The organism is Pseudomonas zeae, assembly GCF_014268485.2.
Taxonomy (GTDB): Bacteria; Pseudomonadota; Gammaproteobacteria; order Pseudomonadales; family Pseudomonadaceae; genus Aquipseudomonas; species Aquipseudomonas neuropathica.
Genome location: NZ_CP077090.1, coordinates 2,443,115 through 2,500,785 on the forward strand (window position 1 = coordinate 2,443,115; position 57,671 = coordinate 2,500,785).

General features: G+C 60.7%; 34 protein-coding genes and 4 tRNA genes (1 of these 38 cut by a window edge). 23 read left to right on the forward strand and 15 right to left on the reverse strand.

Annotated features, from left to right (window positions below; translation table 11 throughout):
- From HU754_RS10830 to HU754_RS10840, 3 genes are all read left to right on the forward strand, one after another.
- Positions 1-6,588, forward strand: partial view of a non-ribosomal peptide synthetase gene (locus HU754_RS10830; protein WP_186623359.1) — the 3' portion only. The gene continues 1,236 nt to the left of window position 1, outside the view; 6,588 of the gene's 7,824 nt are visible here — the last part of the coding sequence; its start codon lies beyond the left edge, outside the window; the stop codon is at positions 6,586-6,588.
- A gap of 13 nt (positions 6,589-6,601) precedes the next feature.
- The gene (locus tag HU754_RS10835) at positions 6,602-18,922 is read left to right on the forward strand and encodes a non-ribosomal peptide synthase/polyketide synthase (RefSeq protein WP_186623351.1); all 12,321 of its coding nucleotides are present in this window, start codon (positions 6,602-6,604) and stop codon (positions 18,920-18,922) included.
- Positions 18,923-18,996: 74 nt separating this feature from the next.
- The gene (locus tag HU754_RS10840) at positions 18,997-19,953 is read left to right on the forward strand and encodes an alpha/beta hydrolase (RefSeq protein WP_186623350.1); all 957 of its coding nucleotides are present in this window, start codon (positions 18,997-18,999) and stop codon (positions 19,951-19,953) included.
- Positions 19,954-20,904: 951 nt separating this feature from the next.
- On the opposite strand, the gene HU754_RS10845 is transcribed toward HU754_RS10840, so the two are convergent.
- The 5 genes from HU754_RS10845 to pvdM all read right to left on the reverse strand — a co-directional run bounded on the left by HU754_RS10845 (position 20,905) and on the right by pvdM (position 28,836).
- On the reverse strand, positions 20,905-23,385 hold the full coding sequence (locus HU754_RS10845) for a TonB-dependent siderophore receptor (protein ID WP_186623349.1): 2,481 nt from the start codon (positions 23,383-23,385) through the stop codon (positions 20,905-20,907).
- A 113-nt stretch (positions 23,386-23,498) separates the two neighbouring features.
- Positions 23,499-25,148, reverse strand: coding sequence for a cyclic peptide export ABC transporter (locus HU754_RS10850; protein ID WP_186623347.1), 1,650 nt, complete (start codon positions 25,146-25,148; stop codon positions 23,499-23,501).
- Positions 25,149-25,257: 109 nt separating this feature from the next.
- Positions 25,258-26,145 (reverse strand): dihydropyoverdine dehydrogenase, encoded by an 888-nt coding sequence (gene pvdO, locus HU754_RS10855; protein WP_186623345.1) that lies wholly within the window; start codon positions 26,143-26,145, stop codon positions 25,258-25,260.
- Between the two features lie 37 nt (positions 26,146-26,182).
- Positions 26,183-27,469 carry a pyoverdine-tailoring periplasmic protein PvdN gene (gene pvdN, locus HU754_RS10860; protein ID WP_186623343.1) on the reverse strand — a complete coding sequence of 429 codons (1,287 nt, stop codon included), beginning with the start codon at positions 27,467-27,469 and terminating at the stop codon, positions 26,183-26,185.
- The gene (pvdM, locus tag HU754_RS10865; protein WP_095111778.1) at positions 27,466-28,836 is read right to left on the reverse strand and encodes a pyoverdine-tailoring dipeptidase-like protein PvdM; all 1,371 of its coding nucleotides are present in this window, start codon (positions 28,834-28,836) and stop codon (positions 27,466-27,468) included. Before pvdM ends, pvdN begins: the two co-directional genes overlap by 4 nt.
- A 207-nt stretch (positions 28,837-29,043) precedes the next feature.
- On the opposite strand from pvdM, the gene pvdP reads away from it, so the two are divergent.
- On the forward strand, positions 29,044-30,669 hold the full coding sequence (gene pvdP, locus HU754_RS10870) for a pyoverdine maturation tyrosinase PvdP (RefSeq protein WP_186623341.1): 1,626 nt from the start codon (positions 29,044-29,046) through the stop codon (positions 30,667-30,669).
- A gap of 174 nt (positions 30,670-30,843) precedes the next feature.
- Here the strand turns inward: pvdP and HU754_RS10875 are convergent, their stop codons facing one another.
- From HU754_RS10875 to HU754_RS10885, 3 genes are read right to left on the reverse strand one after another with little or no spacing between them, the layout of a single operon-like run.
- A complete protein-coding gene (locus HU754_RS10875; protein ID WP_186623340.1) occupies positions 30,844-32,238 on the reverse strand; it encodes an efflux transporter outer membrane subunit in 1,395 nt (464 codons plus the stop codon).
- A gap of 7 nt (positions 32,239-32,245) precedes the next feature.
- Positions 32,246-34,219, reverse strand: a complete 1,974-nt coding sequence (locus tag HU754_RS10880; protein WP_186623338.1) for a MacB family efflux pump subunit — start codon at positions 34,217-34,219, stop codon at positions 32,246-32,248.
- Positions 34,220-35,383 (reverse strand): efflux RND transporter periplasmic adaptor subunit, encoded by a 1,164-nt coding sequence (locus HU754_RS10885; RefSeq protein WP_186623336.1) that lies wholly within the window; start codon positions 35,381-35,383, stop codon positions 34,220-34,222. It abuts the gene before it with no gap.
- Between the two features lie 322 nt (positions 35,384-35,705).
- On the opposite strand from HU754_RS10885, the gene HU754_RS10890 reads away from it, so the two are divergent.
- Positions 35,706-36,188: a sigma-70 family RNA polymerase sigma factor gene (locus tag HU754_RS10890; RefSeq protein ID WP_186623479.1), complete on the forward strand. Its 483-nt coding sequence runs from the start codon at positions 35,706-35,708 to the stop codon at positions 36,186-36,188.
- A 131-nt stretch (positions 36,189-36,319) separates the two neighbouring features.
- Positions 36,320-37,654: a lysine N(6)-hydroxylase/L-ornithine N(5)-oxygenase family protein gene (locus HU754_RS10895; RefSeq protein ID WP_186623334.1), complete on the forward strand. Its 1,335-nt coding sequence runs from the start codon at positions 36,320-36,322 to the stop codon at positions 37,652-37,654.
- Between the two features lie 103 nt (positions 37,655-37,757).
- Here the strand turns inward: HU754_RS10895 and HU754_RS10900 are convergent, their stop codons facing one another.
- Positions 37,758-38,699 (reverse strand): IS110 family transposase, encoded by a 942-nt coding sequence (locus tag HU754_RS10900; RefSeq protein ID WP_102902457.1) that lies wholly within the window; start codon positions 38,697-38,699, stop codon positions 37,758-37,760.
- Between the two features lie 321 nt (positions 38,700-39,020).
- On the opposite strand from HU754_RS10900, the gene HU754_RS10905 reads away from it, so the two are divergent.
- Positions 39,021-39,539 carry a cupin domain-containing protein gene (locus tag HU754_RS10905; protein ID WP_186625642.1) on the forward strand — a complete coding sequence of 173 codons (519 nt, stop codon included), beginning with the start codon at positions 39,021-39,023 and terminating at the stop codon, positions 39,537-39,539.
- A gap of 116 nt (positions 39,540-39,655) precedes the next feature.
- Here HU754_RS10905 and HU754_RS10910 read toward each other — a convergent pair whose 3' ends face one another.
- A complete protein-coding gene (locus HU754_RS10910; RefSeq protein WP_186625640.1) occupies positions 39,656-40,303 on the reverse strand; it encodes a YceH family protein in 648 nt (215 codons plus the stop codon).
- Between the two features lie 124 nt (positions 40,304-40,427).
- On the opposite strand from HU754_RS10910, the gene HU754_RS10915 reads away from it, so the two are divergent.
- On the forward strand, positions 40,428-40,937 hold the full coding sequence (locus HU754_RS10915; RefSeq protein WP_093434020.1) for a DUF1993 domain-containing protein: 510 nt from the start codon (positions 40,428-40,430) through the stop codon (positions 40,935-40,937).
- A gap of 253 nt (positions 40,938-41,190) precedes the next feature.
- On the opposite strand, the gene sstT is transcribed toward HU754_RS10915, so the two are convergent.
- Complete coding sequence (gene sstT, locus HU754_RS10920; RefSeq protein WP_093434023.1) at positions 41,191-42,423, reverse strand: serine/threonine transporter SstT; 1,233 nt, start codon at positions 42,421-42,423, stop codon at positions 41,191-41,193.
- 336 nt (positions 42,424-42,759) lie between these two features.
- On the opposite strand from sstT, the gene HU754_RS10925 reads away from it, so the two are divergent.
- Positions 42,760-43,923 (forward strand): MFS transporter, encoded by a 1,164-nt coding sequence (locus HU754_RS10925; protein WP_093434026.1) that lies wholly within the window; start codon positions 42,760-42,762, stop codon positions 43,921-43,923.
- Here the strand turns inward: HU754_RS10925 and nhaR are convergent.
- Entirely contained in the window at positions 43,918-44,817 is a 900-nt protein-coding gene (nhaR, locus tag HU754_RS10930; RefSeq protein ID WP_186625638.1) for a transcriptional activator NhaR, read from the reverse strand. The two genes, HU754_RS10925 and nhaR, sit on opposite strands and share 6 nt — an antisense overlap.
- Positions 44,818-44,950: 133 nt before the next feature.
- Between nhaR and HU754_RS10935 the strand changes: the two genes are divergently transcribed.
- Together HU754_RS10935 and HU754_RS10940 are read left to right on the forward strand one after the other, a co-directional pair.
- A complete protein-coding gene (locus HU754_RS10935) occupies positions 44,951-45,193 on the forward strand; it encodes a hypothetical protein (RefSeq protein WP_007965379.1) in 243 nt (80 codons plus the stop codon).
- A 29-nt stretch (positions 45,194-45,222) separates the two neighbouring features.
- Positions 45,223-45,972, forward strand: a complete 750-nt coding sequence (locus tag HU754_RS10940) for a TerC family protein (protein ID WP_016986876.1) — start codon at positions 45,223-45,225, stop codon at positions 45,970-45,972.
- Between the two features lie 270 nt (positions 45,973-46,242).
- Here the strand turns inward: HU754_RS10940 and HU754_RS10945 are convergent, their stop codons facing one another.
- Complete coding sequence (locus tag HU754_RS10945) at positions 46,243-46,413, reverse strand: hypothetical protein (protein WP_186625636.1); 171 nt, start codon at positions 46,411-46,413, stop codon at positions 46,243-46,245.
- A 234-nt stretch (positions 46,414-46,647) separates the two neighbouring features.
- On the opposite strand from HU754_RS10945, the gene HU754_RS10950 reads away from it, so the two are divergent.
- The 3 genes from HU754_RS10950 (at position 46,648) to HU754_RS10960 (ending at position 47,835) form a co-directional block, all read left to right on the forward strand.
- The gene (locus HU754_RS10950; protein WP_186625644.1) at positions 46,648-47,319 is read left to right on the forward strand and encodes a peptidase C39 family protein; all 672 of its coding nucleotides are present in this window, start codon (positions 46,648-46,650) and stop codon (positions 47,317-47,319) included.
- A gap of 90 nt (positions 47,320-47,409) precedes the next feature.
- Positions 47,410-47,616 (forward strand): DUF6021 family protein, encoded by a 207-nt coding sequence (locus HU754_RS10955; protein ID WP_093434037.1) that lies wholly within the window; start codon positions 47,410-47,412, stop codon positions 47,614-47,616.
- Between the two features lie 12 nt (positions 47,617-47,628).
- Entirely contained in the window at positions 47,629-47,835 is a 207-nt protein-coding gene (locus HU754_RS10960; protein WP_186625634.1) for a hypothetical protein, read from the forward strand.
- A 62-nt stretch (positions 47,836-47,897) separates the two neighbouring features.
- Here HU754_RS10960 and pbpG read toward each other — a convergent pair whose 3' ends face one another.
- Both pbpG and folD read right to left on the reverse strand, forming a co-directional pair.
- Positions 47,898-48,836, reverse strand: coding sequence for a D-alanyl-D-alanine endopeptidase (gene pbpG / locus HU754_RS10965; RefSeq protein WP_093434043.1), 939 nt, complete (start codon positions 48,834-48,836; stop codon positions 47,898-47,900).
- Between the two features lie 230 nt (positions 48,837-49,066).
- Complete coding sequence (gene folD, locus HU754_RS10970) at positions 49,067-49,921, reverse strand: bifunctional methylenetetrahydrofolate dehydrogenase/methenyltetrahydrofolate cyclohydrolase FolD (protein WP_038362797.1); 855 nt, start codon at positions 49,919-49,921, stop codon at positions 49,067-49,069.
- 275 nt (positions 49,922-50,196) lie between these two features.
- On the opposite strand from folD, the gene HU754_RS10975 reads away from it, so the two are divergent.
- The 9 genes from HU754_RS10975 (at position 50,197) to HU754_RS11015 (ending at position 57,494) form a co-directional block, all read left to right on the forward strand.
- Positions 50,197-50,273, forward strand: a tRNA-Arg gene (locus HU754_RS10975).
- Positions 50,274-50,305: 32 nt separating this feature from the next.
- A tRNA-His gene (locus tag HU754_RS10980) sits at positions 50,306-50,381 on the forward strand.
- 56 nt (positions 50,382-50,437) lie between these two features.
- Positions 50,438-50,522: transfer RNA gene (locus HU754_RS10985), tRNA-Leu, on the forward strand.
- 77 nt (positions 50,523-50,599) lie between these two features.
- A tRNA-His gene (locus tag HU754_RS10990) sits at positions 50,600-50,675 on the forward strand.
- 402 nt (positions 50,676-51,077) lie between these two features.
- Positions 51,078-52,388, forward strand: a complete 1,311-nt coding sequence (tig, locus tag HU754_RS10995; protein ID WP_093434049.1) for a trigger factor — start codon at positions 51,078-51,080, stop codon at positions 52,386-52,388.
- 93 nt (positions 52,389-52,481) lie between these two features.
- A complete protein-coding gene (clpP, locus tag HU754_RS11000; RefSeq protein ID WP_007951559.1) occupies positions 52,482-53,117 on the forward strand; it encodes an ATP-dependent Clp endopeptidase proteolytic subunit ClpP in 636 nt (211 codons plus the stop codon).
- Positions 53,118-53,229: 112 nt separating this feature from the next.
- Complete coding sequence (gene clpX, locus HU754_RS11005; RefSeq protein WP_003223632.1) at positions 53,230-54,513, forward strand: ATP-dependent Clp protease ATP-binding subunit ClpX; 1,284 nt, start codon at positions 53,230-53,232, stop codon at positions 54,511-54,513.
- A 163-nt stretch (positions 54,514-54,676) separates the two neighbouring features.
- Positions 54,677-57,073 carry an endopeptidase La gene (gene lon, locus HU754_RS11010; protein ID WP_016986884.1) on the forward strand — a complete coding sequence of 799 codons (2,397 nt, stop codon included), beginning with the start codon at positions 54,677-54,679 and terminating at the stop codon, positions 57,071-57,073.
- Positions 57,074-57,221: 148 nt separating this feature from the next.
- Complete coding sequence (locus tag HU754_RS11015; RefSeq protein WP_003183171.1) at positions 57,222-57,494, forward strand: HU family DNA-binding protein; 273 nt, start codon at positions 57,222-57,224, stop codon at positions 57,492-57,494.
- Positions 57,495-57,671: the final 177 nt, after the last annotated feature.

Here is a 57,671-nt window from a genome sequence, read left to right on the forward strand (position 1 = left end):
CTGCCAGGGCTGACTGTTGCCGAGTATCCGCTGGACAAGGACGGCACTCACTTCGATCTGGCGCTGGACATCACCGATGACGGCACGCTGATTCACGGTCAGATGACCTATGCCAGCGACCTCTATCGCCCGCAGACCGTCGAAGCTTTCGTGCCGGCCTTGCTCGGTCTGTTCAGCGAATTGCTGAAAGCGCCGCAGGCACCGTTGCACAGTGTTGCGTTGATCTCGCCAGCGCCGCTCCCGGCACCCGCCGAACCGGCGTTGCTGGTGTTGCAGCACTGGGATCGTGAAGTCGCGCAGCAGCCCGAAGCACTGGCCGCGCGCGACCTGAATCAGGCCTTGAGTTTTCAGGCGCTGGATCAGGCGGCCAATCGACTGGCCCATCATTTGCGCGCCCAAGGCGTGCGCGACGGCCAGCCGGTGGCAGTGCTGATGGAGCGTTCGCTGGACTGGCTGACTTCTGTGCTGGCGATCTTCAAGGCGGGCGCGGTGTACATGCCGCTGGACGTCAAGGCGCCGGACGCACGTTTGCAGCAGATGCTCGGCGCTGCGAAAGCACGGCTGCTGTTGTGCGCCGAAGACGATGCGCGTGTCTGCGCGCTGGCGGTCGATGGCTGTCAGGGCATCGCCTTTGCAGCGTTGCAGTGGCAGTCAATGCCGGACACGTGCCCAGCCGTGACGCTGTGCGCGCAATCACCGGCGTACGTGATTCACACCTCCGGTTCCACCGGGCAACCGAAAGGCGTACTGGTCAGCCACGGTGCGCTGGGCAGTTATGTGCGCGGTGTGCTGGAACGACTGGCGCCGGCAGCGGACAGCAGCATGGCGCTGGTCTCGACCATCGCTGCGGATCTTGGTTTTACCGTGCTCTTCGGTGCGCTGTGTTCCGGGCGCCTGTTACATGTCTTGCCGGAAGAATTGGGCTTCGATCCGGACCGCTTTGCCGAGTACATGGCCGCGCATCAAGTGGGCATGCTGAAAATCGTTCCCGGCCATCTGGCCGCGTTGTTGCAGGCCGCGCGGGCTGCCGACGTGCTGCCGGAACACGCGTTGATTGTCGGCGGTGAAGCGTGCTCGCCGGCGCTGGTCGAGCGCGTGCGCCAGCTCAAACCGGGCTGCCGCCTCATCAACCACTACGGGCCGAGTGAAACCACGGTGGGCGTGCTGGCCCATGAAGTCGGTGATCTGACCCTGACGCGCAGCGTACCGGTCGGTAGCGCACTGGCCGGCGCTCACGTTTACGTGCTCGACGATGTGCTGAACAACGTTGCCGATCAGGTGGCCGGCGAGTTGTATATCGGTGGTGACAGCGTGGCGCTGGGCTACCTGAATCAGCCGGGGCTGACGGCCGAGCGCTTCCTGCCCGATCCGTTTGGCGCGTCGGGTGCGCGGGTGTATCGCAGTGGTGACCGGGTACGCCGCAATCGTCAGCAAACGGTGGAATTCATCGGCCGCGCCGACGATCAGGTCAAGGTGCGCGGTTATCGCGTGGAGCCGGCGGAAGTCGCGCGGGTGTTGCTGGGCCTCGACGGCATCAGTGAAGCGGCGGTGCTGGCGCTGTCACTGGATGACGACCCGACGCGTCTGCAACTGGTCGCGTGGTGTGTGCCGGCGGCGGGGCGGACCATGCAGGCGCAGGCACTGCGCGAGCAATTGCAGGCGTGCCTGCCGGATTACATGGTGCCGGCGCAGATTGTGCTGCTGGAAACATTGCCGCTGACCGCCAACGGCAAGCTCGACAAACGTGCCTTGCCGGTGCCGGGCGTGGTCACTCAGCACTTCGTCGCGCCACAAGGTGAAGTTGAAGAGAAACTCGCGGCGATCTGGGCCGATGTGCTCAAGCTTGAAAGCGTGGGCAGCAGCGACAACTTCTTCGAACTGGGCGGTGACTCGATCCTCAGCCTGCAGATCATTGCCCGGGCCAAACGCCAGGGCATCAAGCTGAGCCCCAAGCAACTGTTCGAAAAACAGACCATCGGCCAACTGGCGGCTGTGGCCAAGCTGATCGAAGCCAAAGCCGTCGCGGCGGCACCGGTCGCTCGCGGACCGTTGCCGCTGTTGCCGATTCAGGCACGTTTCTTCGCAACCGCGATTGCCCAGCGTCAGCACTGGAACCAGTCGGTGATGTTGCAGCCGACCACACCGCTCGACGCCGCGCATCTGCGCACAGCGCTGGCCGCGCTGATCGAACAGCACGATGCATTGACGCTGTGCTTCCAGGCGTCCGCCGACGTGTGGCAGGCAATGCCGCAGACTCAGCGTGATCCGCAGCTGTTGTGGGTGCGTGAGCTGGACAGCCTGGACGCTTTGCCGGCATTGGCCGATGTGGCCCAGCGCAGCCTGAATCTGCAACAAGGGGACTTGGTGCGGGCGGTGTTGGTGAACCTGCCGAATGCTGAGCAACGCCTGTTGCTGGTTATCCATCACCTGGTGGTCGACGGCGTGTCGTGGCGCATTCTGCTCGAAGACCTGCAGCTCGCTTACACCGCTTTGGCGGCGGGCACGCCGCTGATCTTGCCGGGCAAAAGCAGCTCGCTGCACAGCTGGGCCGAGCATCTGCAGCGTTGCGCGCAGAGTGAGGCGCTGGCCGCTGAGAGCGCCTACTGGCGGCAAACCCTGGCGGCGGGCGACGCGCAACTGCCACGGGATTTCCCGCAGGACACCCAGACCCGCGCACAAGCGGCCCGGGCCAGCACGCGCTTGAGTCAGGCGCTGACCCATAAGCTGCTGAAAGTGGCGCCAGCGGCGTATCGCACGCAGATCAACGACCTGTTGCTGACGGCCCTGGCGCGGGTGTTGTGTGACTGGAGCGAACAGCCTTCGGTACTGATTCAGCTCGAAGGTCATGGTCGCGAAGACTTGTTCGACGACATCGACCTGAGCCGCACCGTGGGCTGGTTCAGCAGCTTGTTTCCGGTGCGCCTGACCCCTGAATCGACGCCAGGTGCGTCGCTGTGCGCGATCAAGGAACAACTGCGGGCGGTGCCGGGCAAAGGCATCGGGTTTGGTGTGCTGCGTTATCTGAGCCAATCCGCCGAGTTGCAGGGATTGCCGCAGCCGCGCGTGACTTTCAACTATCTCGGCCAGTTCGACGGCGCGTTCAACGCCGACGCGGGTGCGCTGTTCGTGCCAAGCGGCGAAAGCACCGGCGCCAATCAGGACGCGGCAGCGCCGCTGGGTAACTGGCTGAGCGTTGACGGTCAGGTCTACGGCGGTGAGCTGGAATTGACCTGGACCTTCGGCAGCGGCATGTATCGCGCAGAAACCGTCGCGGCGCTGGCCGAAGCCTACCGGCGCGAGCTGGAGCGTTTGATCGAACATTGCTGCGACAGTGGCGAGGCGGCTGTGACGCCGTCGGACTTCAGTCTGGCAACGCTGACCCAGGCACAACTGTCGGCGCTGCCGATCCCGGCCCGCGACATCGTCGACCTCTATCCGCTGTCGCCGATGCAGCAGGGCATTCTGTTCCACAGCGTCAACGATCCGGACAGCCCGGCGTACACCAATCAATTGCGTGTGGATGTGCAACAACTCGACGCCGAGCGCTTCCGTCTAGCGTGGCAGCAAACCGTTGATGCCCACGAGATCCTGCGCACGGCATTTGTCTGGCCACAAGACGCTGGCGCCGCAGTACAAGTGGTGCGTCAAAGTGCGCAGATGCCATGGCGCGTGCAGGACTGGCGCGGTCGTGCTGACCTCGGCACGGCGCTGGAGCAACTGGCCAGCGAGGACTTGGCCAACGGTTTCGACCTGACTGGCGCGCCGCTGTTGCGGGTGACGCTGGTGCGCACGGACGAGGCCACGCATCACCTGATTTACACCTGCCATCACATCCTCATGGACGGCTGGAGCACCTCGCAGTTGTTCGGCGAAGTGCTGCAGCGTTATGCCGGCCTGACCCCGGCGGTCGGGCAGGGGCGCTATCGCGATTACATCGAATGGCTGGATCAGCGCGATCAGCAGGCCAGCCGCGATTTCTGGACGACAGCCCTCGCTGATCTTGATGAGCCGACGCGTCTGGCCAGTGCCGTGTCGGGCGGGCAGCACGCGGCCAGCGGTTACGCCGATCACGCGCATGTATTCAGCGAAACCTTGACGGCGGACTTGAACCGCTTCGCCCGCGAGCAGAAAGTCACCCTCAACACCTTGGTGCAAGCGGCGTGGCTGGTGCTGTTGCAGCGTTATACCGGGCAGGACCATGTGGCCTTCGGCGCCACGGTTGCCGGGCGTCCGACGGATTTGCCGGGCGTCGAGCAGCAGATCGGTCTGTTCATCAACACCTTGCCGGTGGTCGCGGCGCCGTCCGCCGAGATCGTCGTCAGCCAGTGGCTGCAACAGGTGCAGGACGTCAATCTGGCACTGCGTGAACACGAGCACACGCCGCTCTACGACATTCAGCGTTGGGCCGGTGCCGGTAACGGCGCGTTGTTCGACAGCATTCTGGTGTTTGAAAACTACCCGATGGCCGAAGCGTTGCAACAGGGCCCGGCCACCGGTCTGACGTTCTCGGCGATTCGTCGTCAGGAACAGACCAACTACCCGTTGACGCTGGTGGCGGTCACCGGGCGTGAGCTGAGCCTGGGGATCAGTTACGACCGGGCCAGTTTCGATGCGGCCGCAATCAGCGGTTTGAGCGCGCAACTGGAGAGCCTGCTGACGCAGTTCCTCGCCGATGCCTCACAACCGCTGGGTGCGTTGCAATTGCTCGCCGAACCGCAGCGTCAACAAGCCATCGCTTGGGGCAAGGCCGACGTCACGGCCACGGACGCGCGCACGGTGCTGGAACACCTCGCCGCGCAAGTGCAGCGCCAACCGCAAGCGCATGCGGTGCTGTTCGCCGAACAACAGATCGATTACCAAAGCCTCGATGCTCGGGCCAATCGTCTGGCGCACAAGCTGCAGGCACTGGGCGTCGGGCCGGAGGTGCGCGTCGGCGTGTGCATGCGACGCACGCCGGATATGCTCGTGGCGTTGTTGGCCATTCTCAAGGCCGGTGGCGCCTATGTGCCGCTGGATCCGGACTACCCGCAGGAACGCTTACTGCACATGCTCGATGACAGCCGCGCCGCCGTGCTGATCACCGAACCGGCCGCACTGGCGCTGCTGCCTGAAAACTTGAGTGCGCAGGTGTTGTTGGTGGAAGAGGGCGCGTTGAGCGCGTTCCCGGCCAGCGCACCGCTGGTGAAGGTCTCTGCGCAGAATCTGGCGTACGTCATCTACACCTCCGGTTCCACCGGCAAACCGAAAGGCGTGGCGATCACCCACGCTAACCTGTCGGCGCTGATTCAGTGGTCGGCCGGGGTCTATCGCGAAGAACAGTTGCGTGGCGTGCTGGCGTCGACGTCGATCTGCTTCGACCTGTCGGTCTGGGAGATTTTCGTCACTCTGGCTTGCGGGGGTTGCCTGGTGTTGGCGGACAATGCGCTGGCGCTGGCCGATTTGCCGGCCCGCGAACAGGTCACGCTGATCAACACGGTGCCGTCGGCGATTGCCGCGCTGCAACGGGCCGGGCAGATTCCGCATTCGGTGGCGACCATCAATCTGGCCGGTGAACCGCTCAAACAGAGCCTGGTCGACACGTTGTACGCGAGCACGTCGGTGCAACAGGTCTACGACCTCTACGGGCCGTCGGAAGACACCACCTATTCGACCTTCACCCTGCGCACCCCGCAGGGGCAGGCGAACATCGGCCGGCCGTTGCCGAACACCGTGGCCTATCTGCTCGACAGCCAGTTGCAAGTACTGCCGAGTGGCGTACCTGCCGAGTTGTACCTGGGCGGTGCCGGTGTCACCCGGGGTTATCTGCTGCGCGCGGCACTGACCGCCGAACGTTTTGTGCCGAACCCGTACGCCAGCAACGGCGAGCGCCTGTACCGCACTGGCGATCTGGTGCGCCAGGGCGGCGACGACAACATCGAGTACATCGGCCGGGCCGACCATCAGGTGAAGATTCGCGGCTTCCGTATCGAGCTCAGCGAAATCGAAGCACGGCTGCTGGAGCAGGATGAGATCCGTGAAGCCGTGGTGCTCGCGCAGGACGGTGCCGCCGGCAAATACCTGCACGCCTACGTGGTCGCGGCGCAGGCAGTGGTCGATCAACCGGTGTTGGCGGAACGCTTGCGCAATGCCCTGGCCAGTCGCTTGCCGGCGCACATGGTGCCGGGCCACTTGCACCTGATCGACGCCATCCCGCTGACCCCCAACGGCAAGCTCGATCGCAAGGCGCTGATGGCCTTGGGCGACGGCCCGACGCAGCAGCACTATCAGGCGCCGCAAAGCGATTTGCAGTGGCAGGTGGCGACGATCTGGCAGGAGGTGCTGGAGGTCGAGCAGGTGGGCCTCGCGGACAACTTCTTCCAGCTCGGCGGGCACTCGTTGCTGGCCACGCTGGTGGTGACCCGGATCAAGGAGCGTCTGGGCGACAAGGTGCCGCTCAAGGAGCTGTTCGAAACCGATACCCTCAAGGCGTTCTGCGCGCGAATCGAGGCTCTGCGCGTCGAAATGTCGCCCGTTCAGGATGAATTGGCTAAATCCCTGGAGGCCCTCAAACGTCTATCCCTCGATGATCTGGAAAAACTGATTTCTTGAGAGGGAAAAACGCGTGCAAGAGTTAATCGAGTCGGTAGGACAACTTTCGGCTAAGCAAAGAAAGGCTCTGGCGGTTCTGCTCAAGCAGAAAGGTGTCAACCTCTTTGACATTGCCCCGGTTTTCAAGCGCACGGCTGAAGAGCCGTTGCTGCTGTCCTACGCTCAGCAGCGCCAGTGGTTTCTCTGGCAGTGGGCGCCGCACAGTGCGGCCTACAACATTCCGACGGCCCTGCGTTTGCAGGGTCCGCTGGATGTCAGCGCGCTGGAGCGCAGCGTTCAGGCGCTGATCGAACGACACGAAACCTTGCGCACGGTGTTCTCCCAGGAAACCGCGCAACCTTTGCAAGTGGTCCTGCCCGCAGGGCCCTTTGCACTGGAGATTCATCAACTGAACGCTGAGCTGGCCAGCGACGCGGAGGCCTCGATCCAGGCGTTCGTGCAGACCCAGAGCCAGAAAACTTTCGACCTGCAGCACGGCCCGCTTTTGCGCGCAGCGCTGCTGCAAGTCAGCCCCAATGACTATGTGCTGGTGCTGACCCTGCACCACATCGTCTCCGATGGCTGGTCGCTGCAAGTGATGATCGAGGAACTGGTGCAGCTCTACGCCGGTTTCAACCTCGATCACGACGCCGGTCTGCCGGCGCTGCCGATTCAATACGCCGACTACGCCTTGTGGCAGCGGCAGTGGATGGAGGCCGGTGAACAGGAGCGGCAACTGGCCTACTGGCAAGAGAAACTCGGTGGCGAACAACCGGTGCTGGAACTGCCGATGGATCGCCCGCGCACCATCGAGCAAAGCTTCGCTGGCGCCAGCCATAACCTGATTCTCGACCCGGCGCTGAGCAACGCGCTCAAAGCCTTCGCCCGGCAAGAAAACGTCACCCTGTTCGTGGTCTTGCTGGCCTCGTTCCAGGCCTTGTTGCATCGCTACAGCGGTCAGGCCGACATCCGCGTCGGCGTGCCAAATGCCAACCGTGGCCGGGTAGAGATCGAGCGGCTGATCGGCTTCTTCGTCAACACTCAGGTGCTCAAGGCCGACATCGATGGGCAGATGTCCTTTGTCGATCTGCTGCGTCAGGTCAAACAGACCGCGCAAGAAGCGCAGGCCCATCAGGACTTGCCGTTCGAGCAACTGGTCGAAGCACTGGAACCGGGCCGCAGCCTCAGTCACAGCCCGCTGTTCCAGGTGATGTTCAACCATCAGGCCGAGCGCCGCGCGAGTGTCGAAACCCGTTTGAATGGCCTGAGCATCGAACCGCTGGAATGGCAGAGCCAGACCGCGCAGTTCGACCTGACCCTCAACACCACCGAACAAGCCCATGGCATCGAAGCCGTACTGAAATACGCCACCGATCTGTTCGACGCCGCGACCATTGAGCGTCTGGCACAACACTGGAATGCGCTGTTGCAGGCCATCGTCGCCGCGCCGACCCAGCGCATTGGCCAGTTGCCGATGCTCGATGCCGGCCAGCAGCAACAATTGCTGGCGCAGTGGAATCCCGAGCGGATCAAGCAACCGCTCGAGCAGTGCATTCACCAAGCCATTGAAGCGCAGGCCGAGCGTTATCCCGACGCGATCGCCGTGACGTACGACGGGCAACGCCTGACGTACGCCGGACTCAATCGCCGCGCCAATCAGTGGGCGCATGCGTTGATCGCCCGTGGCGTCGGCCCGGACGTGCGCGTTGGCGTGGCGGTCGAGCGTTCGCTGGACATGATTGTTGCCATCCTTGCCGTGCTCAAGGCCGGTGGCGCTTATGTGCCGCTGGATCCGGGCTACCCGGATGATCGCTTGAGCTACATGATCGCGGACAGCGGCATCGAGCTGCTGCTGACCCAGGGTCATCTGCTCGCGCAACTGCCGGTGCCACCGGGGCTGGCGTGCCTCGATCTGCATCAGGCGCCAGAGCCCGGCAATGAAACCAACCCGCCATGCCTGACCTCGCCGGACAGTCTGGCGTACGTCATTTACACCTCCGGTTCCACCGGTAAACCGAAAGGCGCATTGCTGCCGCACGGCAACGTCATGCGGTTGTTCAGCGCCACCGAACACTGGTTCGATTTCGGCCCGCAGGACAGCTGGACGCTGTTCCATTCCTACGCTTTCGACTTCTCGGTCTGGGAGATTTTCGGCGCGCTGTTGTATGGCGGCAAACTGGTGGTGGTGCCCCATGACATCAGCCGTTCTCCGGAAGATTTCTACACGCTGCTGTGCGATGAAAACGTCACCGTGCTGAACCAGACGCCGTCGGCGTTCAAGCCATTGATGCAGGTCGCCAGCGAGTCGACGCGCAATAACTCTCTACGCTACGTGGTGTTCGGCGGCGAGGCGCTGGAAGTGCAGAGCCTGCGCCCGTGGTTCGAACGCTTCGGCGACCGTGCGCCGACGCTGATCAACATGTACGGCATCACTGAAACCACGGTGCACGTGACCTACCGGCCGTTGTCGATGGCCGATCTTGAACAAAGCCACAGCAGCCCGATTGGCGAGCCGATTGTCGACCTGTCGTGGTACTTGCTCGATGGCTCGCTGAACCTGGTGCCACAAGGTTGCATCGGTGAGTTGTACATCGCCGGTGCCGGTCTGGCGCGGGGTTATCTGAATCAGGCCGGCATGACCGCAACACGTTTTGTGCCAGACCCGTTCAATCCGCAGGCCGGCGAGCGTCTGTATCGCACCGGCGACCTGGCGCGGCTGCGCGGCGACGGGGTGATTGAGTACATCGGCCGTATCGACCATCAGGTGAAGATTCGCGGCTTCCGTATCGAGTTGGGTGAAATCGAAGCGCAACTGCTCAAGCATGCCGATGTGCGCGAAGCCGTGGTGCTGGCGGTCGACGGTATCAGCGGCCAGCAACTGGCAACCTGGATCGTCGCCAACGAGGTGCTGGATACCGAAGGGCAGGGCGCACTGCGCGATTCGATCAAGGCGCATTTGCGCGAGACCCTGCCGGATTACATGGTCCCGGTCAGTTGGGCGTTCCTTGAGCGTCTGCCGCTGACCGCCAACGGCAAACTCGATCGCAAGCAACTGCCGCACCCGGAAGTCGCGCAGGTGCAGGAAGTTTATGCGGCGCCACGCAACGAACTAGAACAGCGTCTGGCCGAGATCTGGCAGGACGTGTTGAAGGTCGAGCGGGTCGGCCTAAACGACAACTTCTTCGAGCTGGGCGGCGACTCGATCATTTCGATTCAGGTGGTCAGCCGCGCGCGTCAGGCCGGCATTCGCTTCAGCCCCAAAGACATCTTCCAGCACCAGACCGTGCAGCGTCTGGCGACCGTCGCGCAACAGAGTGACGCGGTGCAGATGCAGCAGGGCGAAGTACTCGGCGACGCGTTGCTGACACCGATCCAGCATTACTTTTTCAACAGCGACATTCCGGCGCGGCATCACTGGAACCAGTCGATCCTGCTGACCCCGGCCACCGCGCTGCACGCGGCGCCGCTGGAGCAGGCGCTGCTGCAGTTGCAGCGCCACCACGACGCCTTGCGCCTGCGTTACCGGCAAACCAACGATGGCTGGCAGCAGAGCCACGCGCCGGCGGATCAGGCGCAAACCTTGTTGCGCACGGTCACCCTGGACGACAGCGCAGCATTGCCAGCGCTGTGCCTGGACTTGCAACGCAGCCTCGATTTGCTCGATGGCCCGCTGATTCGTGCAGTGTTGGTTGACTTGCCGGACGCCACTCAGCGTCTGCTGCTGGTGATCCATCACCTGGTGGTCGATGGCGTGTCGTGGCGGATTCTGCTGGAAGATCTGCAAAGCGCTTATCAACAACTGAGCAGCGGTCAGGCTGTGCGTCTGCCGGCCAAGACCAGCGCGTTCAAGGATTGGGGCGAGCGTCTGCAGAAGCATGCCCGTAGCGCTGAACTGGAAAGTGAACTGGATTACTGGCGCGGGCAACTGCGCGAGGTGTCCGTCGAGCTGCCGCTGGACAACCCGCAGGGCCAGTTGAGCAACCGTTTCGAGCGCAGCGTCGATACGCGTCTCGACGCCGAACGTACCCGTCAGTTGCTGCAACAGGCACCGGCGGTTTATCGCACCCAGGTCAACGACTTGCTGCTGACCGCACTGGCCCGAGTGTTGTGCCAATGGACGAACACCGACAGCGCCCTGGTGCAGCTTGAAGGCCATGGCCGCGAAGACCTGTTCGAGGACGTCGACCTCAGCCGCACGGTAGGTTGGTTCACCAGCATGTTCCCGGTGCGCCTGACCCCGGACGCGAGTCTGGAAACCTCGATCAAAGGCATCAAGGAGCAACTGCGCGCGATCCCGAACAAAGGCATCGGTTATGGCTTGCTGCGTCATCTGGGCAGCGCCGAGTCGCAAGGGGTCTTGAACGAACTGGCGCAACCGAAGGTGACGTTCAACTACCTCGGCCAGTTCGACAACAACTTCGATGAACACGCCCTGTGGGTGCCGGCCACTGAAGACAAGGGCGCCGGTCAGGACGAAAACGCGCCGATGGCCAACTGGCTGACCATCGATGGCCGGGTTTATCAGGGGCAGTTGAGCCTGACCTGGACCTACAGCGGTGATGTCTTCGAAGAGGCGACCATCAACGCGTTGGCCCGCGCCTACGAAGTGGCGCTGGGCGAGTTGATCGACCATTGCCTGAGCCACCCGAGCGGTGGTTTGACACCATCGGATGTGCCGTTGGCCGGGTTGTCCCAGGCGCATCTGGACAGCTTGCCGATCGCCGCCCAGCGCATCGAGGACATCTATCCGCTGGCGCCGATGCAGCAAGGCATCCTGTTTCACAGCCTGTACGACGCCGATGCCAGCGCCTATGTCTATCAGATGCTGCTGGATATCGACGGCCTCGACGTGGCGCGTTTCCAGCAGGCCTGGCAGCGCGTGGTGGATCGCCATGAAGTGCTGCGCGCCGGGTTCATCTGGGGTCGCGATGGCCTCGATGCGCCGCTGCAAGTGATCAATCGCCAGTTGACCCTGGAAATGCCTGAAGTCGATGTGCGCGGTGTAGCGGACTTGCCGGCCGTGCTCGAAGCGCGGGCGCAGGCTGATCGCGAACGCGGTTTCGATCTGCAGAATCCGCCGCTGCTGCGTCTGTGCCTGTTGCGCACGGCTGATGATCGCCATCGCCTGATTTTCACCTGCCACCACATCCTCATGGATGGCTGGAGCAACTCGCGGATGTTCGGCGAGGTGTTGCAGGATTACGCCGGTCAGCCGGTGCCAAGCGCGCAGGGCCGTTATCGCGACTTCCTGGTCTGGCTGCAAGGTCAGGACAAGGCGGGCGCGCAGGATTTCTGGCGCGGACAACTGGCCGCACTGGACGAGCCGACTCGACTGGCTTCGGCCTGTCACGGGCGTACCGTGCCGGGGCCGGGCAAACAGATGCATCGCCTGCATTTCGACCAAGCCTTCACTCAGCGCCTGAACGGTTTCTCCCGTCAGCAGCAAGTGACCCTCAATAGTTTGGTGCAAGCCGCGTGGTTGCTGGTGTTGCAGCGCTACACCGGTCAGGCCACGGTAGCCTTTGGTGCGACCGTGTCCGGACGTCCGGTGGATCTGCCGGGCATCGAGCAGCAATTGGGCCTGTTCATCAACACCTTGCCGGTGATCGCCAGCCCGCAAGCCACGCTCAGCGTCGGCGACTGGGTGCGCAGCGTGCAGGACAAAAACCTGTTGCTGCGCGACTACGAGCAGACGCCGTTGCAGGACATCCAGCGTCTGGCCCAACTGAGCGGCGAAGCGCTGTTCGACACCTTGCTGGTGTTTGAGAACTATCCGGTGTCCGAAGCGCTGGAGGCCAACCCGGGCGGTCTGCGTTTCGCTGGCCTGGAGCACCGCGAGCAAACCAACTACGGTCTGACCCTGATCGCCGGGGCCAGCGATGTCTTGAACCTGGATTTCAACTACCTCACCGAACACTTTGCCGAACGCAGCGTGCTAGGTCTGGCGGGGCATCTGGAAGAAGTGCTGCGTCAGTTCATTGAGGCGCCGCAGCGTCTGCTCGGTGAGATCGGCCTGTTGCCACTCGCCGAACGCCAGACCCTGGCGCAATGGAACGACCATCAGGCCGCGTATCCGGCTGAGCGGTTGATCCCGCAAAGTTTTGAACGTCGCGTCGCGGCGCATCCGCAGGCACTGGCCCTGAGTCATGCGGGCGTCGCCCTGAGCTATGCCGAGCTCAATCAACGCGCCAACCAGTTGGCTCATCATCTTGTCGCACTGGGTGTCGGCGCGGAAATCCGTGTAGGCGTGGCGATGCCGCGTTCGGCGGAGCTGGTCATTGCCCTGATGGCGGTGCTCAAGGCCGGTGGCACCTATGTGCCGCTGGACCCGGATTACCCGGCGGATCGCGTGGCCTACATGCTCGACGACAGTCAGGCGAAAGTATTGCTGACGCAGCAGTCGCTGCTGGCGCAACTGCCGCAGACCGATGCGCAGGTGGTGCTGGTCGAGGCGGGTGGTGCAGCATTTGCCGAGCAGCCTGCGGACAATCTTCCTGCGCGCGGGGATTCAGCCAATCTGGCCTACGTGATCTACACCTCCGGCTCTACCGGCAAGCCGAAAGGCGTGGCCATTGCCCATCGCAACGTGCAGGCGCTGATTCACTGGTCCGCCGAGGTCTACAGCGAAGACGATCTGCAAGGGGTGCTGGCGTCGACGTCGGTGTGCTTCGACCTGTCGGTGTGGGAGATCTTCGTCACCCTCGCACGCGGCGGCTCGATCGTCATGGCGCGCAATGCCCTGGAACTGCCGGACTTGCCGGAGCGCGATCAGGTGCGCCTGATCAACACCGTGCCGTCGGCGATTGCCGCGCTACAACGCACCGGGCAAATTCCGCCGGGCGTGCGCATTATCAACCTCGCCGGCGAGCCACTGAAGCAGAGCCTGGTCGACACGCTCTACCGCGAAACGGCGGTGGCGCACGTCTACGACCTGTACGGGCCGTCGGAAGACACTACCTATTCGACCTGCACCCGCCGCGAACTGGGTGGTCAGGCGAACATCGGCCGGCCGCTGGTCAACACCACGGCGTATATGCTCGACGGTCAATTGCAGCAAGCGCCGCTGGGCGTGGCGGCCGAACTGTACCTGGCCGGCGACGGCATCACCCGTGGCTACCTGTTCCGCCCGGGCCTTACCGCCGAACGTTTCGTGCCCAATCCATTCTCGAGCAGCGGCGAACGCATGTACCGCACCGGCGACCTGACTCGCTTCAGCGATGACGGCCGGATCGAATACGTCGGCCGCATCGATCATCAGGTCAAGGTGCGCGGTTTCCGCATCGAACTGGGTGAAATCGAAGCGCGTCTGCTCGCTCAGGACAGCGTGCGCGAAGGCGTGGTGCTGGCGGTGGATGGCCACAGCGGTCAGCAACTGGTGGCGTATGTGGTGCCGAGTGACAGCAGCCTCAGCCTCGAACAATTGGACGATTTGAGTGAAACGCTGCAGGCCGCGCTCAAGGCGCATCTGCCGGAATACATGGTGCCGGCGCAGTGGCTGTTCCTCGAACAGTTGCCGCTGACCCCCAACGGCAAACTCGACCGCAAGGCCCTGCCGGCAGCGGACGTCAGCCAGTCGCAGCGCGAATACGTGGCGCCGTCGACACCGCTGGAGCAGCAACTGGCCGAGGTCTGGCAGGACATCCTGAAGATCGAACGGGTCGGCGTGACCGACAACTACTTTGCGCTGGGGGGCGATTCGATCATCTCGATTCAACTGGTCAGCCGTGCGCGCCAGCAGGGGATTCGCTTCACCCCCAAAGACCTGTTCCAGCAGCAGACCGTGCAGAAGCTCGCCGCTGTGGTTGCGCTCGAGTCGTCGACCGACGAGGCGCCGGCGGATTATCCGCTGGCGCAACTCGATCAGGCGCAGCTCGATGCGTTGCCGGTGCCGGCCGACCAGATCGAGGATGTCTACCCGCTGTCGCCGATGCAGGAAGGCATGCTCTTTCACACGCTGTCGGATAACGGCAGCAGCCTTTACGTGCAACAGGTCAGCCTGCCGATCAAGGGCCTGGACGTGGAGCGCTTCCGTCAGGCGTGGGAATTTGTCATCGCCCGTCAGGCGATTCTGCGCACCAGTTTCCATTGGCAGGACGGCCTGGCCAAACCGTTGCAGGTGGTGCATCGCCATGCGCCGTTGCAAATGCAGGTGCTCGATTGGCGTGGTCAGGAGACCAGTGAGGAGCGGATTGCCGCGTTTGCCAGCGATGACCGCGCGCTCGGTTTCAATCTGGCCGATGCGCGTTTGTTGCGGGTGACCCTGCTGCGCCTGAGCGACGATCAGTACCAGATGATCTGGACCAGCCACCACATCCTCATGGACGGCTGGAGCAGTTCGCGGCTGTTTGGTGAGGTGCTGCAGTATTACGCCAAGGGCGAAATCATCGGCGAGAACGGTCGTTACCGCGACTTTATCGCCTGGTTGCAGGCGCAGGATCAGGACGCCCAGGAGCTGTTCTGGAAGGCGCGGCTGGCGGCGGTCAACGAGCCGACGGCACTGAGCCAGGCGATGCACCCGCGCCATAGCGCCGATGTCGCCGGTCACGATGCGATCTATTCGAACTGGGATAAAGCGCAGACCGCGCGGCTGTTGCAGTTCTGCCGCGACCTGCGCATCACCCCCAACACGCTGATTCAGGGGGCATGGTTGCTGCTGTTGCAACGTTACACCGGACAGCAGACGGTGACCTTTGGCGCCACGGTGTCGGGGCGTCCGGAAAGCCTGGCGAATGTCGGCAACATGCTCGGTCTGTTTATCAATACCTTGCCGATCATTCAAACCCCGCAAGCCGATCAGCGTCTGGCTGACTGGCTGGGCGAAGTGCAGGCCTACAACCTCGACATCCGTGATTATTCCCAGGCGCCGCTGGCGGATGTACAGCGCTGGTCCAGCCTCGGTGGGCAGGCGCTGTTCGACAGCATCGTGGTGTTCGAAAACTTCCCGATCGACGATCGCTTGCAGGAAGACAACGACACCGATCTGACCTTCGGCAAATCCATCGGCCATGGCGTGACCAACGTGCCGATGGACCTCGCGGTGATGCTCGGCGACGAGTTGTCGATCGAATACCTGTACCTGCGCAGCCATTTCAGCGCCGAGGCGGTTGTCGGTATTCGCCAGACCATGGAAAACACCCTCGCCGCGATGCTGGCGGCGCCATACGAGCGCCTCGGTAATTTGCAGCGCCTGAGCGGCGAGCAATGGCAAGCGGCGCAAGCCTGGAGCGCCGAGCCGACGCACACCCATCAAGCCGCGCTGTTGCCGGAACTGATCAGCCGTCACGCGCAACAGCAGCCGCAGGCCATCGCCTTGCAATGCGCCGGAATGAACCTGACCTACGCCGAACTCGAGCAACGCGCCAACCGACTGGCGCACTGCCTGATCGAACACGGCGCCGGGCCGGAAGTGGTGATCGGCGTGGCCTTGCCGCGCTCACTGGAAATGGTCGTGAGCTTCCTCGCCGTGCTCAAGAGCGGTGCGGCGTATGTGCCGCTGGACATCGACTATCCGCCGGAGCGTCTGGCGTACATGATCGAAGATTCGGGCATGGCGCTGTTGCTGACCCAGAGCAGTCTGCGCAGCACGTTGCCGGCGCCGCAAGGCCTGCTGCGTCTGGAAATCGATCACCTCGATGAAAGCCGTTATGCCGACCACGCCCCCGACTGCCGCGTGCAGGAACAGGGCTTGGCCTATCTGGTTTACACCTCGGGTTCCACCGGGCGACCGAAAGGCGTCGCGGTGACCCAAGGCCCGCTGAGCATGCACTGTCAGGCCATCGCCGAGCTGTACGAAATGGACGCCAGCAGTTGCGAGCTGCACTTCATGTCGTTCGCCTTCGACGGGGCCCATGAGCGCTGGTTGAGCACCTTGTACAGCGGCGGCCGTCTGGTGATTCGCGACGGTTGCCTGTGGACACCGGAGCAGACCTATCAGGCGCTGCACGACTACGGCATCACCATTGCCTGCTTCCCGCCGGCCTATCTCAAACAACTGGCCGAGTACGCGGCGGCCAGCGGTATTGCACCGCCACCCGTGCGCATCTATTGCTTCGGCGGTGACGCGGTGCCGGATCAGACCTTCGAGCAGGTCAAGGCTGCGCTGCGTCCGCAGTACTTCACCAACGGCTACGGCCCGACCGAAACCGTGGTCACGCCGATGCTCTGGAAAGTCCCGGCCAGCCAGCATTGCGAAGCGGCGTACGCGCCGATCGGCCGTGCCGTGGGCGCGCGCTCCCTGTACGTGCTGGACGAAGACCTGAACCCGCTGCCGCCAGGCTTTGCCGGCGAGTTGTACATCGGCGGCTATGGCGTCGCCCGGGGTTATCACGGGCGTCCGGACCTGACCTGCGAGCGTTTCGTGCCGAATCCGTTCGCGGCGGGCGAACGCTTGTATCGCAGCGGCGACCTGGTGCGTTTGCGCGCCGACGGCGTGGTCGATTACGTCGGCCGTATCGACCATCAGGTCAAGGTCCGCGGCTTCCGCATCGAACTGGGCGAAGTCGAGGCCAGTCTGCGCCAGTTGCCGTCGGTGACCGATGCACTGGTGATCGCCCGCGACAATGCCTCCGGCAAGCAACTGATCGGTTATGTGGTCACCGCAAGCGGCGAGGACATCGGCGATGAACTCAAGGCGGGCCTGCGCGCCGCGTTGCCGGAATACATGGTGCCGGCGCAGATCGTTTGCCTCAGTGCTTTCCCGGTAACGCCAAACGGCAAGCTCGATCGCAAGGCGCTGCCGGAACCGGAATTCAAAACCGAAGAATACGTCGCCCCGCGCAATGAGCAGGAAAGCCTGCTCGCGGACATCTGGGCGCAGGTGCTGCAGGTCGAACAAGTGGGCATCAGCGACAACTTCTTCGAGCTGGGCGGCGACTCGATTCTGAGTTTGCAAGTGATCTCCCGCGTCAGAAACCACCCGACGTTGCAGATGGATCTCAAGCTGCGCGACCTGATGCGTTATCAGACCATCGCCGGCATCGTCGAGCAGGAAGCGGCGAAGGAAGGCACGGCACAACCGCAGACGGACGTCACGCACGTGGCCGCCGAAGGCCTGTTCAATCTCTTGCCGATTCAGGAGTGGTTCTTTGCCGAAGGCATGGCCGAGGCGCATCACTACAACCAGTCATTGCTGTTGAGCGCGCGCCAGCCGCTGGACCTCGATGCGCTGGAGCAGGCACTGGGCTGGATCGAGCAACATCACGACTCGTTGCGCCTGCGTTTCTCCCACGAAGGTGGGCGCTGGTTGCAGCGTTACTGCGACCTCAGTGAACAGGGCGAGACGTTGCTTTGGCGCCGCGAGGCGGACAACAGCGAGCAGGTCGAAGCCTTGGCCAACCTTGCCCAGCGCAGCTTGAAACTCGATGACGGGCCGGTCTGGCGAGTGATGCACGTCGCCTTGCCGGATGGCCAGGCGCGCCTGCTGGTGGTGATTCACCACTTGGTGGTCGACACCGTGTCGTGGCGAATTCTGCTTGATGATTTGAAAGTGGCGTACGAGGCGTGCGTGCAGGGGCTGCAGCCGAAACTGCCGATTCGCACCAGCAGTTACCGATCGTTCGCCGAAGCCTTGCAGGCGCAGGCGCCGGTGATTGCCGAGCAGGAACTGGGGTATTGGCTGGAGCAACTGGATCAGCCGGGCGTCGATTTGCCATGCGACAACCTGCGCGGCAAAAACCTCGTGCGTCAGCAGGCACAGGCGCGGCTCAAATTGTCCCGCGAGCACACGGAACAACTGCTCAAACAGGCCCCGGCGGTGTATGGCACGCAGATCAACGACCTGCTGTTGTCGGCGCTCAGCCGTGCCCTGTGCCGCTGGAGTCAACAACCGTCGGCGCTGATCCTGCTCGAAGGCCATGGTCGTGAAGACCTGTTCGAGTCCATCGACCTGAGCCGCAGCCTCGGCTGGTTCACCAGCATGTTCCCGGTGCGTTTGCGCCCCGACAGCGACGACATCGGCCAGTCGATCATCAATGTGCAGGCACAGTTGGCAGCGGTGCCGCAGAAAGGCATCGGCTATGGCGTGTTGCGGCATCTGGCAGGCGCTGAGGTGTCGAGGCAACTGGCCGAGCTGCCGCAAGCGCGGGTCACGTTCAACTACCTGGGGCAATTCGACCAGAGCTTCGACGAGCAGGCCCTGCTGGTGCCGGCGCTGGAAGAAACCGGTGACAACTACAGCCTCAAAGCCAATCTGGGCAACTGGCTGGAAATTGTCGGCCAGGTCTATGACGGTCAGTTGGCCTTGCGTTGCATCTACAGCAGCCAGCGCTATCGCGCCGGCACCATGGATGCCTTGATGAGCGATTACCAGCGTGAGCTGGAAGCGTTGGTCGAGCACTGCATGGCACGCGCGGGCTGATCGCCACGCGTTCAGTCATCTTCGGCGGCGCTGCCGCGGCTCGCCCCTTTTTTGCCGATACAAGGATTTAAGCGATGTCGTTACACCCTGATCTGGAAGCCTTCCTCGATCTGGCCCAAGACAGCCAGGACGCCGGCCTGCCGGCCATGCACCAAATGACCCCGAGCGAAGCCCGCGCGACTTTCGAACAGACCACGGCGCAACTGCGCTGGCCGGCGCCTGAAGACCTGTTGGTCAGCGAAATCGACACGTCGGCACGTGATGGTGCGCCGCTGGCACTGCGCCTGTATCGACCCAATGCTGCGGTCTCGCCGATGCCGGTGCTGGTGTATTTCCATGGTGGTGGTTTTGTTGTCGGCAGCCTCGACTCTCACGACGGTGTGTGCCGCGAGTTTTGCCAGCGCACGCCGTGTGCGGTGTTGTCGGTCGGCTATCGACTGGCCCCGGAGCATCGTTTTCCAACGGCACTGGAGGATGGCGAAGACGCTTTGTCGTGGTTAGCGGAAAACGCCGTGAGTCTTGGGCTTGATACCTCGCGCGTGGCGTTTGGTGGTGATAGTGCCGGTGCGACCCTGGCCACGGTGCTGGCGATTCAGGCGGTGGTGCAACCGCATACTGTGGCCATCGCGCCGAAGGCACAGTTGTTGTGCTATCCGGTGACCGATGCTTCGCGCGTGCACGATTCGCGGTTGTTGTTCAGCGAGGGGTATTTGTTGGAGAGCGATACGCTTGACTGGTTTTATCAGCATTACGCCCGCAGTCCGCAAGATTATCTGGACTGGCGTTTTTCGCCGTTGTTGGCGGAGGATCTGCAGGGGGTGGCGCCGGCGATTGTGTTGTTGGCGGGTTTTGATCCGTTGCTTGATGAGGGGCAGGCTTACGCTGATAAGTTGCGGGGGCAGGGGGTGAGTGTTGAGGTTGAGCATTGTCCTGGGCTGACGCATGATCTGCTGCGGATGGCTTCGGTGATGCCTGATGTTTTGCGGGTGCATGAAGGCCTGAGCCGGGCGTTGGCGCGGGTGTTGGTTTGATTTTTTGGGGGGGTGGTTTTTGGGTGAATATCCGTTGCTGCGGTAATGGCTGCTTGGGGTTCCGCCCTTACGGCGGGTCACTTTTTACAAACGCCTAAAAAGTAACCAAAAACGCTTGCTCCTACGTGCGGCCCGCTCGCTGGGGCTCGGGGTTCCTTCGCTGCGGGATCGATCCGGGCGCAGCGCCTACGGTTTGCTTCGCTGCACCTCCTCTCGCTGTGTTTGGCTGCGCCAAACGGTCGCTGCGCTCCCACGCCCGGATCAATCCCTCCACTCAGCCTTCCGACGTCGCCTTACAGATCAAGAGCTGCAGCCGAGCTAACGCTCATCCTGTTGAGTGGTGAAGAGCACAGCGCGGTCGGCTGTGGTTTTGTGTTGGATTCGCCCCTCACCCCAGCCCTCTCCCGAGGGAGAGGGAGCCGATGGTGAGCTTTTCAAAATTTGTGTTCAACGCGGTATTGCACTTCGGCGTACCTCTCCCAAACACCTCGGTCAGTCCCCTCTCCCTCCGGGAGAGGGCTAGGGTGAGGGGCTCTTGATCTAGCTTTTGATCTTGCTTTGGCTTTGGCTTTGGCTCTTGATCTTTTGCCCCATCGGCAGGCCGAGCGGAGGTGTTCATCCGGGGGTCAGGCGCGCAGCGCCGTGCGGCGTAGCCGCATACATCGAGAGGAGGTGCAGCGAAGCAAACCGTAGGCGATGCCCCCGGATGGACACCGTAGCGAGGGAACACTGAGCCTCAGCGAAGTGCCGTACGCCGGGGCAAAGCCTTTTGGGTTACCTTTTCGGCGTTTGGAAAAGGTGACTCGCTGTAAGAGCGAAACCGCCAGCGGCACCACCCGCAGCAACGGATATGCCCCCAAAATCCAAAGAGCATGGTCGGCCCGAAGGCCGCCAAGACCAACAGGCGAAAAAAAGCCCCACCAAAGCGGGGCTCTCTCACATCACACCCAATCAGAAATCAGCCTTGACCGACATCACGAAGTTACGCGGATCACCATAGAAATTACCGAACCCTTCGGTACCAATGGTCGAGTAGTAACGCTTGTCAAACAGGTTGTTCCCGTTAAGCGCCACCGACCAGGTGTCATCGATACGGTAGCCAATGCGACCGTTCCAGACCGCATAACCGGCGCCATCAATGTTGTCACCGCCCAAAGGCGAAGGCCGGTAGTTGCCCGTCTGCGCGTTGACACCCGCACCGATCGTCACGCGATCCAGCGGCCCGCTCAGGCTGTAGTCACCCCAGACACGCAGCAAATGGCGCGGCACGTAGGAGTTGTAGACCACGCCATCCTGCGTGGCGTCGGCATCTTCCAGCACCTTGGTCTGGGTGTAGGTGTAACCGGCGAGCAATTGCAGGCGATCAATCACCTCACCACTGACTTCAGCTTCGAAGCCCTGCGCGCGAACCTTGCCGGAGTTGATCGAGCAAGAACTGTCTTCGCAACGCGGGTCATCCTGGGCGGCATCTTTCTGAAGGGTGCGGAACAGGTTGAAGGAGCTGTTCAGACGACCGTCGAACCACTCACCCTTGATCCCCAGCTCGTAGCTCTGGCCAACCAATGGCTTGAGGGTGCTGCCATCGATGGTCTTGTAAGCGCCTTGCGGGGTGAAGATGTCGGTGTAGCTGGCGTAGGCGGTCAGGTTGTCGTTGAGGTCGAACAGCACACCGGCGAACGGCGTGACCTGGCCGGTTTCGGTGGACTTGGTGTCGACCTGGGTGCCTTCGCCACGGAAGTACTGCACCGAGTCGGTGTCGGACTTGTACCAACTGACACGGCTGCCCAGTACCAGGGTCAGCGGATCAGCCAGTTTCAGGCGGGCGATCGAGTAGGCGCCGTATTGCTTGATGTGCATGTCCACCGGGCCGCCACGGGAAGCGTTGGCCAGGTAGTAGCTTTCGTCCGGTTGCGGGATGTGGTGGTTGGGGTCGAGCACGTTCTGCCGTTGGGGCAGGGCGGCGACGGCGTAGAAGTCATCCTTGTGCGAACGGCTGGCATTGGCGCCGATGGTCAGTTCGTGTTGCTGGCCGAAGGCGTCGAATTTGCCGTCGACATAGGCATCGAAGCCGTAGTCGCGCTGGTCGTAGTCGTAAATACTGCCCAGCATCAGGGTGTTGGTGGCGGTGGCACCGACCGGCACGGCGCCGCTCGGGAAGGCATATTCCATGTCCTGGGTGTTGCGCGAATACACCCCGGCGACTTTCAGCGACCAGTCGTCGTTGAACTGGTGTTTCAGGTCGGCGAAGTAGGTGGCGCGTTTGCTGCGCTGGTTGTTCCACGCGGTGTTCAGGCAGGTGGAGCGCTTGAGGTGCAGGTCGGAGCCGTCGGCGTAACGCGGCAGACCGCCCCAGCATGGCGTGGCGTCGACGTCTTCCCAGGCGAAACCCAGCCCCAGGGTGGTGTCGGGGCTGAGGTCGAAGTCCAGGGCGCCGTAGTAGATCTGGTCCTTGCGGCTGGCCACGTCATAGAAATATTGACGGGTCTGTTCGGTGACCACGGCGCGACCACGGATGGTCCCGGAATCGTTGAGCGGGCCGCCGGTATCGACCTGGCCACGATAGTTGTCCCAGGTGCCTGCCGACAACGACAGTTGTGTGTGCGCGGTGTCCTGGCCGCGTTTGCGCACGAAGTTGACGCCACCGGCGGTGCCGCCTGCGCCTTTCATCATGCCGGCTGCGCCACGCAGAACTTCCACGCGGTCATAAATGGCCATGTCGCTGTTGAAGCTGTCGGCCTGCACGTAGCTGCTGCCGATATCCAGCGGCACACCGTCGTACTGGTACTGACCGGACATGCGGAAACCGCGGGAGTAGAAATACTTGCCGCCCATGGGCGAGTCATACACGGTGATGCCCGGGGTCTTCTCCATCACCTGTTCGATGGTGTTGAGGTTCTGGTCATCGAGCATCTTGCGGGTCATCACCGTGACCGACTGCGGGGTTTCCTTCAGCGAGTGCACGCCCTTGCCAATGGTCACGCCGCCGGTGGTGTAGGAGTTGCTGCCCTCAGTGGTGGCGCCCAGGCGGCTGGCGTTGACGTTGGTCGGGGCCAGTTCCATCGCGCTACCGGTGGCCGGGCCGAGCACGGTCACGGTGTTGCCGTCACGCTGGTAGCGAATGCCGGTACCGTTGAGCATCGCCTTGAGTGACTCATCATCCTGGTAGCGGCCGTTGAGCGCGGTCGAGCGCAGACCTTGCAGGCTTTCCGGGCTGTAGATGATTTGCAGACTGGTCTGCTGGCCAAGGGTTTGCAGCGCCTGCGCCAGTGGCTGCGACGGGATGTTCAGGGTCCATTCCTGGGCCTGGACATACGGGGCTGCCGTGAGTGTCAGTGCCAGACCAAGGCCGGTGCCGGCCAGTCGAGTGCGTGTCGCGCCGTGCATCAGCAGGGCTCGAGTCAGAGGGCGAAGCATGAAACGGGATGCGGACATGAGGTTAAGACCTTGGCAGGTATAGTTGTTAATGGTTCTTATTCATCTCATTAAGACGAGGAAGCCGCGGCAAACCGGAAAATTATTTTTCCGGTTTGCCGCGGCCTCGTCGATCAAGCGGTTTGCAGTTCGCTCTTGACCTTGCCGGCCTCCATGCGCACCAGTTGATCGGCGACGTCGAAGTAACGGTCATCGTGGGAAATGACGATGATGGTCTTGCCCAGACGTTTGAGGTCAGGCAGCAACTCGGTGTAGAAAATCCGCCGGAACGTCGGGTCCTGATCGGCCGCCCATTCATCGAACACCAGCACCGGCCGCTCTTCGAGCCAGGCGTTGACCAGGGCCAGGCGCTTGCGCTGACCGGTGGACAAATCGGTGGTGCTGAACGCGCCGTCGTGCACGCTGACCTTGTGCGCAATCTCCAGGCGTTCGAGGTAGCGGGTCGCGTCCTGCGGGACTTCGCGGTCGCCCTGAATCAGATCGTCGAACAGGTAGTAGTCGGCAAAAATCGTGGTGAAATTCTGCCGGTAGTCATCGCGATTAAGCGCGGTGATCGGCTGATCGTTGACGCGGATTTCGCCTTCGGTTGGCGCGTACAAGCCCAGCAGCAGTTTGATCAGTGTGGTTTTGCCGCAGCCGTTTTCACCGACGATAAACACGATGTCGCCCTGTTCGATGCGCAGGTTGACCGGCCCCAGACGGAACGGTTCGCTGCCTTCCACGGGCGGGAAGGCGTAACGCACGTTGTGCAGTTCCAGGCTGTTGACCGCACCGGGTTTCTTGCCCTGATCCTCCAGCAGCAGATGCGGTTCGGGCGAGGAGAATTGCTCGCTCAGTTCGGCGATGCGGCGGAAGGCAATCTGCGCACGGCTGATGATCGGCAACGTGCTGACCAGATGCTCCAGCGGCCCCTTCATGTACAGCAGCACCAGGACGAAGCCGCTCATCACCGCTTTGTCGCCGCTGGGCCAGAAGGATTGCAGGGCCAGGGCCATGCCGATGACCACGAAGAACAGCATCGAGCCGAAGGACTTGGCGATCACAAAAGTGTTGATGGATTTGATCTGGGTGTCGCAGATCTTCTCGGCGGTTTTCTGAATACCTGCGACAAACATGCGCTGGCGACGCGGACGGTGAATGCGCAGTTCCTTGGCACCCTCGGCAATCGCGTTGTAGTGCTTTTGCAGTTCATCTTCGGAATCGCGTGCAGCGTAGAAACCGCGCATGCCCTTGGCCCGGGCAATCGCTTGAATGGTCGTGCCGATCGCAATGGCCACCAGCATCATCAGGAACATCGGCCAGGACAGCATGGCCAGATAGCCGAGGCAGCCGAGGGTGACGGTCATGGAAATCGCCAGCGGGGCAAAGGCGAAGGCGAAGTCGCTGATGGTGTCGACGTCGTGGGTCAGTACCGGGATCAACCGATGGCTGCGGTAGCGTTCGATCTGGTCGATCGGCGCTGATAGCACTTTCTCCCCCAGTTCCTTGCGCAGCTTGGCGATGATGTGCTGGCCGACGTAGTTGGTGCCGATGTCGGACAAAATCGTCGTCAATAAGGCCAACGCACAGAGGCCAGCGAAGATCATTACCACGGTGCGGGTCAGGCCGTCGTCGGAGTGCAGGGCATTGTTGATGGTTGCCAGCAGCACGGTGACGCTCAGGCCGCCGATCATGCCGAGCACGATGGACACAGAGACGATCAGGCGGAAGGGCTTGAGCAAGGCGAACAATTCGTTGATCGCCCCACGCGTAGGCTTGGTCATGGAGGATTCCTGCTTCGGTGCGGAGGGAGTGCCGGTACTTAAGGAAAACGAATGGTCACGGACTTTCTTTAAACGACCGCAGGCGGGGCTGCGGTCGGGATGGGCAGGATCAGAGGTCGCGCACTACGCGAAACCCGAGCCAGTCGCCTTTGCTGGTCGGCCAGCTGCTGTTGCGGTTGCCGGAGCGCGAGAACACCGGCGCCTCGCCCCAATCGTTGCCGCGCATGACCTGACGCTCGCAGTTTTCCTGGGTCCATGGGCGACCGTCGCTGGGTACGCCGGAGTAGTCCTTGTGATAACAGTCGGCGGTCCATTCGTAGACGTTGCCGTGAGCGTCGTAAACGCCGAAGGCATTGGCCGGGAACGTCCCGGCTGGTGACGTGAAGTTGTAACCGTCGGCGGCACCATAGGTGTTGGCATGTTTGGAAATCTGGTAGTTGTTGCCTTCATCGAACGGGAAAGGGAAGGGCCCGGTGCTGCCGCCGCGTGCGGCGTACTCGCGGATCGATTCGCTTTGCAGGCGATACGCGTGGCCGGTCTTTTTCGACAACCAATCGATGTAGCCCTGGGCTTCGGCGACGTTCATGCACACGGCCGGGTCGCGGGCGGTCTGTTTGAATTCCGGTTTGCCGGCGGTGCAGCGGCGGCCCGGGCGATCATCGAAGTCGTAAGGCTTGTTGCCGGTTTCGCGCACGTACGCGTCCCACTCGCCGACCAGCACCTGGAAGCGGCTGGTGGCGAAGGGTTTGCTGAAGGTCACTGCGTGGCGCGGGCCTTCGTCCGGTTCGCGGCCGACTTCGTCATCCGGGGTGCCCATGGTGAAGGTGCCGGTCGGCAGCACGACCATTTCCGGGCAGTCCTTGCAGTCCTTGAACACTTTGCCTGGCGCCGGCACTGTCGCCGCTTGAGCTGCGCCGGGCAACAGGCCGGCGCACAGCGCGGTCAGGGCCAGTGCGGGCAAGGCCTTGAAGGTGAAACAGGCATGGGGCTTTTTCATGAGTCGTCTCTGTGAAAGGAAAACGGGAGGCGAAGGATTAGGCGCGCAGTTTTTTGCCGAGGATGGCCATGAAGCGGTCCACTTCGGCTTCGTTGTTTAGCAGGCCGGGCGCGGTGCGAATCACCGGGCCGACATCACGGCTGACCGCATCGCAGATCACCCGGTTTTGCATCAGGTAGGCGGCCACTGCATCACTGTCCTGACCCTTGACCCGGAAGAACGTGAAACCGGCGGAAAACTGCGGATCGAGCGGGGTCACCAGTTCGATGTTCGCGTGTTCGCGCAGGCGCTGCTTCAGGTAGCCGTTGAGCTGATGAATGCGCGCCTGAACCTCGGCCTTGCCCAGTTGCAGGTGCAACTTGAACGCTTCGTCCACCGCCCAGCGATGCTCGAAAGCGTGGTAACCGCCCGGGGTCATGATCGTGGCGAAAGAGGTGGCTTCGGAGAACGTCGGCACGCTCGGGCTGACGTATTTCAGCTCTTCGCTGCGGCTGCAAACGATGCCGGTGCCGCGCGGGCCGAACATCCACTTGTGGGTGCCGGCGATAAAGAAGTCGCAGTTCATCTGCGGGAAACTCAGGTCGTCGACACCGAAACCGTGCACGCCGTCGACCACGTAAATCAGCCGATCCTTGTCGTCGCGTTGACGGTTGTGTTCATCGACCAGCCGCGAGATAGCGCTGATTGGCAATTTCACACCGCTGCCCGAATGCACCCAGGTCATGCCGAGGACGCGGGTCTCAGGGCGGATGTTGCGGTTGATGGTGTCGAGCACCTGATCCAGGGAAATGCTTTGCGGCGTTTCGAACAGCCTGAGTTTGCGCACCCGGGTGCCATCGCGGCGGCTGCGGAAATCGAGGATGTTGCGGGTGGAATAGTGCTCGTGTTCGGTGGTGAGGATTTCCTGATCAGGGCGCACCTGCACGCTGCCATAAATCATCGCCAGCCCTTCGGTGGTGCTGCCGGTGAGCGCGATCTGGCCGGGCTTGGCTTGCAGGTATTGGCCGGCCCAGACCCGCACGTTTTCCTGCAATTGTTCGTCGCTCCCCAAATCCCAGTCCATGGCCAGCCCCGGGTTCAGGTCAAGCGCGGCGCGATGGCGTTCGATGGCCTCGCGCACGGGTTTGGGGTGAGAGGTAATCAGGAAATTGGCGAAGTGGATCGCCTGTGGATCCTGATCGAACAACTGGCGCAATTGCGTCCATTTGTTCGCGGAGGCCACGGGGGTGGTCGTCGCCATGGCCGGCGCTGTCAGGCTGGCGCCAAACGGCAGGGCGGCCGCGACCACGCCAGCCTGTTTCAGAAAAGTCCGGCGGTCAGTCATGGCTTGGCAGTGTCCTGACGGGAAATCAGTGCCGGTTTTGCGGCTTTTTGCACCTGATCCCAGACGCGCATGAAGTTGCCGCCCCACAGCTTGGCGATGTCCGCTTCGGAGTAGCCGCGCTGGATCAGTTCGGCGGTGACGTTGCGGATTTCGCCAACGTTTTCCCAACCCTTGATGCCACCGCCGTCGTTGAAGTCGGACGAGATGCCAACATGGTCGATACCGATTTTGCGCACGGTGTAATCGATGGCGTCGCCGAGATCCTTGAGGGTGGCTTTCGGCTCTTCTTCAAGGATGCCGTAGAGGCCGCTGGCGTACTGGCCGAGTTTCTGTTCCGACCATGCCGTGATGATCGGGTCGCCCGGCATCAGAGCCATGGCCAGGTTTGGCAGTGGCGGCAGATCGAAGCGTGCGCGCAGGGCATTGAGTTTGTCCTGCGTGCCCTGAGTCAGCGGTTTGAGGTACTGCGAGAAGCCGACCACCTGAACCACGCCGCCGCTGTTCTTGATCAGCTGCAATTCCTTGTCGCTGAGGTTGCGCGGAATATCCACCGCCGCACGCGGCGCCGAGTGCGAGGCCACCAGCGGTGTGCGGCTCAGCTGTGCAACCTGTTCCAGGCCTTTGGTCGACATCTGCGAAACGTCGATGATCACGCCCAGATCGTTCAAACGCTGCACTGCTTGCTTGCCGATATCGGAGAGACCGTCGAGGGCGTCCGGTGAGTCATTGAAGAACGGCAGCGGCCGCGAGGAGTCCGCCCAGCTGTTGTTGCCGATGTAGCTGAAGCCGAACATGCGCATGCCGCGTCCGGCCCACAGGTCCAGTTTGCTCAGGTCGTTGCCCAGCGGGTAAGCGTTGAGCATGCTGATGAAAATCGCAAACTTGCCTTCGCCATGCAGGCGGCGGAAATCATCCGGGGTGTAGGCGATGCCGACCTGATTGGGGAAGTCGCGGACCATGCCGGTGATGATCTTGTAACGGACTTCCTGTTGGTTGCGGGCTTCTTCGACAAAACCTTCGGTGGGGCGATGCGGGGCGTTCGGGCCGTTCCACATTTCCGGCCAGCCGAACACCGTCAGCGCAGCGCCCGACAAGCGCCCGCGATTGGCCTTGATCAGGTCGAACTGGCCGGAGCCGTCCTTGTCGGCTTCATTGCCGTGGGCGCCGAAACTCAGCGGTACGGTGATGTGGCTGTCGAAGGAGAGAATGCGATCCTGCAACTCGGTCGCCTGTTTCATCACTTTTACCGGGTAGCCAGGGTTGTCCCGAAACCAGTAATCCCAAGCCAGAAACCCTGCGCCGGCGCTGATCGCCAAGGCCAGCGGCAGGCCGATAAATAGAGCCTTTTTCGAACGCGGTTTTGTCATTGCCATCTCATTCAGGTTCGCCGTCGAGGTGCAGGCGCAGGGGCCTTTGCTATCTGGGAGGAACGAGTGGCCGGGCGGGTAATTTAGTCGCGCGCAGGAAAAGCGCTGACGGCGCGTAGCGATCTTTTGCCGGGGCCGTAAATTTCCCCGGCGAGCAAACGTTCTAGCTTGGATAAAGCCTGCTTCATGGCTGACACAGGTAGGGCAATGACGATCTCTCGACGCTGGTTCATGGCGGGCATGGCACTCACGGGCGCCGCGCTGCCTGCCGCTTTTTATGCACATCGTGAGCTGACCCGCGAGGAGTTTCCGATCACCCCGGGCGAGGCTACGGTCGATCTGGCCGATACCGCCGGACAGCAGTTGGCGGACAACCTGCGCGGCGTCTGGGATATCCGTTTCAGCGGATCTGCGGCGGGGCTTGATGGCTTGCCACGCGACGGCCTCGAGTTGTTTCTCGACATTGCCCACAGGGGGCGCGGTTTGCGCGGGTTTCTCGATACCGGTGCCAGCCTGCGCTCAGAAGCGCCTGCGTGTTACCAAGTGATCGGCGATCTGGCGCCGGGCAACGGCGCCGAAATGTACTGGCGGCTGATGCGCGCCGATGCGCCGCACGCGCCGCCGGTCTACGAATTCAAAGTCAAACTCGACGAAGTCTGGGCGGCGTTCGGCAATGCCGGCAGCGGTACGTTCACCGGGCAAGTGTTGCGCCTCGATCGGCCGTTGGCGCTGCCTGAACTGGACAATCATTTCATCGCCATCAAGCGGCGTTTTCCCGAGGCCCGCGAGCGCACCGGTTTGAACCCGACGCTGTTGGCGTGGCTGGTGGCGCCGGAACATCGCCTGTTCCACCAGCTCTGGCACGCCAGCCGCGACAAGTGGCACAAGCTCTCGGAGAAAAAGCGCGACGCCCTGCGCGGTATTGGCTGGCAACCGGGGCCGCGAGACAAAGAGCGCGATGCCCGTGGGCCCAGCAAGGATCGTAACGGCTCTGGCATCGATTTTTTCTTCATGCACCGGCACATGCTCGGCAAGGCCCGTTCGATGCAGGATCTGCCGTCCTGGCAGGCCTTCCCGATGCCGCAGCCGGAACTGGAGCGTGACCGCCAAGGCTTCGCCCGCTACTTCGACAATCACGACGGCGATGCACTGCCACCGACGTGGCTGACCGAAGGTGATGACGAATACACCAAGTGGGTCAGCGATATCAAAGCGGCCGAGACCTATCACAGCAATTTCCAGGTCTGGGAATCGCAGTACCGCGACCCGCGCTACCTGGCGAAACTTTCCCTCGGCCAGTTCGGTTCGGAAGTCGAATTGGGTCTGCACGACTGGTTGCACATGCGCTGGGCGTCGGTGGCGCGGGATCCGTCCAACGACATTCCGGTGCCGATGGCGCGCGATCAGGCGGATTTTGCCGCGCGTTGGTATGCCCCGGAAAACGACTTTCTCGGCGACCCGTTTTCCTCCCATGTGAACCCGGTGTTCTGGCGTTTCCACGGCTGGATCGATGATCGCATCGAAGACTGGTTCCGCGCCCACGAGCGTTTTCATCCGGGCGAGGTCAGCCGGCTGGAGGTCAACGGCGTGCCGTGGTTTGCGCCGGGGCGCTGGGTTGAGGTCGATGACCCGTGGCTGGGGCCGGACACCCATGGCTGCAGCACCGTGCCGGGGTTGCAGATCGGGCGCTCGGTGGAGATGGATCCTGAGACGATGAAGCTGGCGTTGCGCATCACCTTTGGCGATGAAGACAACATGGCCGACCTGTTCCGCAAAGTACCGCAGCGACCGTGGTACGCGCGGCATCTGAAAGTGAAAGGGCGGCAACTCTGAGCGCAAAAAAAATCGCCGCCTGGTGCTGCGATTTTTTTTGCCTGGGGATATTGCTTGCCTGACCTGGCGCCTTCGCGAGCAGGCTCGCTCCCACAGGGGACTTTGTAAACGACGCAGATCCAATGTGGGAGCGAGCCTGCTCGCGAAGGCGTCAGTCCTGTCGATAATTTTCGCTCAGATAACCTGCCAACCCCCGCCCAGCGCCTTGTACAGGGCAATGCTGGCCTGCAAGCGCGAAAGGCGCAGTTGCACATTCATATCCTGCGCCGCATACAAGGTGCGCTGGGTTTGCAGCACCGTCAGCAAATCTTCGGCACCGGCCTGGTAGCGGCTCTGGGCAATGTCGAACGCGGTCTGCGCCTGGCTCAGTTCTTCGCTTTGCCACTGGCGCTGTTCGTCGAGGCCGCGAATGTTGCTCAGGGCTTTTTCCACGTCGGCAAAGCCATTGATGATCGCCCCGCGATAGGTTTCCAGCAGTTCGTCCTGACGCGCCTTGGCCTTGTCGCGCTCGGCGCTCAGGCGCCCGTTGTTGAAGATCGGCGCGGTCAATCCGGAAGACAGGTTGTAGAACGTGGTGCGCAGCAGCTCCGCCGCCAGATCGGCGCCGGTGCCGAGGCTGGCGGTCAGGGTGATTTTCGGCAGCATGGCGGCGCGGGCCACGCTGACGTCAGCCTGGGCCGCTGCCAGTTTGGCTTCGGCGCTGGCGATGTCCGGACGCCGGCTCAGCAGATCGCTGGGCACGCCACTGGCGATGTTCGGCCATTGCAACTGTTCGAATGACTGTTGCGGTGCCGACACTGCCTGCACCGGTTGGCCGAGCAGGGCGGCGAGGGTGATCAAGGCTTCGCGGGCCTGTTGCTGCACCAGTGGCAATTTGCGCTGCTGTTCCGCTACCAGGCTTTTTTGCTGGGCCAGTTCCAGTGCGGTGGCGCTGCCGGCGTCGAAGCGGGTTTGCACCAGGTGCAGGACGTTTTGCGCGTTGGCCAGATTGAGCTCGGCAATGCGTGCCTGTTCGCGCAGCGCCAAGGCTTGGGTGTAGCTGCTGGCCACGCCGCTTTGCAGGGTCAGTTCGACGGTGGCACGGTCGAATTCGCTGGCCTGTACACCGAACACGGCGCTGTCGCGCGCCGCGCGTTTGCCGCCCCAGAAGTCGATTTCGTAACTGGCGCTAAGCTCGGCGTCGTAGTAATCCAGCGAGCGATTATCCGGGCTGACGTCGAGTTGGCTGTAGCCTTTGCCGTGCAACAGTTTCTGCCGATTGGCATTGAGACCGGCCTTGATTTCCGGGAGCAGCGGGGCGCCGGCAATCGTCGCACCGGCCTGGGCCTGCCTGACCCGGGCGACGGCGGCGCCGAGGTCATGGCTGCCCACTCGCGCCTGTTCGACCAGGCGATCCAGCTCGGGGCTGCCGAACTGCGTCCACCATTGGCGGTTGCTCCGCACGGCACCGGGATGCTCAGGCGATTGCCACGCGGCCGGTGGCTTCACGCCGCTGTCGGGGCGTGGCGCAGGGCTGTTACAGGCTGCCAGCAACAGGCTGGCGGCAAGGATGGTCAGTGGCGCTTTCATAGGTCGATCATTCACTGGTAAGGGCCGTGACCGGGTCGAGCCGGGCAGCCTTGCGGGCAGGCATGAAGCCGAAGAGGACGCCGGTGGCCAGCGCGCAGGCGAACGCACCGATGACGGCCAGCCATTGAAACGCGATCGCCACGCCGCTGAACAACAGCACGCCGCCGACCAGCATCGCCAGGCTGATACCGGCCAGGCCGCCAACCACCGAAAGCATCACCGCTTCGGTGAGAAACTGGCGCAGGATGTCGCGCTGTCGTGCACCCGTGGCCATGCGGATACCGATTTCCCGGGTGCGTTCGCGCACGGTCATGAGCATGATGTTCATCACCCCGATACCGCCGACCAGTAACGAGATCGCGGCGATGGCGCCGAGCATCAGCGACAGCGTGCCCTGCGTGCGCGCTTCGGCTTGAATCATTGCGGCGTTGTTGGTCAGTTCGAAATCCTTCTTCCCGTTGTGTCGCCGCAGCATCGCCTGTTCGATCGCCTGCTCGGCGTCTTTGACTTTGCGTGCGTCCTTGGCGGCGATCACCACGTATTCCGGATTACGGCTACCGAACAGGCGCGTGCTGGCTGCCGAGTAGGGCACGGCGATGCGGTTGTCGCTGTCGGAATCGCCTGAGCTCGAGCCCTTTTCCGCGAGAACACCGAGCACCTGAAACGGCACGTTTTCGATCAGGATGTATTGGCCGATCGGGTCGGCGACATCCTTGAGCAGCTTGTCGCGCACCTTGGTGCCGATCACCGCCACGGCGGCGGCGCTGTCTTCATCGGCCTGGCTGAAGTAACTGCCCTGAACCACCGGCCAGTTGAAGATGCTCGGGAAATTGGTGTCGTTGCCACCGACGTAACTGCTGTGGTCGGCATTGCCGAAACGCACGCCAGCGGTCGAGCCGTTGACCGGCATGATCCGCTCGACCTGGGGCAGGGCAGCCAGTTCGGCGACGTCGTCGAGGGTGATGATGCCCGGTGGTGTGCGCGGATTGGGTGCGGCGCCGCTGAGGTAGATGATGTTGGAGCCGAACGCGCCCATCTGTGCCATCACCTGGCGTTTGCTGCCTTCGCCCACCGCCAGCATCACCACCACCGAAGCCACGCCGATGACGATCCCGAGCAGGGTCAGCGCGGTGCGAAAACGATTGATCCACATGACCCGCCACGCCGCTTGCACGGCGTCGACCAGTTCACCTTTCCAGGCGCCGGTCTGGGTGCTGCCGCTGCTCAGGCGCTGGCGCAGATCCACCGCTTGCAGGGCGCCGGGATTGGCGCTGCGCGGTGGCGCTGACGGCTGTTCGGCGGTGTCGCTGATGATCAGCCCGTCACGAATCTCGATGATGCGTTTGGCCCGCTGCGCGACTTCGCGGTCGTGGGTGATGAGAATCACCACATGGCCCTGACTGGCGAGTTCGTCGAGCAGGGTCATGACCTCGGCGCCGCTGTGGCTGTCGAGGGCGCCGGTGGGTTCGTCGGCGAGGATGATGTGGCCGCCGTTCATCAGCGCCCGGGCAATCGACACCCGTTGTTGCTGACCACCGGAAAGCTGATGCGGGCGGTTGCCGGTGCGGCTGCCCAGGCCGAGCCGCTCCAGCAAGGCACTGGCGCGGGCGTGGCGTTCGGCGGCCGGGGTACCGGCGTAGATAGCCGGCATTTCGACGTTTTCCTGGGCGGAGCCGGACGGAATCAGGTGATAACCCTGGAATACAAAACCAAACGCTTCGCGGCGCAGCCAGGCCAGCGCATCGCTGTCGAGTCGGGCGACGTCTTCTCCGGCGAAGCGGTATTCGCCGCTGGTAGGGCGGTCGAGACAACCGAGGATATTCATCAATGTCGACTTGCCGGAGCCGGACGCCCCGACGATGGCGACGAACTCACCGGCATGAATCGACAGATCAATGCCGCGTAATACTTCCACCAGCGGGCTGTCATTGCCGCCATAGGATTTGCGGATCTGCCGCAGGTCAATCAGGGGCGTTTGCATTCAGCCTCCGCTGCCGGTGGCCGGCGCGCTGAGGATGTGATCGCCTTCGGCCAGACCTTCAAGCACTTGGGTGCGCAAGCGGTCGCTGATGCCGGTGCGCACTTCGCGGGACTGGATTTCGCCATTGGCGGCGACGATCTGCGCCCGTTGCCATTGTGGGCGTGAGCCGGGTTGCAGGGCGGCGGAAGGTACGGTGAGGGTGTCTTGCGCCTGTTGCGCTACAAAGAACACCTGCGCCGTCATGTCGGTCATCAGGTTGTTGTCGGCGTTGTCGACGTCGAGCAGCACGGTGTAGAGCACCACGCGTTCGCTGCCGCTGCGACCGCTGGTGGGGCTGCCGCCCTGATTCTGTTCGAGCGGGCGCGGCGGCACCGGCAGAATCTGCCGGACGGTGCTGCTCCAGCGCCGACTGCCGCCGCTGAGCGTGGTGAAGTAGGCGGTCATGCCGGGTTTGACGTGGCCGATGTCCGCTTCGGAAACCTCGGCCCACACGGTCATCGGCGAAAGCCGGGCGATGCGCAGAATCAGCGGGGTTTGCTGTTGCGCGTTGAGCGTCTGGCCTTCGCGGGCGCCGACGGCCACGACGGTGCCGCTCATCGGTGCATAAATGCGCGTGTAGCCGAGCTCCGCTTCGTCACTGCGCAGGCTGGCTTGAGCCTGACGGATCTGCGCCTGGAACATGTCGATGCGTGCCTGGGTGGCGCGGACTTCGGCGCGGGCGGTCTGCACGTCTTCCTCACGGGTGGCGCCACCGGCGGCGAGTTTCTGCTGGCGCTGGTATTTCTGTTGCGCGAGGTCGTGCTGGGCGCGTTGCTCCTGCAACTGTGCCTTGAGGTTTTCGATGGAAAACCGCCCGGCATCCAGTTTGGCCTTTTGCGTGGAGGGGTCGATCTCTACCAGTAACTGGCCTTCCTTGACCGTGTCGCCAGCCTCGACATGAATCTTCTGGATCTGCCCGGACGCCTGCGCACCGACGTCCACATAACGGCGTGGCTGCAGCGTGCCCAGTGCGGTCACGCTGTTTTCGATACTGCTGCGGGTCACCTGCACCGTGGCGAGGGCGTCGCGCCCGGGCGGCAGGACTTGCCACGCGGCAACGGCGATCACGGGAATCAGGCAAAGGGCGGCGAACAGGGCGCGTCGGGCGGGGCGGGGACGTTTCATGCAGGGTTCCGGCCAGTGGAATCGGCCCGTCATTCGGCCAGTACACAGGCGTGCAGGGGCGCTGAACGCTGTCGCATGGCACGACAGATACGGGGAGCTGTCCTGTAAACGATGAATGCACAAGGGAATTTAAGCGCCGTACACATCAAGTAACAGGTAGCCAGGCGCGACTATTTGGGGCGGATGTGGAAACAACTCTTTAAATCTATATGAGAATTACTATAAATTACGCACCTCACGTTGCCACTATCTTGCTACTGCGTTTGCGGCGGCTGGATCAGTGTGCTCAAGGACAGGAACTGCATCGATGCGGTCGGGAGTCATGTTGGAAAACTACTATCGCGAGCTGGTGTGTTTCCTTAACGCCAAGCTGGGCAACCGTCAGGTGGCCGAAGATGTGGTGCATGACGCTTATGTGCGGGTGCTGGAGCGTTCCAGCGACACGCCGATCGAACAACCGCGGGCCTTCCTTTATCGCACGGCATTGAATCTGGTCATCGACGATCATCGGCGCAACGCCTTGCGCCAGGTCGAATCGCTTGACGTGCTGGACAGCGAAGAACGCTATTTCACCCCGTCGCCCCACGGCACCCTCGACCACGTTCAACGTCTGGAAATGCTTCAGCGCGCGCTGGCCGAGTTGCCGCCGCGCTGCCGGGAAAGTTTTCTGCTACGCAAGATCGAAGGTCTGTCCCACCCGGAAATTGCCGAGCACCTGGGGATTTCCAAGGCGTTGGTGGAAAAGCACATCGTCAACGCCATGAAACATTGCCGCTTGCGCATCAAACAATGGGACGCCCATTGATCCTTGCTGGTTAAATTTCCGTTCATCGTCCTCGTTCCTACTCAACAGACGACCTGCTGACCTGATTCAGGCCGGTCAGGCCACCCAGGCTTTATCCCCGCGTTGAGGGGTTCATCCAGAGGACACTGGAAATGACACAGGCAATTGCATCGCCCATCGTTCACGACCTGATCGGCGTCGGTTTCGGCCCTTCGAACCTGGCGCTGGCCATCGCTCTGCAAGAGCGCGGCCCGACCCAGGGTGAGCTGGATGTGCTGTTCCTCGACAAGCAGGCCAACTACAGCTGGCACGGCAACACCTTGTCGACGCAGAGCGAGCTGCAGATTTCCTTCCTCAAGGATCTGGTGACCCTGCGCAATCCGACCAGCCCGTACTCGTTCGTCAATTACCTCAAGTATCACGGTCGTCTGGTCGACTTTATCAACCTCGGCACCTTCTATCCGTGCCGCATGGAGTACAACGACTACCTGCGCTGGGTCGCCGGGCAGTTCACCGGGCAGAGCCGTTACGGCGAAGAAGTGCTGACCATCGAGCCCGTGCTGCACAACCACCAGGTTGAAGCGCTGCGGGTAATTTCCCGCGATAGCCAGGGCCTGCAACATGTACGCACCACCCGTTCGGTGGTGGTCAGCGCCGGTGGCACACCGCGTATTCCGGAGGCGTTCAAAGCGCTGAAGGGCGATAGCCGCGTGTTCCACCACTCGCAATACCTCTCGCAAATGGCCAAGCAGCCGTGCGTGAACAATCAGCCGATGAGCATCGCGATCATTGGTGGCGGGCAGAGCGCGGCGGAGGCCTTTATCGATCTGAACGATTCGTTCCCTTCGGTGCAGGTCGACATGATCCTGCGCGGCTCGGCCTTGAAGCCTGCCGACGACAGCCCGTTCGTCAACGAAGTGTTCTCGCCGGAGTTCACTGATCTGGTGTTCCAGCAGAACAGCGTCGAGCGTGAGCGTCTGGTCAACGAGTACCACAACACCAACTATTCGGTGGTCGACATCGACCTGATCGAGCGCATCTACGGCATTTTCTATCGGCAGAAAGTCTCGGGTGTTGCCCGTCACGCGTTCCGTACCCTGACTACCGTCGAGAAAGCCACCGCCACCGAGAACGGTATCGAGCTGGCTGTGCGCAACAACGCCACCGGCGAAGTCACCGTGCGCAACTACGACGCTGTTGTTTTGGCCACCGGCTACGAACGGCAGATGCACCGCAAACTGCTGGCACCGCTGGAAGAATACCTGGGTGATTTCGAGGTTGATCGCAACTACAAACTGATCACCGACGAGCGCTGCAAGGCCGGCATCTACATGCAGGGCTTCTGCCAGGCCAGCCATGGTCTGAGCGATACGCTGCTGTCGGTGCTGCCGATTCGTGCGGACGAGATTGCCGGTTCTTTGTATGACCATGGCAAGAACCGTGGGCATCGGTCGATGGCGGATCTGCTGTTGGCGACGGCCAGCTGAATCAGCATTGCCTGATACACCGCCTTCGCGAGCAGGCTCGCTCCCACATTTGTCCGGCGTACACAGAACCATTGTGGGAGATTCTATGGTTGAGGGGAAGCCCTCAACTGACTTTTGCCTGATATTCGCTTTGCCCTTTCAGCAAGGCGAATACCACCCGAGCAAGTTTGCGAGCCAGCATCACCAACGCCTGTGTGGTGCTGAAACCCCGTGCTCTTTGGGCTTCGTAAAACCCTTTCCAGGCTATCGTACGGCTAGCCGACATCGCTGCGTTGTGCAAAAGTCGGCGGGCCTCGGGGTCTCCGCGCTTGGTCAAGCTACGGCGACCGTCCTTTTGCCCTGATTTCGATACCCGTAAATCCATTCCCAGGAAGGCGATAAACGCATCCGCGTTGCTAAATTCCCCACGCTGAAACGCTGTGAGCAGGCGCGCTCCGGTCAGAAATCCAATGCCCTCAACTTTCAGGCAACGCTTCAATTCGCCGAGCAAACCGGCTTGTTTGAGCTGATCGTTGATCGTCTTTTCGATCATCGTTTCAAGCCGCTGCATGGATTTTATTTGTTCAGCAAAAGCTGCCTTCAACAACGGCTCATTCGACCAGCTCTGCACCAGGCCGACCCTGGCCTGGACCAAAGCCGCGCGGCGGCGGAAAAGGCTCAGGAGCTGGCGGTACAGCGGTGATGGCGGGGTCCAGGGGTGCAACTCCTCGGCTTCGTTCTTCAGGTAACGGGCCAGCAGCTTGGCGTCCAAGGCGTCGGTTTTGGCGCGGATCTTCACGCCTTCGCGGTAGTGTTTGAGTTCATAGCCGCCCACCATGTAAATCGTGCAACCGGCCGCATAGGCCAAATCAGCGAATTCCAGGTGGTAGATGTTGGTTGCCTCAATGGCAATAGACACGGGGCCGAGCAAGGCTTTCAGCCACTGCTTGATGGATGTTTTGGTGTTGGGAATCGCTTCAAGCAGATCGCTATCGGCCTGATAAATCACCAGTTCATTTTTGGCAACATCCACGCCAACGATCGGATTTGATAGAGCGACTGGCATTGCCACAGGATTTCCTCCGGGATAAGGTTTGAGTACTTGAAGGGCTCACCCAGAGGCGCAGGCTTGTTCCTATCGTCGGTCTAGCCAGATGCATTCTTTATCGGCGCTTGGGTGAAAGGAGGAGGGGCGAAATCTCCCACGGTCTGTACTGCGTCAACAGTCAGAATCGAGCCTTGTCCCTCCTCCTCCCTTCAAGTCCTACCATACAAGCGAGCCTGCTCGCGAAGGAGGCGACGCGGTTTCACGCCGGCCATCAATGCCTATACTGCCTCCTCAGCAAGCCCAGACTTGCCCACCATAAAAACCGTGACCGAGGCTCCCATGCATCCGCCTATCCTCAACCTGCATCAGGTCGAACTCGAACCCCTGCCCGAAGCCCTGGCCCCGGAAGGCGAAACCGCCGGGCGCTATCAACAGCGCATGGCGCGGATTGGCCAGCAACTGGGTTCGCAGAAACTCGGTTATCGCCTGTACGCGCTACCACCGGGCATGCGTGGCAGCCCGTTTCACAGCCACCGGGTCAACGAAGAGATGTTTTACGTGGTGGCCGGGGAGGGTGAGGTGCGTCTGGGCGCCGAGCGTTTCCCGATCCGCGAAGGCGACGTGATCGCTTGCCCGCCGGGTGGGCCGGAGAAGGCGCATCAGATCATCAATACCAGCTCGGGCGAATTGCGCTATCTGGCGGTGAGCACCCAGCAGCAGCCCGATATTTGCGAATACCCGGATTCGAACAAGTATGTGGTGATGGATAACTTCAAGTTGGATGCCGAGGGCAATGCCTCAGGCTTTGTCGCGGTGGCACGGCAGGCGGATGGCGTGGATTACTGGGACGGTGAATAACACGCAGATCCCTTGTAGGAGTGAGCCTGCTCGCGATAGCGGTGTGTCATCCAAAAATGATGTGACTGATACACCGCTATCGCGAGCAGGCTCACTCCTACATTGGTTTTGTGTGGTTATTCGAGGCGGGCCAGGCGTTCTTCCAGCGAGGCGATTCGCGCTTCTAGCTCTTCGATACGCTCAACCGAAACGCCACTGCTTGCACCGCGATCCTGCGGACTCTGCCGCGCTGCCATAATTGCCTCGCTATCCGCCGGATCACCCAGCGCATGGGTATAACGGTCTTCGCGCTGCCCGGCCTGACGCGGAATCAACACCGCCAGCCCCCGCGCAATCAAGCGCTCAAGCTGATGCACCACCTGTTCGGCGTCTTCGAAATCATGCATGCGCCCGCTGCGGGTCAGCAGTTCATTGACGGTCTGCGGACCACGCAGAAACATCAGTCCGCTGAGAATCACCTGCGCCGGCACCAGTTCCAGCGCCTTGTCGACTTTGTGTTCCCAGCGGTCGGCGCGGCTGCCCATCACCAGTTTGGCGAAACCGCGACCTTCCAGCGCCCGCAAACTCTGGCCGACCTGACCCTGAGTCAGGTTCATCACCGGTTCGCGGCTGGTTTTCTGATTACACGCCGTGACCAGCGCATTAAGGGTCAGCGGGTAGGTTTCCGGGCTGGTCGCCTGTTTCTCGATCAGCGAACCAAGGATGCGGATTTCCGTGGCATTGAGCCGTGGTTCGTCGAAGCTGGATTCTGTCTCTGTGGTCATCGCGCGTTCCCTCTGCAGTCGAAGGCGCCTAGCCTAATCCTTGCCAAACAAAAGGCAAGCCGTGTGGTCATCAAGCATGGCTATAATCGCCTCCTGTTCCACCCAGCCACCACACGAGACTGCCATGACCATTTCCCTGTACGCCGCATCCGTCCCGGTTTTTCAACAAATGCTCAACGCGCTGAGCGATGTCCTGAAAAAGGCTGAAGCCCACGCCACCGAGAAAAACATCGATCCGAACGCTTTCCTGCAGGCCCGTCTGTACCCGGACATGTTCCCGCTGACCCGCCAGGTGCAGATCGCCGTGGACTTCGCTAAAGGCGTTTCCTCGCGTCTGGCTGAAGTCGAAGTGCCTAAGTACGACGATACCGAAACCACCTTCGCCGAGCTGCAAGCCCTGATCGCCAAGGTTCTGGCCTACATCGGCGAGATCAAGCCGGAGCAGATCAATGGCAAGGAAGGCATCGAAATCGTTACTCGTCCAGGCACGCCGAAAGAGAAGCGCTTCAGCGGTCAGGCTTACCTGCTGACTTACGGTCTGCCGCAGTTCTTCTTCCACGTCACTACCACCTATGCGCTGCTGCGTCATAACGGGGTTGAAGTGGGCAAGCGTGATTACATGGGCGCGTTCTAAACCGCCAGAAGCCCCTCATCGGAACGCCGCCCGCCTAGCCCTCTCCCGGAGGGAGAGGGGACTGACCGAGTTGTTTGTTCGAGATACGCCGACCTGATCTATCGAGTCGAACTCAGGTTTGAACACCACTCGGTCTGCCCCCTTTCCCCCTCGCCCCCTTGGGGGAGAGGGTTGGGGTGAGGGGGAAAAGATCTCAGCCACAAAAAAGCCCGCCAAGGTTCACACCGTGGCGGGCTTTTCATTACAGCGTCTGTTACGCCGTACGTTGGGCTTTTGCTTCTTCACCCAGGCACGCCGCAGCGGTAAACAACACGTCAGTCGACGAGTTCAGCGCGGTCTCTGCCGAATCCTGCAACACGCCAATAATGAAACCGACCGCCACCACCTGCATGGCAATCTCGCTCGGAATCCCGAACAGGCTGCACGCCAACGGAATCAGCAACAGCGATCCACCAGCCACACCCGACGCGCCACACGCGCAAATGGCGGCGACAACGCTGAGCAGAATCGCCGTTGGAATATCCACGGCAATACCCAATGTGTGCACGGCCGCCAGGCTCAGCACAGTAATGGTGATCGCCGCACCGGCCATGTTAATGGTCGCGCCCAGCGGAATCGACACTGAGTAAGTGTCTTCATGCAGACCCAGACGCTTGCTCAATTCCAGATTGACCGGAATGTTTGCCGCCGAGCTGCGGGTGAAGAATGCGGTGATGCCACTTTCACGCAGGCATTTGAGAGTCAGCGGATACGGGTTGCGACGCAGTTTCCAGAACACGATCAGCGGGTTCATCACCAGTGCCACGAACAGCATGCAGCCGAGCAGCACGGCCAGCAGGTGCGCGTAACCGATCAGCGCGCCGAAACCGGAGGTGGCCAGTGTCGATGCCACCAGACCGAAAATGCCCAGCGGGGCGAAGCGAATCACCACGCGCACGATCACCGTCACGCCATTGGACAGATCACCCAGCACTTCACGGGTGGTGTCGCCGGCATGGCGAATTGCGATGCCCATGCCGATCGCCCACGCCAGGATACCGATGAAGTTGGCGTTCATCAGTGCGCTGACCGGGTTGTCGACCACGCTCAACAGCAGGCTTTGCAGCACTTCGCCGATACCGCCCGGCGCCGTCACCGAAACGTTGTCGGTCGACAGCACAAGGTGCGATGGGAACGCCATGCTCGCAACCACCGCCACGACCGCCGCCGCAAAAGTGCCCAGCAGATAGAGGAACAGAATTGGGCGGATATGAGTTTCCTGGCCGTGCTTGTGGTTGGCAATCGAGGCCATTACCAGCACGAACACCAGAATCGGTGCGACGGCCTTTAACGCCGATACAAACACTTTGCCGATGAACGCCGTGCCTTTCGCCGCTTCCGGGGCGAGCAGCGCCAGGGCGATACCGGCGATCAGGCCGATGACGATCTGCGTGACCAGGCTGAGGTTTTTCAGGCGTTGCAGTAGAGAAGGGGATGAAGCGGTCATAGCGGCATCTCTGATTTTTTATAGGGTGCAAGGTTGCGTAAAGCGATGGCAAAGCAGGGGCAGACCACCGCCACGAACCGAAAGTGTTGACGCGACATCAACGCCAATAAACCGGTCGTTGAGCAGGTTGTACGTTTTTCAGGGCGCGGACTTTATCACAGCGTAGGCCTTATCCTTCAGGCATGTGACGATCTGCCACCGGATCAGGCAACAAAGTCGGCAGGTTTGTGCAAGTCAGCCCGGACACACTCTGTTAAGATTGCGCATCCTTATTTTCAAATTTCGCCAGCGGGCCTTCGGGTCAACGCTGGTGTCGTCGTTTTGCTGGAGTTGCGCATGCTGTTGCCCATTCTTCTGTTGTCTGCCGCCGGGTTCACGGTGCTGACCACGGAATTCGTCATCGTCGGCCTGTTGCCGGCGATTGCCCGAGACCTCGAAGTCACCATCCCGCAGGCCGGGTTGCTGGTGACTTTATTCGCTTTTACCGTGGCGATGTTCGGGCCTTTCCTGACCGCGTATTTCGCCCGCTTTGAGCGGCGCAAGCTGTTTATCAGCATCCTGATCATGTTTGGTCTGGCCAATACCGTGGCGGCGCTGGCGCCGAACATTTGGGTGATGGCGATTGCTCGGTTGATCCCCGCGCTCGGGCTGCCGGTGTTTTGGGCCTTGGCCAGTGAGACCGCAGTGGACATCGTCGGCCCGGATTTCGCCGGTCGCGCGATCGCCAAGATCGGTTTCGGCATTGTCTGCGCCACGGTGTTCGGCATCCCGGTCGGCACGCTGATTTCCGATGCGTTCGGCTGGCGCAGTGCCTTCGGCATTTTGGCGGTGATCGCTTTTGCCAAAGCCTTGCTGCTGTTTGTCTACTTGCCGAAAACCAGCCTGCACCAACATCAGGTCAGCTTCCGCTCGCAGTTCAAGATTCTGCGCAGCCCGTTGATGATCGGCCACATCGTGCTGTCGATCTTGGTGTTCAGCGGCATGTTTACCGCTTACACGTATCTGGCCGACATTCTTGAGCGCCTCGCCGGGTTCAACGGCACCGTGGTCGGTTGGTGCCTGATGGCTTTCGGTGCGGTCGGGCTGATCGGCAACTCCCTGGGCGGTCGTGCGGTGGATCGCCATCCGCTGGGCGCGTCGGTGTTGTTCTGTGCGTTCATGATTGCCGGCATGGTCTCGCTGGTACCGAACATTCATTCGCCGCTGGGGCTGGCGGTGGCGATGGGGATCTGGGGCGTGACTCAGGCTGCGTTGTTCCTGGTCAGCCATGTGCGCCTGATGAAAGCCGCGCCGGAAGCGCCAGCGTTTGCTGCTTCGTTGAATATCGCCGGGGCCAATCTGGGGATCGGCCTGGGCGCCATCGTCGGTGGCCGGGTGATCGACAGCGCGGGGCTCGGCTTTCTCGGCTTTGCCGCCGCCGGTTTCATCTTGCTCTCAGTGTTCCTCGCCATGGTGCTGATGACGCTCAAGCCGCGCGAAATGTGCGCCGAGCCCTCATAACGCGGTAAACAGCTCGCGTCGGGCACCTTCGGTAATCGCAACGATGCCGGGGTGCTTGACCTTGCGCTCTACCGAAATGGCATAGAATGACTCGGTCACTGCGTCGGTCTGGCCAATCAGCTCGACGCCGCACTGGCGCTTCACTTCATCGGCAATCACGCTCGGACCGATAAAAATCCCGCTGCCGGATTGGCCGAAAGCCTGCATCAACGCACTGTCATCAAACTCGCCGACGATTTGCGGCTGGATCTGCTGCTCGGCAAACCAGCGCTGCAAGCGGCTGCGCACCACGGTTTCCGGTCCGGGAATCAACAGTGGCGCACCGTGCAGGCTACGCGGGAAATCCTGACCGTATCTGGCTGCCAGTTCCGGGGTGGCGAAGAAACTGATTCCGCACTCACCGAGCTTCTGACTGTAGCCCTTGATGTCGAGGTGCGAGGGCATCGGGCTGTCGGAAATCACCAGATCCAGGCGCTGGATCGCCAGATCGGCGAGCAAACGTTCGAGTTTGTCTTCGCGACAGGTAATGCGCAGAGGCTCGTTCAGCTCCATGGTTGGCGCGATCAGGCGATAAACAATGGATTTAGGCACCACGTCAGCCACGCCGACGCGGAACAGGATCTGCTGTTCGTGGGGCTGGGCACGCAGCATCAGTTCCAGTTCGCCGCCGAGCTGGAACATCTGCTCGGCGTAGGGCAGGGCTTGTCGCCCGGCTTCGGTCAATTCGAGTTGCCGGCCGACGCGTCTGAATAACTCGATGCCATACGTCTGTTCGAGCAGTGATATCTGCCCGCTGATGGTCTGTGGCGTCAGGTTCAGCTGCTCGCAGGCGCGCACGATGCTGCCGGTCTTGGCCACAACCCAGAAGTAATGCAGTTGGCGGTAATTGAGCATGACGTTCTACAGTTCGTGAAAACCGAAGTATAGCCGCTAAAAATACGAATTTTCCTGAAGTGTTTGTCTCCCTAGAATGCCCACCCATCGACGGCCGGTTTGTGAGCCTGTCTGTTCATTCGAAGGAAACCTTATGAAATACACAATCCCGGCATTGATGTTTACGTCTTTACTGCTTATGGCCGGTTGCGATCAGGCCGAGAAAAGCGCCCAGCAACTGATGGGCAAGGCTGCCGAAAGCGCCAAGCAAGCGATTGACGACACCCATAAAGCCGCTGAGCAGGCACTCAGTGATGCCACCGGCGGGTTGATCGAGAAAAAAGAAACTCCGGAAAAAGATGCGGAAAAATCCGAATCTTCCTCCAAGACCATCTAATTCGTCTTACACAGAGTCAGGACTGACCCATGGAATATCTGTTACAGCTCGCCGCCAGCCCCACCGCTTGGGTTGCTTTGGCCACACTGGTGGTGATGGAAATCGTGCTTGGCATCGATAACCTGATCTTTATCTCGATCCTGACCAACAAATTGCCCAAGCAGTACCAGCAGAAAGCACGCCGTATCGGTATCGGCATGGCGTTGATCCTGCGTCTGGCACTGTTGAGCACCATCGCCTTCATCGTGCAGCTGACCGCACCTGTGATCGAAATCCTGGGCCAGGCGTTCTCCTGGAAGGACATGATCCTGATCGCCGGTGGTCTGTTCCTGGTCTGGAAGGCTACGACCGAGATCCATCACAGCATGGACCCGGCGCCGGAAGATCCGAAGTCGGCGACCTCGACAGTCACTTTGGGTTTCGCCGCGGCTATCGGCCAGATCCTGATGCTCGACATGGTGTTCTCGATCGACAGCATCATTACTGCGGTCGGCATGACCGAACACTTGCCGATCATGATCATCGCGGTGGTGGTGTCGGTGCTGGTGATGCTGTTTGCTGCTGAACCGCTGGCCAAGTTCATCAACGACAACCCGACGGTGGTGATGCTGGCTCTGGGCTTCCTGATCATGATCGGTATGACCTTGATCGCTGAAGGCTTCGGCGCCCATGTACCGAAAGGTTATGTGTATGCGGCCATGGCGTTCTCGGCTTCGATTGAAGTGCTGAACATGATGTCGCGTCGGGCGAAGCAGAAGAAGCTGGCTGAGCAGGTGTAACCGCTGAAAGTGAAAAGCCGCCTGAACTCTTTGAGGTCAGGCGGCTTTTTTTCGATTCGAGATTTTCAGTGTGGAATAGAGCCAGCCCCTCACCCCAGCCCTCTCCCGAGGGAGAGGGAGCCGATCTGCGTGGTTTTTAAACCTGAGTTCGGCTCGATATCTCAGGTCGATGTACTTCTGAATAGCGACTCGGTCAGTCCCCTCTCCCTCTGGGAGAGGGCTAGGCGGGCGGCGTTCCGATGAGGGGCTTTTGCCTTTGCCGTTCAACCCTCAGTGTGCAGTCGCGTGACGCACTCGGTGTTCCTCGGCTTTCTCAACCGCAGCAGGCTGAACCGGATGGTGATGATGGCGCCGCGAAACCCGCAGCACCCCCCACAACATGGCAGCGGCCACGGCCAGCCAGCCGGCAATCAACATCACAATGGTCATGGTCAGGCTCATCAGTGCCTCCTCTTCGCCCTGCATCGGGCCCACACTTTTTCAATTCGCTCTGTTTCAGTGACAGTCTAGACAATGGGGTGTTTCAGACTATTGACCAAAGGTCGATTGCGACCAATCACTTTGCTCTATGCAATCGATGGGTCTGCCGCTTAAGGCTATACCGCAGCCGGGCGCGGCCCTATGATCGCAGGCGTTGCCGGAACACGATGACCGGCGTCTGAACAGAGAGTGATGATGGTGCAGGTATTTTCTCGAATTCGTGCGGCGCTAGTGGTGGCAGGTTGTGCGGCCGTGTTGGCCGGATGTGCAGGTACTGTGGCGCCTGAGGTCAAGCGTCTGCCGGAGCGGGTCGAACTCAGTGGCACGTTCTATCGCGGCGAAGCCAATCAGAGTGGGCCGCAAGTGTTGGCCAGCCTGTTGTCGCAGCAGGGCATCGTGATCACCCCGGGCTTGCTCGAGAAACCTCTGCACTTGCCGGGTGCCGAAGACAAATTGCAGCAGAACCTGCAAAACCTGGCCCGCGAGTACGGCATGGTGGTTTACCCGCTGGACAGCAACCTGCCCGCACTGTTGACCCAGGTGGCGGCAGGCTATCCGGTGATGGTGCGCTTCAGCGAGGGGGCGGCATTCTGGGCCGAGCCGCGTTACGCGATCCTGTCCGGCTACGACCGCAACAAACAGAAGGTCTTGCTGCGTGCCGGCATGAACCGTCGCGAACTGATGAGTTTCAGCTCCTTTGAGTCGGCACTGGAGAAATCCGGTGGCTGGGCCGTGCTGATCCAGAAACCGTCGCAGATCCCGGCAGCCGTTGACCGTCAGCGCTGGCTCAAAGCGGCCGATGAACTGGCCCAGGCCGGTCAGGAAAACGAAGCGGCGCAGGCGCGCAAGGCGCTGGCAGCCCACTGAGTTCCCGTTCGTCATTTGCCGGGCACGACTGCGCCCGGCAAGCCTCCTACGAATAGAACCCGTTTTCTGCGGGTGACTCAGGAGGCGAACATGGCAGATTCCCCATCCCCGAAAGGGCCGCATTCGACCGAGCATTCGTCGGGTCATGATCTGGGTTTCGACCCCGATTCGCCGGACCTTGATGATCCGCAAGTCGATCCGGTTGGCCCGGCCAAGGCGCCGAAAGACGTGAAACCCGGTGAAGACGACAAGACGCCGGCCAAACCGTATGACCCGTTAGCCAATCTGAAACCTTGATGTGAGGTGCGTATGAGTAATGACTCAAGCTTCGATGAGCAAAAACCGGACAGCGTGCCCACGACGCCGGAGCCGGAGATTGATCCGGTGCTGGATCCGGACAGCCCGCTGCGCGATCCGATGGCCCGACCTAATGTCATGACGCCGGAACCTTCGCGGGATCCAAGTGCAGGCGATGGCATTCCTGATGACGACAAGATGCCGCTGCCCAATGACTGAAATGCAGGAATGCAGGCGAAAAAAAGCCCCGAGGATTCGGGGCTTTTTCTTGCGGGCGCGGGTTACTTGGACGCTTCAACCACACCGCTCTGGCGTGACTTAAGGTTTTTCTCGGCCTTGTATTGTTGCGCCACCGCAGGAACGTTGGCGCTCTTGCCGGTTTCCACCCAGCTGCGAATACGGCTGGCATCGGCAAAGTGGGTGTATTTGCCGAAGGCATCGAGAATCACCAGCGCGACCGGGCGGTTAGCCATTTTCGTTACCAGAACCAGGCAATGACCGGCAGGGTTGGTGAAGCCGGTCTTGGTGATCTTGATGTCCCAGTCGGCCTTATTGACCAAGTGATCGGTATTGCGGAAACCCAGGGTGTAGTTGGGTTTGCGGAAAGACACGGTCTTTTCCTTGGTGGTGGTGAGTTCGCTGAGGAGCGGGTACTTATGCGCGGCCACCAGCAGCTTGCTCAGGTCGCGGGCGGTGGAAACGTTACGTTCCGACAGGCCTGTCGGTTCGACAAAGTGCGTACTGGTCATGCCCAGTGCCTTGGCTTTCGCGTTCATGGCCGCGATAAAGGCCGCATAACCTCCCGGATAGTGGTGAGCGAGGCTGGCGGCCGCGCGGTTCTCCGAAGACATCAAGGCGATCAGCAGCATCTCGCGACGCGGCAGCTCACTCTTGAGTTTGACTCGGGAGAACACACCCCTCATTTCCGGTGTGTTGCTGATATCGACATTGATCCATTCGTCCATGTTCTGCCGGGCTTCAACCACTACCAATCCAGTCATGAGCTTGCTGACAGAGGCGATCGGCACGATCACGTCAGGGTTGCTGGAGTAGATGACTTTATTGGTCTGCATATCCATGAGCAGTGCGCTGCCGGAGGCGATCTTCAGGCTCGAAGCGTCACGTGGGGCAGCGGTGGTTTCCGCAGCGTTGATCGTTGGCGTGATGAATGTGCCTGTAAAAGCAAAAAACAGGCTCAGAATCGAAAGACGAATTTTCACGCGGGCGAACTCATAAAGGTTGGATATTCCGTTAGTTTGTAACGGGTTATTTCTTCAAAGCGTCGCATTCTAGGAGTATGGCTGAAGATCTGTCGATGGTTGTTTGAATGACCTGAAAAACTCGTGAAAAGGCCTGTAAAAAGAGGGGTTTCCGGCGAACGGTTACAGTTTTTTCTCAGGCATGAAAAAACCCGCACAAGGCGGGTTTTTCTTATTGCTGAAAGTACCGATCAGGCGTGCAGGGTTTCTGCCGCATAAAGGGTGTTTTCCAGCAGGCAGGCGCGGGTCATCGGACCTACGCCACCCGGCACTGGAGTGATCCAGCCAGCGCGGGGCAGGGCGGTTTCGTAGACGACGTCGCCGACCAGTTTGCCGTCGTCCTGACGGTTGATGCCGACGTCGATCACGATCGCGCCTTCCTTGATCCACTCGCCTTTGACCAGGCCCGGCTTGCCGGCGGCCACCACCACCAGATCAGCACGACCAACGTGGCCGGCCAGATCCTTGGTGAAACGGTGAGTCACGGTCACGGTGCAGCCGGCCAACAACAACTCCATCGCCATCGGGCGACCGACGATGTTGGAGGCGCCGACGACCACTGCGTCCATGCCATAAAGGTCGGCGCCAGTGCTTTCCAGCAGCGTCATGATGCCTTTAGGTGTGCAGGGACGCAGCAGCGGAATGCGCTGGGCCAGGCGGCCGACGTTATAAGGATGGAAGCCGTCGACGTCTTTGTCCGGGCGAATGCGCTCCAGCAATTTGGAGGCATCCAGGTGCTCGGGCAGCGGCAACTGAAGCAGGATGCCGTCGATTGCAGGGTCGTCGTTGAGGCGATCGATCAGATCGGTCAACGCGTCTTGCGTGGTGTCGGAGGGCAGGTCGTAGGCTTGAGAGAGGAAGCCAACCTCTTCACAGTCTTTACGCTTGTGCGAGACATAAACCTGAGAGGCAGGATCGCTGCCGACCAGGATCACCGCGAGGCCGGGAGTGCGCAGGCCTTGCTGGCGACGCTCGGCAACTCGTTGGGCGATCTGCTGGCGCAGGCTGGCGGCGATCGATTTGCCGTCGATTAGTTGTGCAGTCATTGCGCGTGATTAACCATCGAGAGGGGAAAAAATGAGAACGCATTCTCGCATGTCGAGCGGTGAGGGCAAAGGCGCTTGGTCAGCAAATTCCTCTAACTCCTTTAATTAAATGAATTTTTTTTAAAAAGGATTTGACGACCTTCGGAGCGCTCTATACTATTCGTCGCACTTGTCGGGCACAGCCTAGCACTGGTTAAGAAGGTGAAGCGGAATCAAGGTTCTGCGACACTGGAAAGCACTTAGTTTGTAGTCCTTTAAGAGTACAGATTAATAAGGCGCCCGTAGCTCAGCTGGATAGAGCATCCGCCTTCTAAGCGGATGGTCGCAGGTTCGAGTCCTGCCGGGTGCGCCATTAGGCAGCTTTGGCACAAGTAACGCGATATGGTGGGCGTAGCTCAGTTGGTAGAGCACGGGATTGTGACTCCCGTTGTCGTGGGTTCGATCCCCATCGTCCACCCCATATTTCGAAAGGCGCCAGATGTAACAGTCTGGCGCCTTTGCTTTAAAAGCTTCATCGCGGATGTGGTGGAATTGGTAGACACACTGGATTTAGGTTCCAGCGCCGCGAGGCGTAAGAGTTCGAGTCTCTTCATCCGCACCAATTAAAGCTTCATTCATGTCTTCGGGCTGGTGAGGTTCCAACAAAGAAGTTGTTTGGCTTTTTTGTTACGCAATATGGTGGGCGTAGCTCAGTTGGTAGAGCACGGGATTGTGACTCCCGTTGTCGTGGGTTCGATCCCCATCGTCCACCCCATATTTCGAAAGGCGCCAGATTTAACAGTCTGGCGCCTTTTTTGTTTTAGCGGTTCTGAAAAGCGGCAATTGCCGCTTTCGGGGCGCAGGGGCAGGGCGCTTCGTCGTATTTATGTTGCTCGATGATGCTGCGCTGCTCGCCGGGCTTGCTTGCAGGTTCGGCCGTCAGGGACTGATTGGCAACCTCTTCTATATATAGAAGAGGTTGGCGCAGAGCCCTGGCGTGATTGGTTGTATTCGCCTGTGGGACGCGCTGCATCCGTGCATCGATCCCTATAAATTGCCTGCTGTTTTTTTACCCGTTTTCAGTAGGGTGACTTCTTGAGTTTGACCCACTAGAATGCATGCCCTTGATTCTGGGGTCGGAAACGGCCGGCTAACGTCTGTGCAACGAGGAATATCCATGCAAGTTTCTGTTGAAAATACTACTGCTCTCGAGCGCCGCATGAGCGTCACCGTGCCGGCTGAGCGCATCGAGACTCAGGTCAACAAGCGTCTGCAGCAGACTGCCCAAAAGGCCAAGATTGCTGGCTTCCGTCCAGGCAAAGTGCCAATGAGCGAAATCAAGCGCCGTTTCGGTGCTGATGCTCGTCAGGAAGCTGTAGGCGACGTGATCCAGTCCTCCTTCTACGAAGCTGTGGTTGAGCAGAAGCTGAACCCGGCAGGTTCGCCATCGATCGAGCCTAAGTCGCTCGAAGCTGGCAAGGACCTGGAATACGTTGCTGTATTCGAAGTGTTCCCTGAGTTCACCGTTGCCGGTTTCGACGGCATCACCGTTGAGCGTCTGAGCGCTGACGTGGCTGACGCTGACCTGGACAAGATGCTCGACATCCTGCGCAAGCAGAACACTCGTTTTGAAGTGGCCGATCGCGCTGCCCAGAACGAAGACCAACTGAACATCGATTTCGTTGGCAAGGTTGACGGCGAAGTATTCGCTGGCGGTTCCGCCAAGGGTACTCAGCTGGTACTGGGTTCCGGCCGCATGATCCCGGGCTTCGAAGAAGGCCTGGTTGGCGCTAAAGCGGGCGAAGAGCGCGTTCTGAACCTGACCTTCCCAGAGGACTATCAGAACCTGGACCTGGCTGGCAAAACCGCCGAGTTCACCGTGACCGTCAACACTGTTTCCGAGCCTAAGCTGCCAGAGCTGAACGAAGAGTTCTTCGCTCAATTCGGCATCAAGGAAAGCGGCATCGACGGTTTCCGCACCGAAGTTCGCAAGAACATGGAGCGTGAACTGCGTCAGGCGATCAAATCCAAGGTCAAAAATCAGGTAATGGACGGTCTGCTGGCCACCAACCCGATCGAAGTGCCTAAGGCGCTGCTGTCCAACGAAGTTGACCGTCTGCGTGTGCAGGCTGTTCAGCAGTTCGGTGGCAACATCAAGCCTGATCAACTGCCGGCCGAGCTGTTCGAAGAGCAAGCCAAGCGCCGCGTCGTGCTGGGCCTGATCGTTGCTGAAGTGGTCAAGCAATTCGACCTGAAGCCTGACGAAGCTCGCGTTCGCGAAATGATTCAGGAAATGGCTTCCGCTTACCAGGAGCCTGAGCAGGTTGTGTCGTGGTACTACAAAAACGAGCAGCAGCTGAACGAAGTGCGTTCGGTTGTGCTGGAAGAGCAAGTTGTGGATACTGTTCTGCAGAAAGCTAGTGTGACCGACAAAGCGGTCTCTTACGAAGAAGCAGTCAAGCCGGTAGAAGCTCCAAAAGCCGACTGATTGATTCCGCGTTAAGAAGTACACACCATAAGCCAGCTCTCGAGCTGGCTTATGCGTATTCAAGACATAACTATTTGGGAGCGACTGCAGAGCATGTTCCGTAATTCTTATATTCAGCAGAACTCTGATATCCAGGCCGCCGGCGGCCTGGTCCCGATGGTTGTCGAGCAATCTGCTCGTGGCGAACGCGCCTATGACATCTATTCGCGCCTGCTCAAGGAGCGAGTGATCTTTCTGGTTGGTCCGGTAGAGGACTACATGGCCAACCTGATCTGTGCGCAACTGCTGTTCCTTGAAGCGGAAAACCCGGACAAGGACATCCATCTCTACATCAACTCCCCGGGCGGTTCGGTGACTGCAGGCATGTCGATCTACGACACCATGCAGTTCATCAAGCCGAACGTGTCGACCACCTGCATCGGCCAGGCCTGCAGCATGGGCGCATTCCTGCTGACCGCAGGTGCCCCGGGCAAGCGTTTCTGCCTGCCGAACTCGCGCGTGATGATTCACCAGCCACTGGGCGGTTTCCAGGGCCAGGCGTCGGACATCGAAATCCACGCCAAGGAAATCCTCTTCATTCGCGAGCGTCTGAACACGCTGATGGCCAAACACAGCGGGCGTACTCTGGAAGAAATCGAGCGCGATACCAATCGCGACAACTTCATGAGTGCAGAAGCTGCGAAGGAATATGGCCTGATCGACGAAGTGATCAACCAGCGCCCAGCTTAAAATAAGCGGCTCAAAATAGGCTTGGTCGGCTTGTCTGATCAGCGGCGGGCTTGAAAAAGCCCGCAATAGCCTTCATCTTGTGTTGCAAGCCTATCGGATTTGGATCGAACGAATGACTGACACCCGCAACGGCGAGGACAACGGCAAGCTGCTCTATTGCTCCTTCTGTGGCAAAAGCCAGCATGAAGTGCGCAAATTGATTGCCGGCCCCTCGGTCTTTATCTGCGACGAGTGCGTCGACCTGTGCAATGACATCATCCGCGAGGAGGTGCAGGAAGCCCAGGCCGAGAGCAGCGCGCATAAATTGCCTTCGCCTAAAGAAATCAGCGGCATCCTTGACCAGTACGTCATTGGTCAGGAGCGTGCGAAAAAGGTTTTGGCCGTAGCGGTGTACAACCACTACAAGCGCCTGAACCAGCGTGACAAGAAGGCTGACGACGTCGAACTCGGCAAGAGCAACATCCTGCTGATCGGCCCGACAGGCTCCGGTAAAACCCTGCTGGCCGAAACACTGGCCCGCTTGCTGAACGTTCCGTTCACCATTGCCGACGCAACCACCCTCACTGAGGCGGGTTATGTGGGTGAAGATGTCGAGAACATCATTCAGAAGCTGCTGCAGAAGTGCGATTACGACGTAGAGAAGGCCCAGATGGGTATTGTCTACATCGACGAAATCGACAAGATTTCCCGCAAGTCCGACAACCCGTCGATCACCCGGGACGTTTCCGGTGAAGGCGTGCAACAGGCCTTGCTGAAGTTGATCGAAGGCACGGTCGCTTCCGTACCGCCGCAAGGTGGTCGCAAGCACCCGCAGCAGGAATTCCTGCAGGTCGACACCCGTAACATCCTGTTCATCTGCGGTGGTGCGTTCTCCGGTCTGGAAAAGGTTATTCAAAACCGTTCCACCAAGGGCGGCATCGGCTTCAACGCAGAAGTGCGCAGCAAGGAAGAAGGCAAGAAAGTCGGTGAATCCCTGCGTGAAGTCGAGCCTGACGATCTGGTCAAGTTCGGTCTGATCCCGGAATTCGTCGGTCGTCTGCCGGTCCTCGCGACGCTGGACGAGCTTGACGAGGCTGCGCTGATGCAGATCCTCACCGAGCCGAAAAATGCTCTGACCAAACAGTATGCCAAGCTGTTCGAGATGGAAGGCGTGGATCTGGAGTTCCGGACCGACGCGCTGAAATCGGTCGCCAAGCGTGCCCTGGAACGTAAAACCGGTGCTCGTGGTCTGCGCTCGATTCTCGAAGGTGTACTGCTCGACACGATGTATGAAATCCCCTCGCAGTCCGAGGTGAGCAAAGTCGTGATCGATGAAAGCGTGATCGAAGGCAAGTCCAAGCCACTGTATATCTACGAAAACAGTGAGCCGACGGCCAAGGCAGCGCCGGACGCTTAAGCGTCCAGTCTGCTGGAATAAAGAAGGGGCCTTCGGGCCTCTTTTTTTTTATGTCATTTTTTACATCCGCTTTGTGCTTGTTTTTTTTCAAGGCAGCCCCCATCTTGGTTTCAAGCTCAATTCCATCTGATTACGGCCATATGGCCGCCGTAGAGGCGAAATCATGAAGACAACCATCGAATTGCCTCTCCTGCCATTGCGTGATGTCGTGGTTTATCCGCACATGGTTATCCCGCTGTTCGTGGGGCGCGAGAAATCCATCGAAGCCCTCGAGGCCGCGATGACGGGCGACAAGCAGATCCTGCTGCTGGCCCAGAGAAACCCGGCTGACGATGATCCCGGTGAAGACGCTCTCTATCGCGTAGGTACCATCGCCACTGTTCTACAGCTGCTCAAGCTGCCTGACGGCACCGTCAAGGTTCTGGTCGAGGGTGAGCAGCGTGGCACCGTCGAGCGCTTCAGCGAAGTTGACGGCCACTGCCGTGCCGAAGTCTCGTTGATCGAAGAAGTCGACGCCGCCGAGCGCGAATCCGAAGTGTTCGTGCGCACACTGCTGTCGCAGTTCGAACAATACGTACAGTTGGGCAAGAAGGTCCCGGCTGAAGTCCTGTCGTCGCTCAACAGCATCGATGAGCCGGGTCGCCTGGTCGACACCATGGCGGCGCATATGGCGCTGAAAATCGAGCAGAAGCAGGAAATCCTCGAAATCATCGATTTGTCGGCTCGGGTCGAGCACGTTCTGGCGTTGCTGGATGCCGAGATCGATCTGCTGCAAGTCGAAAAACGCATTCGTGGCCGCGTCAAAAAGCAAATGGAGCGCAGTCAGCGCGAGTACTACCTGAATGAGCAGATGAAGGCCATTCAGAAAGAGCTCGGTGACAGCGACGAAGGCCACAACGAAATCGAAGACCTGAAGAAGCGTATCGACGCTGCCGGTCTGCCGAAAGACGCGCTGGCCAAAGCTACTGCCGAGCTCAACAAACTCAAGCAGATGTCGCCGATGTCCGCTGAGGCCACCGTGGTGCGCTCGTACATCGACTGGCTGGTGCAAGTGCCGTGGAAAGCGCAGAGCAAGGTTCGCCTGGACCTGGCGCGCGCAGAAGACATTCTCGATGCCGATCACTACGGTCTCGAAGAGGTCAAGGAACGTATCCTTGAATACCTCGCCGTGCAAAAGCGCGTGAAGAAAATCCGTGGCCCGGTGTTGTGCCTGGTCGGTCCTCCGGGCGTGGGTAAAACCTCGCTGGCGGAGTCGATCGCTCACGCCACCAACCGCAAATTCGTGCGCATGGCCCTCGGTGGCGTGCGTGATGAAGCGGAAATTCGCGGTCACCGTCGGACTTACATCGGTTCGATGCCAGGAAGATTGATTCAAAAGATGACAAAAGTGGGGGTGCGCAACCCGCTGTTCCTGCTCGATGAAATCGACAAAATGGGCAGCGACATGCGTGGCGACCCGGCGTCGGCGTTGCTGGAAGTGCTCGATCCGGAGCAGAACCACAACTTCAACGACCATTATCTGGAAGTCGATTACGACCTCTCGGATGTGATGTTCCTGTGCACCTCGAACTCGATGAACATCCCGCCGGCGCTGCTCGACCGGATGGAAGTGATCCGTCTGCCGGGCTACACCGAAGACGAAAAGATCAACATCGCCGTCAAATACCTCTCGCCAAAGCAGATCGCCGCTAACGGTCTGAAAAAGGGCGAGCTGGAATTCGACGCTGAAGCAATCCGCGACATCATCCGTTACTACACCCGTGAAGCCGGTGTGCGTGGCCTCGAACGTCAGATCGCCAAGGTCTGCCGCAAGGCCGTTAAAGAGCACGCAATGGAAAAACGCTTCTCGGTGAAAGTGACAGCTGACCTGCTGGAGCACTTCCTCGGGGTGCGCAAATTCCGCTACGGTCTGGCTGAGCAACAGGATCAGATCGGTCAGGTCACGGGGCTTGCCTGGACTCAGGTGGGTGGTGAATTGCTGACCATCGAAGCCGCGGTTGTGCCGGGTAAAGGTCAACTGATCAAGACCGGTTCGCTGGGCGACGTGATGGTCGAATCGATCACTGCCGCGCTCACTGTAGTGCGCAGCCGGGCCAAAAGTCTGGGCATTCCTCTGGACTTCCACGAGAAGCGTGACACGCACATCCACATGCCGGAAGGGGCGACGCCGAAAGACGGCCCTAGCGCTGGCGTAGGCATGTGTACGGCGCTGGTGTCGGCCTTGACCGGCATTCCGGTGCGCGCCGATGTCGCCATGACCGGTGAAATCACGCTGCGTGGTCAAGTGCTGGCGATTGGCGGTCTGAAGGAAAAACTGCTGGCGGCTCACCGCGGCGGAATCAAGATCGTGATTATTCCGGAAGAGAACGTGCGCGATCTGAAGGAGATTCCTGACAATATCAAGCAGGATCTGCAGATTAAACCGGTTAAATGGATTGACGAGGTCCTGCAAATTGCGCTGCAATACGCGCCGGAGCCCTTGCCGGATGTGGCTCCGGAGATAGTTGCCAAGGACGAAAAACGTGAGTCTGACTCTAAGGAAAGAATTAGCACGCATTAATACGCTTTTGCCTGGGGGGCTTCCTTGACAGTTTTTTAGAGCCCTTGTTATAAAGCGGCTCTTAAGTGTCTGTAGGCCATTCAGCACTCGTTTTTGCTTTCACCAAAAAACTTAGAATCATCTCAAAATAGATATAAGGGGACTTAGAGTGAACAAGTCGGAACTGATTGATGCTATCGCTGCATCCGCTGATATCCCGAAAGCTGCTGCTGGCCGTGCGCTGGACGCTGTAATCGAATCCGTCACTGGCGCTCTGAAGGCTGGCGACTCCGTTGTTCTGGTTGGTTTCGGTACTTTCTCCGTGACGGACCGTCCGGCTCGTACCGGTCGTAACCCTCAAACCGGCAAGACTCTGGAAATTCCGGCTGCCAAGAAGCCAGGTTTCAAAGCCGGTAAAGCACTGAAAGAAGCTGTTAACTAAGTTTTCAGGTTTTTACCCATCCGGGTCGGGGTCATGCCTGACTTGGCAGCGGAGCGGTAGAGCAGGTCGCTGAAACAGTGGCCTGTAACGCCGGGATCGAGGGTTCGAGCCCTGTCCGCTCCGCCAGTTACGAGAAGGCGCATCCTCGGATGCGCCTTTCTTCTATCCGGATTCTAC

Excerpts from the sequence above, each read along its gene's own strand:
- HU754_RS10840 (WP_186623350.1), top strand. The coding sequence starts at position 18,997 with ATGTCGTTACACCCTGATCTGGAAGCCTTCCTCGATCTGGCCCAAGAC.
- HU754_RS10845 (WP_186623349.1), bottom strand. The coding sequence starts at position 23,385 with ATGTCCGCATCCCGTTTCATGCTTCGCCCTCTGACTCGAGCCCTGCTG.
- HU754_RS10850 (WP_186623347.1), bottom strand. The coding sequence starts at position 25,148 with ATGACCAAGCCTACGCGTGGGGCGATCAACGAATTGTTCGCCTTGCTC.
- pvdO (WP_186623345.1), bottom strand. The coding sequence starts at position 26,145 with ATGAAAAAGCCCCATGCCTGTTTCACCTTCAAGGCCTTGCCCGCACTG.
- pvdN (WP_186623343.1), bottom strand. The coding sequence starts at position 27,469 with ATGACTGACCGCCGGACTTTTCTGAAACAGGCTGGCGTGGTCGCGGCC.
- pvdM (WP_095111778.1), bottom strand. The coding sequence starts at position 28,836 with ATGACAAAACCGCGTTCGAAAAAGGCTCTATTTATCGGCCTGCCGCTG.
- pvdP (WP_186623341.1), top strand. The coding sequence starts at position 29,044 with ATGACGATCTCTCGACGCTGGTTCATGGCGGGCATGGCACTCACGGGC.
- HU754_RS10875 (WP_186623340.1), bottom strand. The coding sequence starts at position 32,238 with ATGAAAGCGCCACTGACCATCCTTGCCGCCAGCCTGTTGCTGGCAGCC.
- HU754_RS10880 (WP_186623338.1), bottom strand. The coding sequence starts at position 34,219 with ATGCAAACGCCCCTGATTGACCTGCGGCAGATCCGCAAATCCTATGGC.
- HU754_RS10885 (WP_186623336.1), bottom strand. The coding sequence starts at position 35,383 with ATGAAACGTCCCCGCCCCGCCCGACGCGCCCTGTTCGCCGCCCTTTGC.
- HU754_RS10890 (WP_186623479.1), top strand. The coding sequence starts at position 35,706 with ATGTTGGAAAACTACTATCGCGAGCTGGTGTGTTTCCTTAACGCCAAG.
- HU754_RS10895 (WP_186623334.1), top strand. The coding sequence starts at position 36,320 with ATGACACAGGCAATTGCATCGCCCATCGTTCACGACCTGATCGGCGTC.
- HU754_RS10900 (WP_102902457.1), bottom strand. The coding sequence starts at position 38,699 with ATGCCAGTCGCTCTATCAAATCCGATCGTTGGCGTGGATGTTGCCAAA.
- HU754_RS10905 (WP_186625642.1), top strand. The coding sequence starts at position 39,021 with ATGCATCCGCCTATCCTCAACCTGCATCAGGTCGAACTCGAACCCCTG.
- HU754_RS10910 (WP_186625640.1), bottom strand. The coding sequence starts at position 40,303 with ATGACCACAGAGACAGAATCCAGCTTCGACGAACCACGGCTCAATGCC.
- HU754_RS10915 (WP_093434020.1), top strand. The coding sequence starts at position 40,428 with ATGACCATTTCCCTGTACGCCGCATCCGTCCCGGTTTTTCAACAAATG.
- sstT (WP_093434023.1), bottom strand. The coding sequence starts at position 42,423 with ATGACCGCTTCATCCCCTTCTCTACTGCAACGCCTGAAAAACCTCAGC.
- HU754_RS10925 (WP_093434026.1), top strand. The coding sequence starts at position 42,760 with ATGCTGTTGCCCATTCTTCTGTTGTCTGCCGCCGGGTTCACGGTGCTG.
- nhaR (WP_186625638.1), bottom strand. The coding sequence starts at position 44,817 with ATGCTCAATTACCGCCAACTGCATTACTTCTGGGTTGTGGCCAAGACC.
- HU754_RS10935 (WP_007965379.1), top strand. The coding sequence starts at position 44,951 with ATGAAATACACAATCCCGGCATTGATGTTTACGTCTTTACTGCTTATG.
- HU754_RS10940 (WP_016986876.1), top strand. The coding sequence starts at position 45,223 with ATGGAATATCTGTTACAGCTCGCCGCCAGCCCCACCGCTTGGGTTGCT.
- HU754_RS10945 (WP_186625636.1), bottom strand. The coding sequence starts at position 46,413 with ATGAGCCTGACCATGACCATTGTGATGTTGATTGCCGGCTGGCTGGCC.
- HU754_RS10950 (WP_186625644.1), top strand. The coding sequence starts at position 46,648 with ATGGTGCAGGTATTTTCTCGAATTCGTGCGGCGCTAGTGGTGGCAGGT.
- HU754_RS10955 (WP_093434037.1), top strand. The coding sequence starts at position 47,410 with ATGGCAGATTCCCCATCCCCGAAAGGGCCGCATTCGACCGAGCATTCG.
- HU754_RS10960 (WP_186625634.1), top strand. The coding sequence starts at position 47,629 with ATGAGTAATGACTCAAGCTTCGATGAGCAAAAACCGGACAGCGTGCCC.
- folD (WP_038362797.1), bottom strand. The coding sequence starts at position 49,921 with ATGACTGCACAACTAATCGACGGCAAATCGATCGCCGCCAGCCTGCGC.
- tig (WP_093434049.1), top strand. The coding sequence starts at position 51,078 with ATGCAAGTTTCTGTTGAAAATACTACTGCTCTCGAGCGCCGCATGAGC.
- clpP (WP_007951559.1), top strand. The coding sequence starts at position 52,482 with ATGTTCCGTAATTCTTATATTCAGCAGAACTCTGATATCCAGGCCGCC.
- clpX (WP_003223632.1), top strand. The coding sequence starts at position 53,230 with ATGACTGACACCCGCAACGGCGAGGACAACGGCAAGCTGCTCTATTGC.
- lon (WP_016986884.1), top strand. The coding sequence starts at position 54,677 with ATGAAGACAACCATCGAATTGCCTCTCCTGCCATTGCGTGATGTCGTG.